General features: G+C 54.5%; 41 protein-coding genes and 1 tRNA gene (1 of these 42 only partly in view). 12 read left to right on the top strand and 30 right to left on the bottom strand.

Going from position 1 to position 50,372, the window contains the following annotated elements; genetic code table 11:
* A partial coding sequence (locus tag JXO48_06420) for a carboxyl transferase (protein MBN2283507.1) occupies positions 1–633 on the bottom strand: 633 nt, incomplete at its 3' end.
* A 328-nt stretch (positions 634–961) separates the two neighbouring features.
* On the opposite strand from JXO48_06420, the gene JXO48_06415 reads away from it, so the two are divergent.
* Together JXO48_06415 and JXO48_06410 are read left to right on the top strand one after the other, a co-directional pair.
* Positions 962–1,690, top strand: coding sequence for a DUF72 domain-containing protein (locus tag JXO48_06415; GenBank protein MBN2283506.1), 729 nt, complete (start codon positions 962–964; stop codon positions 1,688–1,690).
* A 119-nt stretch (positions 1,691–1,809) separates the two neighbouring features.
* Positions 1,810–3,054 (top strand): glycosyltransferase, encoded by a 1,245-nt coding sequence (locus JXO48_06410; GenBank protein ID MBN2283505.1) that lies wholly within the window; start codon positions 1,810–1,812, stop codon positions 3,052–3,054.
* Positions 3,055–3,071: 17 nt separating this feature from the next.
* Here JXO48_06410 and JXO48_06405 read toward each other — a convergent pair whose 3' ends face one another.
* From JXO48_06405 to JXO48_06380, 6 genes are all read right to left on the bottom strand, one after another.
* Entirely contained in the window at positions 3,072–5,774 is a 2,703-nt protein-coding gene (locus JXO48_06405) for a glycogen/starch synthase (GenBank protein ID MBN2283504.1), read from the bottom strand.
* A 115-nt stretch (positions 5,775–5,889) separates the two neighbouring features.
* Positions 5,890–6,075 (bottom strand): SAP domain-containing protein, encoded by a 186-nt coding sequence (locus JXO48_06400; GenBank protein MBN2283503.1) that lies wholly within the window; start codon positions 6,073–6,075, stop codon positions 5,890–5,892.
* A 13-nt stretch (positions 6,076–6,088) separates the two neighbouring features.
* Positions 6,089–10,357 (bottom strand): alpha-glucan family phosphorylase, encoded by a 4,269-nt coding sequence (gene glgP / locus JXO48_06395; GenBank protein ID MBN2283502.1) that lies wholly within the window; start codon positions 10,355–10,357, stop codon positions 6,089–6,091.
* A 179-nt stretch (positions 10,358–10,536) separates the two neighbouring features.
* Positions 10,537–11,808 (bottom strand): glycosyltransferase family 4 protein, encoded by a 1,272-nt coding sequence (locus JXO48_06390; protein ID MBN2283501.1) that lies wholly within the window; start codon positions 11,806–11,808, stop codon positions 10,537–10,539.
* 11 nt (positions 11,809–11,819) lie between these two features.
* Positions 11,820–13,853, bottom strand: coding sequence for a glycogen debranching enzyme family protein (locus tag JXO48_06385; protein MBN2283500.1), 2,034 nt, complete (start codon positions 13,851–13,853; stop codon positions 11,820–11,822).
* An 89-nt stretch (positions 13,854–13,942) separates the two neighbouring features.
* Complete coding sequence (locus JXO48_06380; GenBank protein ID MBN2283499.1) at positions 13,943–14,989, bottom strand: bifunctional oligoribonuclease/PAP phosphatase NrnA; 1,047 nt, start codon at positions 14,987–14,989, stop codon at positions 13,943–13,945.
* Between the two features lie 477 nt (positions 14,990–15,466).
* Here JXO48_06380 and JXO48_06375 point away from each other — a divergent pair, with 477 nt between their 5' ends.
* A complete protein-coding gene (locus JXO48_06375; protein MBN2283498.1) occupies positions 15,467–16,951 on the top strand; it encodes a diadenylate cyclase in 1,485 nt (494 codons plus the stop codon).
* Between the two features lie 64 nt (positions 16,952–17,015).
* Here the strand turns inward: JXO48_06375 and JXO48_06370 are convergent, their stop codons facing one another.
* From JXO48_06370 to JXO48_06355, 4 genes are all read right to left on the bottom strand, one after another.
* Positions 17,016–17,642 (bottom strand): hypothetical protein, encoded by a 627-nt coding sequence (locus JXO48_06370; GenBank protein ID MBN2283497.1) that lies wholly within the window; start codon positions 17,640–17,642, stop codon positions 17,016–17,018.
* A 4-nt stretch (positions 17,643–17,646) separates the two neighbouring features.
* On the bottom strand, positions 17,647–20,016 hold the full coding sequence (locus tag JXO48_06365) for a formate acetyltransferase (GenBank protein ID MBN2283496.1): 2,370 nt from the start codon (positions 20,014–20,016) through the stop codon (positions 17,647–17,649).
* Between the two features lie 34 nt (positions 20,017–20,050).
* Positions 20,051–21,409, bottom strand: coding sequence for a (Fe-S)-binding protein (locus tag JXO48_06360; GenBank protein ID MBN2283495.1), 1,359 nt, complete (start codon positions 21,407–21,409; stop codon positions 20,051–20,053).
* Positions 21,410–21,765: 356 nt separating this feature from the next.
* Positions 21,766–22,602 carry an MBL fold metallo-hydrolase gene (locus JXO48_06355; protein ID MBN2283494.1) on the bottom strand — a complete coding sequence of 279 codons (837 nt, stop codon included), beginning with the start codon at positions 22,600–22,602 and terminating at the stop codon, positions 21,766–21,768.
* A 539-nt stretch (positions 22,603–23,141) separates the two neighbouring features.
* Here JXO48_06355 and JXO48_06350 point away from each other — a divergent pair.
* From JXO48_06350 to JXO48_06330, 5 genes are read left to right on the top strand one after another with little or no spacing between them, the layout of a single operon-like run.
* Positions 23,142–23,384 (top strand): ferredoxin family protein, encoded by a 243-nt coding sequence (locus JXO48_06350; GenBank protein ID MBN2283493.1) that lies wholly within the window; start codon positions 23,142–23,144, stop codon positions 23,382–23,384.
* A 10-nt stretch (positions 23,385–23,394) separates the two neighbouring features.
* The gene (gene vorB / locus JXO48_06345; GenBank protein MBN2283492.1) at positions 23,395–24,456 is read left to right on the top strand and encodes a 3-methyl-2-oxobutanoate dehydrogenase subunit VorB; all 1,062 of its coding nucleotides are present in this window, start codon (positions 23,395–23,397) and stop codon (positions 24,454–24,456) included.
* Between the two features lie 3 nt (positions 24,457–24,459).
* Positions 24,460–25,212 (top strand): 2-oxoglutarate oxidoreductase, encoded by a 753-nt coding sequence (locus JXO48_06340; GenBank protein ID MBN2283491.1) that lies wholly within the window; start codon positions 24,460–24,462, stop codon positions 25,210–25,212.
* A 12-nt stretch (positions 25,213–25,224) separates the two neighbouring features.
* Positions 25,225–25,779, top strand: coding sequence for a 2-oxoacid:acceptor oxidoreductase family protein (locus JXO48_06335; GenBank protein ID MBN2283490.1), 555 nt, complete (start codon positions 25,225–25,227; stop codon positions 25,777–25,779).
* A complete protein-coding gene (locus JXO48_06330) occupies positions 25,776–26,207 on the top strand; it encodes an amino acid-binding protein (protein MBN2283489.1) in 432 nt (143 codons plus the stop codon). Before JXO48_06335 ends, JXO48_06330 begins: the two co-directional genes overlap by 4 nt.
* Before the next feature lie 153 nt (positions 26,208–26,360).
* Here JXO48_06330 and JXO48_06325 read toward each other — a convergent pair whose 3' ends face one another.
* The 10 genes from JXO48_06325 to JXO48_06280 all read right to left on the bottom strand — a co-directional run bounded on the left by JXO48_06325 (position 26,361) and on the right by JXO48_06280 (position 37,808).
* Positions 26,361–28,010 (bottom strand): hypothetical protein, encoded by a 1,650-nt coding sequence (locus tag JXO48_06325; protein ID MBN2283488.1) that lies wholly within the window; start codon positions 28,008–28,010, stop codon positions 26,361–26,363.
* Between the two features lie 325 nt (positions 28,011–28,335).
* Positions 28,336–28,779, bottom strand: coding sequence for a C_GCAxxG_C_C family protein (locus tag JXO48_06320; GenBank protein MBN2283487.1), 444 nt, complete (start codon positions 28,777–28,779; stop codon positions 28,336–28,338).
* Between the two features lie 64 nt (positions 28,780–28,843).
* A tRNA-Pro gene (locus JXO48_06315) sits at positions 28,844–28,920 on the bottom strand.
* A gap of 11 nt (positions 28,921–28,931) precedes the next feature.
* Complete coding sequence (locus tag JXO48_06310) at positions 28,932–29,588, bottom strand: XTP/dITP diphosphatase (protein ID MBN2283486.1); 657 nt, start codon at positions 29,586–29,588, stop codon at positions 28,932–28,934.
* Between the two features lie 16 nt (positions 29,589–29,604).
* Positions 29,605–30,324, bottom strand: coding sequence for a ribonuclease PH (gene rph, locus JXO48_06305; protein ID MBN2283485.1), 720 nt, complete (start codon positions 30,322–30,324; stop codon positions 29,605–29,607).
* Entirely contained in the window at positions 30,314–31,030 is a 717-nt protein-coding gene (locus tag JXO48_06300) for an N-acetylmuramoyl-L-alanine amidase (protein MBN2283484.1), read from the bottom strand. Before JXO48_06300 ends, rph begins: the two co-directional genes overlap by 11 nt.
* 94 nt (positions 31,031–31,124) lie before the next feature.
* Complete coding sequence (locus JXO48_06295) at positions 31,125–33,302, bottom strand: bifunctional (p)ppGpp synthetase/guanosine-3',5'-bis(diphosphate) 3'-pyrophosphohydrolase (GenBank protein ID MBN2283483.1); 2,178 nt, start codon at positions 33,300–33,302, stop codon at positions 31,125–31,127.
* Between the two features lie 74 nt (positions 33,303–33,376).
* On the bottom strand, positions 33,377–35,116 hold the full coding sequence (locus tag JXO48_06290; GenBank protein ID MBN2283482.1) for a proline--tRNA ligase: 1,740 nt from the start codon (positions 35,114–35,116) through the stop codon (positions 33,377–33,379).
* Positions 35,117–35,125: 9 nt separating this feature from the next.
* A complete protein-coding gene (ispG, locus tag JXO48_06285; GenBank protein MBN2283481.1) occupies positions 35,126–36,196 on the bottom strand; it encodes a flavodoxin-dependent (E)-4-hydroxy-3-methylbut-2-enyl-diphosphate synthase in 1,071 nt (356 codons plus the stop codon).
* A 214-nt stretch (positions 36,197–36,410) separates the two neighbouring features.
* Positions 36,411–37,808 carry a hypothetical protein gene (locus JXO48_06280; GenBank protein MBN2283480.1) on the bottom strand — a complete coding sequence of 466 codons (1,398 nt, stop codon included), beginning with the start codon at positions 37,806–37,808 and terminating at the stop codon, positions 36,411–36,413.
* 172 nt (positions 37,809–37,980) lie between these two features.
* Between JXO48_06280 and JXO48_06275 the strand changes: the two genes are divergently transcribed.
* Complete coding sequence (locus tag JXO48_06275) at positions 37,981–38,691, top strand: hypothetical protein (GenBank protein ID MBN2283479.1); 711 nt, start codon at positions 37,981–37,983, stop codon at positions 38,689–38,691.
* 37 nt (positions 38,692–38,728) lie between these two features.
* Here the strand turns inward: JXO48_06275 and miaA are convergent, their stop codons facing one another.
* The gene (miaA, locus tag JXO48_06270) at positions 38,729–39,670 is read right to left on the bottom strand and encodes a tRNA (adenosine(37)-N6)-dimethylallyltransferase MiaA (protein ID MBN2283478.1); all 942 of its coding nucleotides are present in this window, start codon (positions 39,668–39,670) and stop codon (positions 38,729–38,731) included.
* A complete protein-coding gene (locus tag JXO48_06265) occupies positions 39,671–40,912 on the bottom strand; it encodes a DUF1015 domain-containing protein (protein ID MBN2283477.1) in 1,242 nt (413 codons plus the stop codon).
* A gap of 247 nt (positions 40,913–41,159) precedes the next feature.
* Here JXO48_06265 and JXO48_06260 point away from each other — a divergent pair, with 247 nt between their 5' ends.
* Together JXO48_06260 and JXO48_06255 are read left to right on the top strand one after the other, a co-directional pair.
* Entirely contained in the window at positions 41,160–41,651 is a 492-nt protein-coding gene (locus JXO48_06260) for an alpha/beta fold hydrolase (protein MBN2283476.1), read from the top strand.
* A gap of 70 nt (positions 41,652–41,721) precedes the next feature.
* Entirely contained in the window at positions 41,722–42,132 is a 411-nt protein-coding gene (locus JXO48_06255) for a 4Fe-4S binding protein (protein MBN2283475.1), read from the top strand.
* Here the strand turns inward: JXO48_06255 and JXO48_06250 are convergent.
* From JXO48_06250 to JXO48_06225, 6 genes are all read right to left on the bottom strand, one after another.
* Positions 42,119–42,469: a hypothetical protein gene (locus tag JXO48_06250; protein MBN2283474.1), complete on the bottom strand. Its 351-nt coding sequence runs from the start codon at positions 42,467–42,469 to the stop codon at positions 42,119–42,121. The genes JXO48_06255 and JXO48_06250 overlap by 14 nt on opposite strands.
* A 299-nt stretch (positions 42,470–42,768) precedes the next feature.
* On the bottom strand, positions 42,769–43,653 hold the full coding sequence (locus JXO48_06245; GenBank protein MBN2283473.1) for a flippase-like domain-containing protein: 885 nt from the start codon (positions 43,651–43,653) through the stop codon (positions 42,769–42,771).
* On the bottom strand, positions 43,650–44,696 hold the full coding sequence (locus tag JXO48_06240; GenBank protein MBN2283472.1) for a GNAT family N-acetyltransferase: 1,047 nt from the start codon (positions 44,694–44,696) through the stop codon (positions 43,650–43,652). The genes JXO48_06245 and JXO48_06240 overlap by 4 nt, the downstream gene beginning before the upstream one ends.
* Before the next feature lie 42 nt (positions 44,697–44,738).
* Complete coding sequence (locus JXO48_06235) at positions 44,739–45,695, bottom strand: glycosyltransferase family 2 protein (protein ID MBN2283471.1); 957 nt, start codon at positions 45,693–45,695, stop codon at positions 44,739–44,741.
* The gene (locus JXO48_06230; protein ID MBN2283470.1) at positions 45,692–46,588 is read right to left on the bottom strand and encodes a ChbG/HpnK family deacetylase; all 897 of its coding nucleotides are present in this window, start codon (positions 46,586–46,588) and stop codon (positions 45,692–45,694) included. The genes JXO48_06235 and JXO48_06230 overlap by 4 nt, the downstream gene beginning before the upstream one ends.
* Positions 46,560–49,034 (bottom strand): hypothetical protein, encoded by a 2,475-nt coding sequence (locus JXO48_06225; GenBank protein ID MBN2283469.1) that lies wholly within the window; start codon positions 49,032–49,034, stop codon positions 46,560–46,562. The genes JXO48_06230 and JXO48_06225 overlap by 29 nt, the downstream gene beginning before the upstream one ends.
* Positions 49,035–49,265: 231 nt before the next feature.
* On the opposite strand from JXO48_06225, the gene JXO48_06220 reads away from it, so the two are divergent.
* Entirely contained in the window at positions 49,266–49,505 is a 240-nt protein-coding gene (locus JXO48_06220; GenBank protein MBN2283468.1) for a hypothetical protein, read from the top strand.
* A 114-nt stretch (positions 49,506–49,619) separates the two neighbouring features.
* Here the strand turns inward: JXO48_06220 and JXO48_06215 are convergent, their stop codons facing one another.
* On the bottom strand, positions 49,620–50,372 hold the 3' portion of the coding sequence (locus JXO48_06215; GenBank protein MBN2283467.1) for a type II secretion system protein. Its footprint extends 285 nt past the window's final position; the window shows 753 of its 1,038 coding nt (coding positions 286–1,038); its start codon lies beyond the right edge, outside the window; its stop codon occupies positions 49,620–49,622.

Genomic DNA, 50,372 nt, shown 5'->3' with positions numbered 1-50,372 from the left:
CGTATAGGTCGCCCCAATAGCCTTCTGAAGCGCTCGCGCCCCCGCAACGGAAAGCGTGCTCCCCTTCACCTGAACAACAAAATCGGACAGGCAGCATTGCCAAGTGGGCACACCGGTGCACTGCCCCATGACGGCCGTTATCCATGGCGTGTTCCGGATGTGGCTGTACTGGGAAAAGACCGACCGGTCATCACCGCAGATCAGCGAAACGATGCCCCGGGCGCCCTGTATGTCGGGAACACGACCACCGCCGGATTCTCCAAGCCATATCAGTGGAAATCCGAGCTCCGATGACTGCCTTCGCAGCTTTTCGGCCTTCTTTGAGTAAATGCGGGCGTTACTGGATGCCAGAACGGTAAAATCATTGGCAATGATCCCTACGTGTTTCCCCCCGATGCGGCCGTAGCCCGTAATGATGCCGTCGGCAGGTGTTGTCTCTTCCATTCCGGGCCGGTCCGAACAGGCCAGCAGGCCCAGTTCCAGGAACGTGTCCCCGTCAAGGAGAGCTTCGATCCATTCGCGGGCGGTCAGTTTTCCCTGTTCGTGCCGGCGACCGACACGAGCCGCGCCGCCCATTTCCCGGGCCTTTTCTTTTCGCTGTTCAAGCTCTTTGAGCTCTTCACCAAACGACATATAGCGATTCTCCCGCATGTGATCATGGTGACACGGTCGGCACAAGCGCCGCCCTCCGATACCGCTGAACAGTGACATCCTCACGGATACCCGGCAGTGCCCGGACCGTTAAGAGAGTTCATGCTCTGTGCACAATACGGATTATTGAAAGGAATTGAACACTCTTGTAACAGAGAGGGGTGGGAATTGTCAAAAGACTTTTCGGGATTCGCGAATCGTGGATAATTCATGTTTTTCACTCTGTCGCTTTGCCACTTTGCACTTTGCCACTTTGTCGCTTTACCACTGTTAATTTGACCACGTACCCGATACTCTCTATAATGACGTCATGTCGCGAGGAATACTCATCGGCACTTCGGGCTGGAATTACCGGCATTGGCGAGGTGTCTTTTATCCCCTCAGCCTCCCGCAATCGCGGTGGCTCACTTTTTATGCGTCGCGGTTCACCACGGTCGAGTTGAACGCGTCCTTCTATCGACTTCCCGGGATCACCGCCTTCACTGCCTGGTATGAACAGACACCGGGAGATTTTATCTGGTCGGTCAAGGCAAGCCGCTATATCACACACATCAAAAAGCTGCTGAACGTCGAGGAACCGCTTGAGCGCTTCTATTCCGCCGTCGAGGGATTCCGGGAAAAGCTCGGCCCCCTGCTCATTCAGTTACCACCTTCCCTGCGCTTCGACCCATCACGTTTTTCCGAATTCTGCGGCCGTCTGGACCCCGCCCTGCGTCATGTCATCGAGGTAAGGCACCAGAGCTGGCTCAGCGACGAGGCCCTTTCGATCATGGACGATAACAACATCGCCCTGTGCATCGCCGATACGGCCGGCCGATACCCTTTTCTTATCGCGGAGACGGCGGATTTCCTTTACATCCGGCTCCATGGCTCCACGCACCTCTATGTTTCCGAATATGACCGGGGGGAGCTGGAAGAATGGGCGCGGATAATAACGGATTTCAAGGGTGACGTGTATGTATACTTTGACAATGATTTTGAGGGACGGGCACCGAAGAACGCCGAACAGCTCCGGGCCCTGCTTTCACCACCTCAGTGAACATGGAGGATTCGTGTGCTCACTCGGCATGTGTCCTTGAGCGACCGCCATGGCGGCAATGCCTTTTTTCGAGAAATTGTGTTACAATACGTATCAACATCAACGAAGGGACGTGAACCATGCACTACAATACGGCGCTGCGTACCTACGGGGCCAAGCGGCTTGAAGAGATCGAATCCGCCGACATCCTCGTCGGTATCCCCTGTTACAACAACGAGACTACCATCGAACACGTCATACAGATGGTGACCCATGGCCTCGCAAAACATTACAAGGACCGGCGAAGCGTTATCCTCATCGCCGACGGGGGTTCCACCGACGACACACGTGAGGTGGCAAAGGAATTTCAGATAAAGCCCTGGCAGGAGAAGATCATTTCCATTTACCGCGGCCCGGGTGGCAAAGGCACGGCACTGCGGTCGGTCTTCGAATCAGCGAACCGTCTCGGAATAAAGGCCTGCGCCGTCGTTGACTCCGACCTGCGAAGCATAACCCCCGACTGGATCCGGTACCTCATCGACCCGGTTCTCGCAAAAGATTTTGATTTCGTCGCTCCCGTGTACATCCGCCACAAATACGACGGAACCATAACCAACAACATCGTGTACAACCTGACCCGGTCGCTCTATGGAAAGCGGATCCGTCAGCCCATCGGCGGCGATTTTTCACTCTCCAGGAACCTGATCAAATATTATGTCGATCAGGACGTGTGGGACACCGATGTCGCCCGATACGGGATAGACATCTGGATGACCACGAACGCGATAACCGGGGGGTTCAGGATCTGTCAATCGAACCTCGGCGTGAAGATCCACGATGCCAAGGACCCCGGGCAGCACCTGGGTCCCATGTTCCGGCAGGTGCTCTGGACCGTCTTTACCCTCATGGAAAAAAATGAGACCTACTGGAAAAACGTCCGGGGAAGCGAAGCCGTCGAGATATCGGGATACCAGGGCATTATGGAGCCGGAGCCGGTTACCGTAAACCTTGATGGTATCATCGAACACTTCAAGATCGGCTACAAACAGTTCTCCGTTCTCTGGCAGGACATTTTCAGTGCCGACAGTTTCGAACACGTCAAGCGGGCCTCGAAAATGAACCGGGCCTCCTTTCACATTCCCACTGAGGCATGGGCCCGCATGCTCTATGAACTGGCCGCCACCTTTCATACCTGGAGCGCCAACCGATACAAACTGATCGACCTCATGACACCCCTCTATTACTGTCGCGTGGCATCCTTCGTCAAGCAGAGCTGGAACATGTCCTCCCAGGAAGCGGAATCCCTCGTTGAGGATCAGGCACGGAAGTTCGAGGAATACAAGGACTATCTCATCGAGGTATGGGACGGAGGCGTAAAGAAATGAGGGTGTCCGGCTTTCTTCTATGCGAGCGGTTTCCCGCCGTTGAGCCGTTCATAGGCTCTGATGTATTCGGCGATCATCTTTTCGAGATCATAGGTGTCGCGGGTCTCCCGCATGATCCGTTTCATCTGGCCCTCTCTCACCTCCGGCGGCAGCCGGTGGAAGGACACGCTTTTTTCCAACCCGTACCATAGCCCTCCGGAATCATAATCACGAAAGAGAAATCCGTTCCCCACATCCTTGGGGGCCCCATCCCGCTTCAGGCGCAGTTCACGGATCTTGTCGTGATATCCGCCTGTATCGCGGTTGGTCGCCGTAGCCCCGAAGAGATTGCCCACCTGGTCGATCTGCCCGCACGGTTCGTACAGTGAAGCTCCGAACACATCACTTGCCGCCGCAAAACCGAGCATTGACAGGGGTTCATCATAGTTGTGGAAGGCGATCTTTCCTCCCGAAGCCCAGGCGATCCTTCCGATGATCTCCTCGTGGGCCCGATCACCGCCGACACCGTCGGATACGATGGCAAACTGCACGTCACCATGTTCTATGGCGAACCGCAACAGGATGTCCTCAAGGAGCTCCACTCCCTTTTGAAGGGAATCGAGCCGCGAGGGCCAGTAGAACAGGATCGCCCCGGGGTCCACGTTCAATCCTATGCGTTTCTGAAATTCCATGCGGTTTTCAGCCTTTGCCGCCAGGATATCATCGTCGGGTCCGTAGTTCCGGAGCAGGTACTCACAGTGTTCGGGGAACATCGCCCTGGACGGGGCGTTGATAATGGACAGGGCCGAACCGAAATAATATTTTTCCTTTACCTCCTGCCGAACGCTGGACGGAATAATATGCCTGTCCATGAAGTAATCGTTCACGATCTCCTCAAGAAACCGCTGCCCCACGAAATTGATAAGGTTCGCGTTCTTGATCGCCGTCGCCTGGCAGTCTATGCACCGCACGCCGTATTCCTCGGAGTAGTAGAGAAATTGAGACAACTCGTCGATATCGATACCGAAGAACATGTCGACGGGGACGTGCCCCGTGAAACTATTGTGAACCGTGTGCAGGAGCGGTATGCCCCGGGCATTTACGTATGCCGCTATCCCGCCGCCGGCCATCCAGTCATGGCTGTGAACGATCATGTCTCCCCTGCTGGCCGCCCGGACGGATTTAATGACATTGTTCACCACTTCCTTCTGGAATTCGGCCGCGTTCAACCGGGGATCCCCCGCGTACGCCCCGGTCAGATCGGCAAAAACGGCCGAGCTCACCAGATGAATGTTGTCAGAGTCGATCTTGTAACGTATTTCCCGCCATCCATATTCATCAAGATTGGACTCCCGCTGAAACCGTTTTTTGAGATTGAGGGTCGTCAGGTGGACATCGATATTTCTCTCCATGAGCCCTTCGCACAGGGCGGACACGACCTCACCCAGACCGCCGCTTTTCCCCGATATGTATCGGGCAAGCGCCCCCATCCTGTCGGGCAGCCGCCCCGTTTCGGGCGCAATAATAAGTACGGCGGTGCGTTCGCTTTTCTTGAGGATCTCGAACCGCGCCAGCGCCACATCGAAGAAATCGATCTTTCGGGTCAGGATATGAGCCGCCTGCGTGATGGACCCCCCGTAAGGGTTGAAATAGGAGTGAACGGCATGGTCCTCACCAAACCGCTCGTGAAGGAAATACACCTGGTCCGACGTGGTGAGATGGCGCCACTGCGTGAGAAGTTCACCGCCGGTCCGCCGCGCCCGTTCCTCCAGTCTTTCTATATCCCTGAACAGCTCATACTGGGTCATGGTCCCGAGCCATCCGAAAGTGTCCCGGCCCTCATCGGCCCAGGAAGAAGTGGAAAGGCCGGGGATGTCCACGACGGGGCACTCGGAACCTGTAAAGCGATCGGCGATCTCCGTGGGGTTTGCCATGACTATGCTTTCATGACCGGTCAGAGCAGCCGGCAGACCCCTCCAGAACTCAAAGATGCCCTTGTCCTTCCAGATGTGTTCCCCGATATGCTCGAAGTCATATCCCAACAGGACCACCTCGCCGTCTATCCGGGAAATATTCTCTGCGTATACTTCCGGCGCGACAGGGGTATGGGGGAAACGGAAAGCGACATCATCGCTCAATTCACGATTCCGGGGGATCACGATCAGGTCGCTTCCCTTCGCCCGGAAAACGGCGTTCGGGGAAACCGTTTTTCCGTCACTCCCATACATATCATCCCGCCGTTCACAGAGAATGGCCCGGTACCCCATGTCCGCCACGGTGTCGGCGATGTTGTTATTGTACATCAATTCGGTATTTCTGAAGGAACTCGGCTGGATGCCGAAGAATTTCCGCATTCCGTCGCGATGCAGTGACACCTGATCACGGAATTCCAGTTTCTGGGGATCGGAAAAGAGGCTTGTAAGGGAATGGTAATACGTTTCATCAAGATACTCCACCTGGGACCGTCCGGCCCCCGCATCGAGCAGTTCCTGCAGTGCGGTGATCACCTCCGGCCGGAACGTCTCGGCCTGTTCAAGAAAGGTCCCCGACATGCTCAGCGTTATTTTGAATGAATCATGGCCGGCAACAAGTTCCTTGAACATGGTCAGGGCCGGAAGATAGCATTTTTCCGATACCTTCAGAAAAATATCCCGGTTTACGTCGTTCCACAGAAACTTGTCCCTGTCGGGATGAAGCCTGAAGGGTTGATGAAGCTGAAAATAGAGTGTCAAAAGAGGCATGACCGATATTCCTTGTTGACCGTTCCCGGGCCGTCATCCGAGGGCAGGTCCATTTTGAAGCAGCCGTTGAAAGATATTCCGTACCGCTTGAATCGCGAACCTCCATCCGATCGCTTTATGGATGTTTCAGGCAATCCTGACGCCAGAGACAGTGCATTTCTCCGCATTCGCTTTTTGTTTGATAGCAGGGCTCGAATCCCTCCCGTATCTGTATGTCGCGTATGATATCCTTTTTTGTCCGGCCGACCCGTGTATCGACCCCCCACTTCTTCGCGATCGCTCGAACTTCGTTCATCTTCATTCCGTTACCTCCCTCATGCCCAGTGGACAAGGCCGAGTTCCTGGTAGAGCAGAAGCTGCGGGTGATCGGGCAGGACCCTGACACCATACACAAATCTACCGGGAACCGTGGCTTCATATACGCCCGCATACAGGGCTTCATTTTTCTCCGTATCGTGGCGTGTCAAGTTCATGGGTACCACCACCAGTTCCTGTTCGGTCCGATCCCGGCCGTTTGAACGTTCAATGATGATCTCGGCCCTGATCTCGTCACCTGACAGCTTCCCCATATCGAGACCCATCTCTATTTCAAAGCGGTCTCCGACGCGAAGAGAATCACCCCTGAGCCCGCGCACGGTCAGCCACTTCACATGTACCGTGGAAAACCGCGATGCGATCTTCAGTTTCCAGTCGGTCAGAAGCTTGACGCGTTCATAATTATTGCCGGAAAGCGTCTGGGCTCTTCGCGCCACGGGTAGATACATCCGTTCGTAATACTCGCGGAGCATCCGGTGCGTGTTGTATCGTGGCACCAGAGACTTGACGGACCGTTTCATTGCCGCAACCCACTCACGGGGGACATCATCGTCATCTCGCGTGTAATAAGCGGGGATTATCTCATATTCAAGAACATCGTAAAGGCTCCGGCTGTCTATGAGGTCCTGCATTTCCCGGTTTGCGTACTCACTGCCGTCTCCGATCGCCCAGCCGTTCTCTCCGTCATAGGCCTCATCCCACCACCCGTCGAGGACACTGAAATTCAACACGCCGTTGATGATCCCTTTCATTCCGCTCGTACCGCTCGCTTCCAGCGGCCTGACCGGGACGTTCAACCAAAGGTCAACCCCCTGAAGCAGACGCTTCGCCGTCTCAATATCGTAGTTTTCAAGGAAGAACACGCTTTCCAGAAACCGTTCATCTCTGGTCATGTCATAGACGGTTTTTAATATTCCCTTTCCTTCTTCATCGTTCGGATGTGCCTTTCCGGCAAAAATAATCTTTACCGGTTTATCAAAGGAATTGATGATCCGCGACAACCGTTCGGGATCTGAAAATACCAGGGCCGCCCGTTTGTAGGCGGCGAATCTTCTTCCAAATCCGATGATGAGGGCATCGGCATCAATGGCGGTCATTTTTTTCTTGATCACTGCTGGCGAAAGTCCCTGTCTCTCGAAATTTCGGGTCATTATATCCCGGCAATAATCCACCATTCGTGACTTGAGTTCCCGATGTGTTTCCCAGAAAAGACGATCGGGGATCTGCTCCACCCGGTCCCAGGGCTCCCTGTCGATATCATGTCCATTGCATTCTATACCCGCCTGTTCCCGGTAGAGTCGCTTCATCTCATCGGCGATCCATGACTGCAGGTGGATTCCATTCGTTATCGATTGGATAGGGACCTCACCCTGATCAAAGCCTGACCATACATTCTGCCACATGTTCCGGGCTACCTGTCCGTGAAGCCTGCTCACGGCATTCGCCGCGCAACAAAGCTTGAAAGCAAGAACGGGCATCATGAACGGTTTCTCTTCTCCCGGTTCCTCCCTGCCCAATTCCCAGAATGTTTCCCAGGATATGCCCAGTTGCTGCACAAAGGCTGAAAAATAATGTTTCATGAGGGATTCGTCAAACCGCTCGTTGGCCGCCTCGACAGGGCTGTGGGTCGTAAAGAGCGATGTGGCTTTGACCATTTCTCGGGCCTCATAAAAGGTAAGTCCTCGAACCTTCATATACTGACGTATCCGCTCGAGCAGGAGAAAGGCGCTGTGTCCCTCGTTGAGATGGAAGAGAGCGGGTTGTATGTCGAGTGCCTCGAGAAGTCGAATGCCGCCGATACCGAGCATGATCTCCTGCTCTATCCGCAGCCGCTGGTCCGCCCCGTAGAGACGAGAGGTGATTTCCCGGTCCTGGCTGCTGTTTTCCGGCACGGCCGTGTCAAGAAGGTAGAGCGGCACCCTGCCTACCATGACCTTCCAGACCTGGGCAAACAGCTGTCGTCCCGGCAGGTCCACGGCAATCCTGAGCGGTTCTCCTTTTTTCTTCTCAACGATGCGGACCGGCAGACGCGAAAAATCATTTTCAGGGTAAAAGGTGATCTGCCTCCCCTCCCGATCGATCTGCTGAGTGAAATAGCCGTTCTTATAAAGGAGACCGATCCCCACCATGGGAACATTCAGGTTGCTTGCCGATTTCAGGTGATCCGCCGACAGGATACCCAGACCGCCTGAATAAATGGGCAGTATCTCGTGAAGTCCATACTCCGTCGAAAAATAGGCGACAGGGCGCTCCACGGACAAGGCGGGCCGTTCTTCAAATTCCGACACGCCTTCACTGAGAAGGTCCTGTACCGTTGAAACGACCTTCTTGTAATGTTCCTGGTATTCAGGTTCTTCCGCTATCTCACGGAGACGTTCCTGGCTGATCCGCTCGAGCATTTCAACAGGATTGTGATCGACCTGTTCCCACAGGTCGGGATCAAGACGTAAAAAAAGGTCGCGCACTTCCTCGTTCCATGTCCACAGCAGATTATAGGCAAGGTCGCGCAGCATTCCTATCTTTTTGGGAATTTCAGCGGAGACGCTGAACTGCCTGAACCGGGGATGCATCGAATCGGTCCCGGCATAGGAGACCTCACGGCTGTATGCGCTTGTGTCAAGAGAAAACATGCGATCGCCGGCATTTCTCAGCGCCATTCGGTAAGCCTGCAGGTAGAAGGGATAGAAGTTTTCCCAGGATGCCCGTTCCGCGATGTAACGAGCCCGCATCTTCTGTTCCTGGACCTGACCGGAAGAAAAGTTCAGGTAGTCCCGTACCAACTCGACGAAGGACTTCCGGATGTCTTCATAGGTCTTTTCATTGCGCTTGAGCAGGAAAACCCCTCCCTCATCGGGACCGAATTCCCTGATGATCCACATGCCGAACCCGCTGAGATCGGTCGTCACTGTAGGTACCGAAAAGGCGGCCCCCTCGAGCGGCGTATATCCCCATGGCTCATAATAGGAAGGAAAGGCACAGAGGTCGCAACCGGTTATCACCTCAAAGTAGGTCATGTTCAGGAGTCCGTCGAACCCGTCGAGATAAACGGGCATGAACACGACATTGACGGGATCACCGGCATCATTCAAGAGGTTCAACTCTTTGCACTTGTTCCAGATGGGGTCCCGCTGGGGTTCCTGCAACTGATGAGTGCATATTTTCGCGATCCCTGAAAGCTGAAGAGGTTCACCCTGCATGACATGCTGAACATCCTTTGATACGCCGAAATGACCCCCGATAATGCAGAGAAGGACCACGACGCGAACCCCGCTCCGGAATTCTTTCAGTTCTTCATTAATTCGCGCCATCGTTTCGAGAAACAGATCGATACCCTTATTGTGGAATTCGTACCTTCCCGAGATAATGAGAAACTTCGTGTTTTCCGGCAGTCCGTCGTCCTGGAGGAACAGACGGGCGAAACCTATGAGCCGGTCCCGTATCCCGGCGACCGGTTCACCCCCCCGGGAATAATCGGGAATATCCTCTATATTTATCCCGTTGGGCAGAACAACCCGCGGCCTTCTATTCAGAAAATAGGACGATTCCCTGGCCGTGATCTCGCTGACCGTTGTGAAACAATCACTTTCCCGGGCGGCCACCGTTTCCATAGAATGCTTCGCCGCTACGTGTACCTTTGCCGCCGTTTCCTGCGGTATTATCTCGGCAAATTTTGAATAAATGTCTATCCCACGCGCGGAAAGGGCCCGGCCCAGCATCGTGGCATGAGAGGTAAAAACCGTTGCTATCTCCGGAACCTGTTTTTTCAGATAGAGCATGCCGGCCGCGCTCATCCACTCATGAAACTGGGCTATGGCACTCTCATCTTCGCTCACGACCGTCCGGTACAGCACCTCGATCACTTCCCCATAGGCCGTGCTGAAGATGACCGGTTCTATATAGTCCCAGCCACCCGCCATGGAATCGACACCGAAGTCCTGCCAGAGCTGAAAGAGAAGTTTATCAGGTTCATATTTGTTGTTATGATTGACCAGGATCACCCGTGGATTGCCCGGCACATCCCATCGGCCGAAACGGCACCGCAGGTTTCGCCGCTCCAGTTCCGGTCGTATGCGGTCCCACAACTCCTCATTCCGTTCCTGAAATTCCGGATTATGACCGATGTCGGGACCGATCAGGAAATAGCGGTCCTGGAACCCTTCGACGGCATACCGTATCTTAGTCTTGACAACCGTGTTGATACCGCCGACCTTGTTGCATACTTCCCAGCTTGCTTCGAAAACATATGTCTTCTCAAAATTTTCGTTCATATACCCGCTCGACCCACCTTAATTGTGCGGCCTCTCGCATCAATCCCCCGGGACCGCCGTCCCTCCCTTCGGGAAGAACCTGTAAAGCTTGTATTATACGCGCGAAGTTTGCCGACTTTCCAGTATTTATATTTCGGAATTTCCCCCTCACGCTTCACGCCTCACGCTCCATCGCCTTGTCACTGTTGTTCCATCACGGCCTTGTAGATATCAATGACCTTTCGCGCCGCCACGTTCCAACTGATGTCCTTTAAGGCTTCTCTGCCTTTGGCGATCAGTTCATCATATCGACGCCGGTCACTCAGGATCTCCCATATCTTGCCGGCAATTTCATCGGTATTCCAGAAATCGACGGTCTCGCAGTGCGGCAGCACCTCACAGACCCCCGATCGCGATGACACAATGACGGGCACATCATAGGTGATCGCCTCCAGCGCCGTGATGCCGAAAGGTTCTGACACGCTGGGCATGACATACAGATCACTTATCGCATAGGCCACCTCCAGGTCACGGCCCTCGAGAAAACCGGTGAAATGAATGTTATCGGCGATGCCGTTCCGGGCAACCTCTTCTTTCATCGGCTGTAAAAGGTCGCCGGAACCGACCATGATGAAATGGATATCCGGGGACATATTGATAACACGTCGTGCCGCTTCTATAAAATAGCGTGGTCCCTTCTGGCGTGTCATTCTCCCAAGAAAAAGCACGTACCGTTTCGATCCGTCCTTTTCCATGTGAAGCCCTTCCAGACGCTCCCGCCTGGATACGGCGTTATGGACAACCCCGATCCTGTCTTCTTCGATCCCGTATTGTTCCATTATTTTCTGTTTCGTGTAATGACTGACGGCTATGACAAAATCCGCTGATGTCAGCCCGGCCCGTTCCATGGCGAAAATGCGTTCGTTCATACGGTAACCGCTCCGATCCGATTCGAGGGAGTGCATGTGAAGAACGAAGGATCTGCCCGACACGTTACGTGCTTCCATCGCGGCGGGAACCGTCATCCAGTCGTGGGCATGTATCACATCAAACCGTTCCTGACGTGCTATTTCACGGGCCATCCCGGCATAGCGAAACACCTCTTCGTACAGGGTGGGGCCGTAAAGGGCTGTTTCATCGCCATCGTTGATGTCCGTAGCTTCCCCCGTTGAAGAATCGGGCGCGACGTTTTCCGCGGCTCGATAATCCTCTTCGTCCATATAGGGATGGAGAAACGCCTGGACCTGTCGAATTCGAAGCATTTCACCATCTTCACGGGTCCGCTTCGAGTGCCAGGTCCGCGGATCGATGATCTCAACACGGGGATCCGTGTCATACCGCGCGGACCGCGGCACCACCAGCGTCACGGAAACGTTGTTCTCCGCAAGCCCCCGGACAAGACCGGAACAGGCGGTACCCAGCCCGCCACTGACCCGGGGAGGGAATTCCCATCCGAACATTAATACGTTCATCCCATTTCCTTTCAACCATCTGTATTCCGGCCGAAGTGCCGCAGGACCCCCCGTTTATTAAGAAGGGCCGTCAAGCGGATGACCTCGGCGGTGCTCCATGCCTGGGCGATGCACCCCCCCGGCCTGTGAGGAGGCTCCCCGTCAAACACTTCCGAGATGTGTCCGAGACCCGCATGGAGAAGATGTTCCTCAAGATACTGCAGGACCGGCATCAGTGTGTTCCGCACCGTATCATGATCGTCCGATACGGAAAGGAGCGCCTCTCCGTAATGCCCGAGAAGCCAGGGCCAGACCGTCCCCTGGTGGTAGGCCCGGTCGCGCTCCTCCGGCCCTCCCCGGTATTCTCCGCAATATCGCGGGTCGGCCGGATCGAGGGTCCTCAATCCACAGGGCGTCAGCAGTCGTTCCGTAACGATCTTAACAACTGCCCTCCTCTGCTCAGGGTCGAGGGCCGAGTGGGGAAGTGAAACCGCGAATATCTGGTTGGGACGAATCGATCCATCCCTTCTTTTTTCACCGGGCAGCCAGACATCGGCAAGGTATCGTTCCGAGGGAATCCAGAACAGCTCCTGTATCGATCGTTTTACCTTTCCACAAAGGCGCTCGATATCGATCCCGGGAATTTCCATGCCGTACTGAAGAGCAAGCCCGCGCATCATGCACAGGGCATTGTACCAAAGGGCATTGATTTCAACGGGACAGCCATGACGGGGGGTCACGGGAATTCCTCCCACCGTCGCATCCATCCAGGTCAACTGGGTCGAAGCATCACCCACGTCAAGAAGCCCGTTGTCCATGACCTTCATGTGCTCACCGCCGACGGCGTATGCTGTCAGCATATCGCAGAGCACGGTCCAGAAGCGGTCCCTGACCAGCCCGAGATCACCGGTCACGCTCATCAGTTCCTGAACGCACCAGAAGAACCAGAGCGTGGCATCCACGGAATTGAAGGAGGAGTCTCCCTTTGCTTCCGATATGGTGTTCGCAACGCGGCCGTTCCGACACAGACCCGCGATTCCCGACAGTATCTCCACGCCCTCAGCGATCCTTCCCGCGTGAAAGGTGAGCCCCGGAAGGCTGATGAGCGAGTCCCTCCCCCACTCATAAAACCAGTGGTACCCGGCGATGATGGATGTTCGATTTCCGGCGGTCCCGGTGATAAAGTGGCGTGCCGACCTTCGCAACACCCCGGAGGGATCTTTCATTGGCTCTTCCGGGGATGAGTTCAGTTCCTTTTTTCTCCGAAGGATTTCATTCTCCCATGCCTCATTGAGACCCCGTCCCTTCTTCAGTGTCGAAAAACAGATAATGAGAGGGTCTCCGGCAACTGGTCCCACATCGAGGCATCCCGGCGTGAACAGGTCTTCCCTGCAGGGAAATCCCCTCCGTTCTTCCTCACCATATTCGAAATCGAGGTACCAGTGAGGTTCCGAGCACATCGAGCCGGGCCCTTCGATATCGACGAACAAGGCGGGCATATCATAATAGGGTGCCGTTATCTTTCCTTTTTCAAAGGCCTCCTCATCACGGCGCAGGTTATCGTTCTCGAAGGTCAGTTCATGAATGTTCCGGTAAGCGATAAATGGCCGTATCTTGAGCCGTGCCGATTCCCTGAGGCCATCAATGACATACCTGATAAGAAGCGTATCCTCGCCGTGCAGAAGCAATAGTTCCTTTCGTATCTCCACACCTCCGATCCGGTAGGTGAAGCGCGGCTGCAGGTCAAGGGTGAATGCGGCCAGCGTGGAGCGGTCACCGGGGAAAAAGAGATCGGGATACCGGTGCGTGGTGAGGAAGTGTTCTTTTTCCCCGAGGATCAGGGAGTCCTCCAATGTGGAAAGGAGCACGAACCGTCCGCCCCGCTCCGGCAGGTTGGACACAAGGAGCCCGTGATAGCGGCGGGTGTTACATTCCACGATCGTACTCGACGCATATCCGCCGATGCCGTTCGTTTCGAGCCACTCCTTTCGAAGGGCACCTTCCATATCGGCGCACTGGCTCGCACTCAATACGATCATGGAGCGGGTTTCTTCGGACCGTTTCACTGCACTCCCTGACGCCTCCGTGAGAGAAAAACGGAAAAGAATCGGCCGGGTCGGCACGGCCGGTGAAGCAACTGATCTTTCAGGTTGTTCTACTGAAATGCTTGAGCTGTAAAGGGCCTTGCCTCTTTTCCGTCGGCTCCCACGATCTTAACGAACCGTTCGGTCACTTTTTTCGCCACGTTGTTCCGTTCTTCCTGTGACATCCCGTTGAGAGGGATTTTTCCCCCGGCCGCTTTTTCGTGACCACCTCCCGTTCCAAAACCGGCCACGATCCTGAGGGCGACCTTGCCGGCCGTCCATCCCCGGCGGGACGTCCGCACCGAAAGATAGAGGTCGTCACGATATTCCCCCATGCAGAGGGTCCATCTGATATTTTCCATACGCAGCAGAAAATCCGCCATTTCAGCGGTAATGTCGGGGTTGTTCAATATCCCCATATCGGAAATGACGGTGTCACCGTACTGTACCGAGCGGGCTATCGTGTCGGCGAATTTCAGATAATAGGTCTTCGGTACGCTCGGATTCTCAATCGCCGCGAGTGTGCGGGGGGCGATCTTCGGAAAAAGAAAATTAAATGCCTCCAGGTCGGCTTTCAGCGAAGACCGGCTCAACCCGTAGGTATCGGTCTTCAGGCCATACAAAAGGGCCGTCGCGAGCCTCTTGTCGATCTCGAGGTCCAGTTCCCGCAAATACTCGGTCAGGATCGTCGCAGAACTCCCGTAGTGAGGCCGGACATCATAAAAGGAACAGCGCGTGGTTTCTTTCCTGAGCGGGTGATGATCGATCACGATATGGGGACGGTTCCTGCGGGGTATCGCATTGTTCCCCGTTCCGGGCTGGCTGTCCACGAGTGCGATCACGGCGAAGTCGGTGAAATCGATGTCCTTCACGTGCGTCATATCTATCCGGAGACGCTTGACAAGCTGGCGGTTCTCGGCACGACCGATGATGCCGTCGTAACCGATGATGGTTTTCCGATTACCGCTCTGGATGAAGATGCTCCTCAGGGCGGCCGCCGAGGCAATGGTGTCCGGATCGGGATTGTTGTGACACATCACGAGGATCGTCTTTTTCCTGCCCGCCAGGGAAAGTAACGTGTGTGCGGGGTTTTCGGGAGTATGACCATTCCGTTTCATGTTCCTGTTCCATCTCCTTTGCCAGGATACGATTAAAACCTGATCTGGTTAGTGACGTCCCCTGACCGTGACCACATTAGTATTGTATGAGTATCATGACAATTGATCGAATATCAAGGGGCTGTTGGCGATCGAGGAAAGGATGCCGGACGTGAGGCGCTAAGCGAGAAAGACGGATGTATTACGGATTACGGATTATGGATTACGGATTACGGATTATGGATTACGGATTACGGATTACGGATTATGGATTACGGATTACGGATTACGGATTACGGATCCCGATTTCACAAGCTGAAGCCCTGCGCAGCATACGGACTTTGCGGAATTCGTCAAAAAACAAGGAGAAATAAAAGAAATATATTGCCAAATATTCGTTCCTTATATTAGGCTTGAAACGCCGGTCACCGCCGGTCAGGCAAGCACCAGGCCGCGGCCGGCAGCATAAAGCGCGGTCCGAAAAGAGAACACATTGCCATGAAAACGTATTTTATCCAGCTTCTGCAAAATTTGCGTATATCCGATCTCTTTGACATTGCCATCATTGCCGTTCTTTCCTATATCCTTCTCGTCTGGTTCAAGAGAACGGCTTCACGATTCGTTCTGATCGGAATAGTCATCCTTGCCGCCATATACGCCGCCGCCCGCGTTTTTCACCTCTACCTGACCGAATATGTGCTCCAGGGGTTTTTTACGATACTGGTCATAGCCCTGATCGTTATATTCCAGGAGGACCTGCGCCGCTTTTTCGAGCGTCTGGCCACCTGGGGAATCGTCAGGAGAAGTTCACTCGTCGCAGCACCGGGTCAGGACACTGAAGTCATCAGCACCGTTGTCGGCAGGCTTGCACAGAACCGCCGGGGCGTCCTGATAGTGGTAAAAGGAAAAGACCTGCTCGAACGTCATCTGAAGGGCGGGATCCCGCTCGACGGAAAACTGAGCGCATCTCTGCTTGAAAGTATTTTCGACCCACACTCGCCGGGACATGACGGCGCGGCTGTCGTCGATAACGGGCGCATCGTCACCTTCGGCTGCCATCTTCCGTTGTCGATCAATCCAAGAAAGCTGGGCAATATCGGCCTTCGCCACACGGCGGCGATCGGGCTCTCGGAAAGATGCGACGCGTTGTGCATCGTTGTCTCCGAAGAGCGGGGGACCGTTTCGGCCGCCCGGGAGGGAGAACTTCTCCGTTTGAAAAATCCCGGGGATATTACCGAGGTCCTGGAGCGTTTCTACCAGGAACGCCGGCCAAAGGGACCGAAACGGGCCTGGCAGCGATGGATCAGTGAGAATACCTGGGAAAAGGCCATCGCCGTGATACTGGCCTGCGGGCTCTGGGTGGTCTTCGGGTATCAGACCGAGAGTATTCAGCGTGATTATGTCGTTCCCATCGTCTACCGGAACCTGCCCGCCGACTGGGTCGTCGAGGAGCAGAAACCGAAGGAGACCATGGTCACCCTCATGGGATCCAAGCAGGCCTTTGATCTCCTCAACAAGGAATCCTTGAAAATAACCTTTGACATGAACGAGATCGTCGAGGGACACCAGGACAAGGCGATCCGCACGGACAACATCCAGCACCCATCGAACCTCACGGTTGTCAACATAAAACCGAACAAGATAAATTTTGTGGCCCATCAACTGATCCGCGTCGCGTTGCCTGTCGAACTGAAAACTGAAGGCAAGCTTGCCGGGGGACTGAAGATCCAGAAACTCGAGATCGATCCCCCCTCGGTGGAAGTGATCACCCAGAAGGAAAACATAAAGAAGGTCAAGGTCTTCACGGAACCGATCGATCTTTCTTCATTGACGGAAACAACAAAGCTCACTCCCCGCCTCGTCCTGCCCCCGGGTTCGGATTTTACGAACGGAAAGCAGCCGGCGGTGACGATCACGATAGAGCTCGAAAAATCCCAAACGGTTCCACCCGTTCAGGAATCAAAGGGAAAAACCTCTTCCTGAAAATGATGCTCTGTCATGACATGAGATGAGGCAAGGGGCGGCAGGCGGCCTTTCCCCGGAGATTTCAGAAATCATAGCGGATGCCGGCACAGAGAGCATTGGAGGCACCGTACACACCCTTGAAAAGCCCAAATACGCCGGACCGGTGATGCAGGCGGACTATCAGACTCCACTGGGGTATCTCCGGCAGCGAGAAGGCGGTTTCAAAAGAAAGATAATTCAGAAGGCGCGATACGTTATTGTGATCTTTGCGCTCAACTTCCGGGATATCCGTGGCATAGGAAAGCCCTTCGCCAACAGCAACGCTTGTTTTAACGTGCTCCTTCCAGGGGAAGGTCTGCCAGCGTCCCACGATGACGCCGTTGAACTCCAGGTAATCTTCGCCGCCGAAGTGCTTGACCGCCTGGCCTTCCAGCTCAAAGCTCACGTGTTCGCCGAAACGACCGATCTCCCTCCCCAGTGCGGCCGCGATCAGGTTGTATGACCCACCGTAATCGGCATTTCCCGACATGACATCAATGATCGTGTCGGCCGAAACGGCCCCGCCGTAACAGGTCAGGTACCAGTGGTCCCTTTCGTTCACCGCACCGGCAGAATCACAGTCCGCCGCCGGCATGAACAATGCAAACAGCACAAGCGTTATCACAAGTCTGACCGAGAGGTACCGCATCATGGAACGGTTCCGCTTCACGCCCTCACACCGTGAGACGCGTCCTGTTGATGATCTCCCGCTGAACCGATGCCGGAAGGTCATCAAAATAGGCGCAGTAGCCGGCGACGCGGACCACGATCCCGGGATACTTACCGGGATTGTGAAAGGCATCTTCAAGCATGTCGGGGTCAAGGACGTTCAACTGCATCTCCATTCCCCCGGAAGCAAAGAAACCTTTGACAAGCGCCGACAATGTGCGGGCTCCCCGCTCACCTGCAAGGATATGGGGGTCGAAACGAAGGTTGAGGGCGTACCCGTTGGGAGACAGTGTCCCGTCTATGCGAGCCGCCGAGTTGAGGAGGGCCGTCGCCCCCAGGCGATCTCTCCCATTGGATGCTCCCAGGCTGGCCGCCAGGGGCTCTCCTTTCTTACGGCCGCTCGGCAAAGCGCCGGTATGCTTACCGAAACCCACATGACAGGTTGAAGAATAGAAACCGGGAACGTAGGGACCTCCCCTCGTACCGGCATGGCGCGAAAGAGCCTCGTGGAATATGGTCACGATCTCGCATGCGTAATCATCGGCAAGCGCGATATCATTTCCGAATTTCGGTGCCGCGATCATCATGGCCCGCAATGCCTCATGTCCATTGAAGTCATCCTTCACAGCAGCAACGACCTGTTCAAGGGTGTATCTCTCTTTCTTGAAGACGACATCATCGAGAGCGGCTAAAGAATCTGCCGTATCGGCCACACCGACGCCCTGGACGCCGCTCCAGTTGAATCGGGCTCCGCCTGCCGTCAGATCCGTTCCCGTTTCAAGGCAGCCCGTGACAAGCATGGATGAGAATGGTGTGGGATGATAATCACGATTTCCCTTTTCAACCCTGTGCATGTCGGCGACAAAGCGACCGACCATGAATTCCATCTGGCAACGGAAGGCATCGACCACAGCCCTCATGTCGCTGAACGATGAGGGATCGAGGGTTCGTGCGCCGATCTGCCGGCGGCTTCCCCAGTGCCTTCCACCATTCAAGGCCAGTATCAGGCAGATGGGAATATTAAAGAGCGCCGCATCGGTGGAAAAGAAACTTCTACCGGGCACGGAAGGCTCCACGCAGCCGACGATACCGTAATTCCGTGCCTCATCAAGGGGCAGTCCATGGCGGGTCAGCGCCTCTACCGCAACATCGTCATTGAACATGGCGGGGACTCCCTTGCCCTGTCGGGCCACGTCGGCCAGGCGCAACAGATATTCATCGGACGATGATCCATGGACCCGTGCCAGGTAGTTCGGGTCCCTGAGACCCGATTCTTCCATGACATCGAGAAACAGCCACGTCAGCTCGTTCTCGGCGTCGTTTCCCTCCCGGTCGACACCGCCGACCGTCGCCGCCTGCACCACGAGGTATCCACCGTGATATTCGCTGGTCCGCTCCGACATGAGAAAGACGTGCTCCGTCGATTTGGCGGAGAAGCAGAGGAGCAATTCCCGGGCAGTCTGCGGGGTGAGGTGTCCCCGGTCACAATCCCTGCGGTAGTATGGATACAGATATTGGTCCACCCGTCCAAAGGATACGGCCGAGTTAAGTCCCTCGAGACAGACGGCCAGGTGGGTCAGCCAGAGGGACTGAAGGGCCTCGTGAAATGTCTCTGCCGGTTCACGGGGGACTTTGCGGCAGATCCTTGATATTTCGTGAAGTTCCGCTGCCCGGAGGGCATCTTTTTCCTCCACGGCCTGACGGTGGGCTTCAGTCGCCAGATTCCCGGCAAAAACGACGAGCCCCTCGCAGGCGATCCGTGCCGCACGGTGAAGTTCATCCTCTCGTCCGTCCATTTCCTCGAGAAACCCCTTTACGCCGATGGATATCATTTTCTCATAGTCCGGAAGGAAATGGCCGATACCGCCCGCCTCGTTCACCAGATAATACGCGGCGTTCAACTGTTCCCAGGCGTACCGGAGATACTCGAGACGCTCGTTCCTGAAGGCCCGGAAGATCATGTTCCGCGGAAGCCAGTAGGGAATAACACCAAAAAGAAGCTTGAGCCGGTCCTTCCAGCTGATCAGGTGCGGTGTCGTTTTCCGCCTGTCGATCCAGAGCAGTTCCTCGGACATGTAAGTGCCCGCCAGTTCCGGTTGTATCAGGACCGACTTGCGCCGGCTGCCCACATTACCGACGATGAGTTCGCCGGGGAAGATACGGGCCGTCTTGCTGGAAAGAAGGTGGCGAAAGGCTCTGGCTTTTCTTATGGCCATGGGCTCGGTCGGGTCGTCGAACTTCTTGAAATGTTCGGTGATAAGAAGGGCCCGTTCCGGACAGAGGTACATGGGTGTGGACAGAAGTTCTTTCTTTATGGCAGAGAAACGCACCGAAGGTTTTTTCTCCTCACTGTGCACGGCATATGATGCCTCCATAGCGGCTTTACCTTTCTCTGAACTCTTTCCCCCCTCACCGTGTGGTGATGAACGGCATAAGGGTTCTGAATATGCCGGCATACACCCTCCTGACCAGGGGAATGCCCAGCGCCCGCCGTATCAATCCGAGAAGGCCCCGTCCACGGGGAATAAAAGTGCTTCTTTCTGTATCATAGGTTATTGAACTGATAAAGAAATTCCTTTGGAACAGCGAACACAGAAGCTGATAGGTAATGATGGCGATCACGTCCCAGGCCCGCTCGATGTGGGCCTGGGGATAGGGTATTTTCTCCCCCATCGCCATCCGGAGTATCTCTACGGAATGATACACATCGATGGAACTGCCCATGAGTTCCCTGGTAGCCCAGAGAAGATAGATACAACCGCTGCAGTATGAAACCATGGCGCCGGCACCCGTCTCTTCGGCTTCGCGGAACTTTTTTACACCCTCCCGGATGATGTCGAACGGTATGGACATGTTGCGGACCCAGGATGCTCCGGCCCCGAAACCGCAGCAGAGGGAGTCTGCCCGGTTGTGCTTCATTTCAACGACATTGCAGCCGCATTTCTCCAGAATGCAACGGGGATCATCCCAGTATGCCCCTCCCAGCACCTTTGAATAGCAATTATCATGGACGGCGACGGATATCCCCAGCGGCGCCGCCGGCAGTGCCAGCTCGCCTGTCTCGATCTTTTCAGCGGCCCAGCGATGAAAGGAGATACACCTCGCCTCGTGGGAAACCCCCATCTCACGGGGGTGGACTTCCGTTAACAGATAGTGTACGGCATCGGTGAGAATGACAATGTCTCTGACATTCCACCGGGTGAAATCATCCCGTGTGCGCCGGGCTATCCTCTGCACCACGTCCAAGTAGCCCCCCTGGTAGAGGTATGCCCCGCCCTCCCACTGATCAATCGGGTCAACGGGTTTGAAGTGTTTCAGCAGGGAGCTGCCGCCGATGATAAAGGGAAAGAGGTGTGTATAATTTCCAATGAGGAGAATGGTATCATTTTCTCCCGGTGTGTAATCCATCCACGCATCTACCCACCGACGCTCTTCCGGAGAAAGAAAAAGGTTGATAAGCTGCCAGATATTGGGTTCTTCCGTGGGACAGACGAACCGGTACAGGGGTGGTGCCCCTCTTTTCAGATACAACTCGTTCCAGCGTTCAAGAACAAGGTTGTACGGATTGGCCCCCTCGGGACAAAAGAGGTTACAGGACATGCAGGAGTTGCATTTTTCAAGAACGACGGACCCTCCCCCGCTCCTGCACAGCCGGCGGATCTCTTCCTGTGCCTCGACGAGCGGCATTTCAAGAACGGGACACAGATGAAAACATAGACCACAGTATGTGCATCGGTCCTCATGCCACGACGATTGTCTCCCTGTCATCCGACGGCTCCCTCCTTCGTAAGATCAGGGTAACAGGAAACGATCTATTTTGACAACTTCTATAAAATCACCATTCAGCCTCGTGCTTAATCCCTCGTCACTGTGTCAAATACACCAAGGGATCGAGTCATTCCCAGACGTACACCCCTTTTGAAGCGGCCATTGAAACATTTTTGCAATACATCTCGGCGAAGCGGAAGATAAGCGATTTCAGCTGTCTGAGCCGCAGGCGAGTTTTGAAATCGCCTGTAGCGAGCCGCTTAGATGTATCAAAAATGTTTCGGGCCTGTGAAAAAGGGGTTACAGCAACAGGCCGTCAAGACTTTTTACGAGTGCGTTGAATCAATCTTATCTGGTCATGAACCTTCTCCGCCGCCGCAGTCCCCGGGTTGTTTCATCTTCAGAACGGAGCGCACGAGGTTTTCCGTGGTATACTGACCGTTCGTCAAATCGGCAAAGGGATGCTCGCCGCCGAAAAGCTCTGTCATGATCCCCTGCACATCGAATCCCCGTGACCGGAGGTCCGCCGCCCGTTCCGCCAGTTCTTCAATATACCGCGTACATTTCCGGAGTGCCCCCCGTCCGTCCTCGATGATCTTGCCCACCGACGTAAAGAGGACGAGACGGTCCATATCAAGAGCCATGAGGGTTTTCATGGATTTCACCGTCCGCCCCATGTCCTCCTCGGGACGGATGAACTTCATCTCCTCGCGGGCAAAGATATCACCGGAGAAACACCACCCCCGGGTCTTTTCGACAAGGGCCACGTGACCAACGCTGTGACCCGGTGTTTCGATAACGTGAAAAGTATACGTCCCTGTTTCGACGACCGGCGGAAGCTCCTCCACACTCGTCGGTAACGGCTGTCCCCAGACCGTTTCCTGGTAAGGATAGAGGTATATCTTCTCTGCAATGAGCGGGATCGAGTCGTGATGGGCGTAGAGGGGAATCCCGAACCGATCCCGGAGGATATGGTTCCCTCCCACGTGATCCTCGTGAAAATGAGTGTTCACGGCACGGGTGATTCGCTCCCCCGAGAGATATCCGGCAAGCTCCTCCGCCGTATAGTGGCAGCCCGTATCGACCAGAAGGCCATCCACCAGATAGGCGGCCACCCAATACACCGGTTTGCCGTCAATCTCCCGGCTCATTCTGATCTGTCTTACTTCTTCGAACTGATGTACTTCAATCATCGGTGGCCGGCCCTTCTCGAACATCGTATCGCACGGCGGACGACAGATGATCCCATCAATCGGGGTGCAGGATAAAGCCGACGGCTGCGAAAAAAACGATGAAGAGCAGAAGCGCTATCTGCATGACGGGAATGCAAACTTCCACGGAATTAAAAAGGTCCATCGATCTCTCCCCGAACAGGTCTCTGATAACCTCATGCAGGCAACCGGCCGTCGGTCTTCCTCTCCGGCCGAACTTTCCGGTATCGGAGCAAAACCTACACCAGGTCCTTTCAAGGGGTCAACAGTTTTATCCGCCAACGGCCGATTTCTTTAAAATCGGGCATTCAAGGATCATGTTATGATTAATTACCCGATATCACTTGCAAATATCAAAGACAAGGATGGTGGCGCAAAGAAAAATAATTTTTTCACGCTCCTTAAAATGCTTGACAAATCCGATGAGTAGTCATATGCACAAATGCTTACAAAACGACATCATGGTTCGATATATACCGTTTCCTCATTCGGTAAAACCACCAGTCGAATCACGGGCGCTCATGATTAAGAAAAAGAAAACCGGACGCATCTCGATCGACAGCGAATTATGCAAGGGATGCTACCTTTGCATATCCGTCTGCCCGAATCAGTTGATAGTTGTTTCCGACACATTGAACCAGAAGGGATATTACCCCGCAAAATTTTCCCAGTCCGGAAGTAATCCCGAGGACCGCACCTGCACGGCCTGTGCCCTGTGTGCACTCATGTGCCCGGACGTGGCGATAGAGGTTTATCGTGAATAAGAAAACGCTCATGAGGGGCAGCCAGGTCATCGGCGAAGCAGCCGTTCGTGCCGGATGCCGGTTCTACGCCGGGTACCCCATCACACCGCAGAATGAATTGACGGAGTACATGGCGGCGGCCATGGCAAAGACCCCCGACGGAACGTTCATTCAGGCCGAAAGCGAGATCGCGGCAATCAATATGGTACTGGGGGCCTCCATGGCGGGAACCCGGGCCATGACCAGTTCATCGAGCCCGGGGGTGAGCCTCAAGCAGGAGGGGATCTCCTTCCTTGCCGGTTCGGAACTACCGGCGGTCATTGTCAACACCATGCGCGGCGGTCCCGGCCTGGGGAACATTGCACCCACCCAGGGAGATTATTTCCAGGCAACTCGAGGCGGTGGACATGGAGATTACCGGTCCATCGTCCTGGCTCCGGCCTCAGGCCAGGAAGAGGCTGACCTGACAAGAAAGGCCTTTGAATATGCCGATCGGTATCGCACGCCCGTGGTCATACTCATCGACGGCATGATGGGACAGATGATGGAGCCTGTTGTGCTGCCCGATCCCATCGACCCCCGCAAACTCCCGGAAAAATCCTGGGTCCTCGACGGAGCGAAGGGCCGGCCCAGCAGGATCATTAAATCCCTGATCCTGAACACGAGCACCATGGAGGAGCACAACTGGAAGCTCTATCGAAAATATGAAACGATAAGCAAAGAGATCACCGCGGCCGAATGCCATCTTACCCAGGACGCCCGGTTGATCGTTATCGCTTATGGAACAGCGGCACGCATCGCGAAGGGGGCCATCAAGCGGGTCCGTGAGATGGGGCTCAAGGTGGGACTCCTCCGGCCGATCACCCTCTGGCCGTTTCCCAAGAACAAACTGGTCGAAAAGAGCCGGGTGGTAAGAAATTTTCTCGTATTTGAAATGAACACGGGGCAGATGGTGGAGGACGTCAAGCTTTCCCTTGAAGGGAGGGCAAACGTTCATTTCTACGGCAGGCCGGGCGGCATCATATCCACACCGGACGAGATATCAAAGGTGATCAGCAGCCTTTATTACCGGCAGCATCTGGAAGAGGAATAGGCGATGGAACAGATAGTCTTTCAACGACCCCGATACCTGAAAAAAGCGGTCTTCCATTACTGCCCGGGATGCGGACACAGTCTGATTCACCGGCTGGTAGCGGAAATAATCGATGAGCTCGGAATCGGCGATCGAGTGATCGGCGTTCCGCCTGCGGGATGCGCCGTCCTCGCCTATGACTATTTCGACATCGACATGGGTGAGGCACCGCACGGTCGCGGTGCGGCGCTGGCAACGGGGATCAAGCGGACGCTCCCGGACCGCATCGTCTTCAGCTACCAGGGCGATGGAGACATCGCGGCCATCGGTACGGCGGAGACGATACATGCCGCCAATCGCGGCGAGAACATCACGATCATCTTCGTCAATAACAGTTGTTACGGCATGACGGGCGGTCAGATGGCACCCACGACCCTTCTCGGCCAGAACTCCACGACAACTCCCGGCGGGCGCGACCAGTTGCGCGACGGAGGCCCGGTGGACCTCAGCGAGATGCTGGCCATCGCACGGGGAAGCGTCTACATAGAGAGAACAGCAGTGAATTCGCCGAAAAATATCAGGAGGACCAAACAGGCCCTCACAAAGGCATTCAAGATACAGATGGCGGGACGTGGTTTTGCCCTCGTGGAGATACTGTCTCCCTGCCCGACAAACTGGAAGCTATCGCCCGTCGATTCGCTCAAGTATATAGATGACACCGTCACAAAAACCTACCCCCTGAAAGTGATCAAGGACACGGTGGGCGATCTGGAATAAGGGTTCGATTCTATGAAAAAGACTATCTTTGCGGGATTCGGCGGCCAGGGCGTTCTCATGATGGGTTACGCCTATGCCGTGGCCGCTATGAACGATGGAATGGAAGTCACCTATCTCCCCTCTTACGGAGCCGAAATGAGGGGCGGAACGGCGAACTGCACCGTGGCCGTTTCCGACGAGGAAATATATTCACCCGTTGCATCTTCGCCGGATCACTCGGTCATTCTCAACAAACCATCCCTGATCAAATTCGAAAGCGCGATGATCGAAGGCGGCCTCATCATCCTGAATTCCAGTCTCGTCGATATGGAACCGTCCCGCAGCGATATCGCGACGGTCAAAATTCCCGCCAACGACCTGGCCAAGAAAGAGTTCCGCAACGAGCGCACGGTGAACATGATCATGCTCGGCGCCTTCGTTGCAAAAACAGGCATGACCAGCATCGACTCCATTATGAAAGCCCTCGATGAAGTCACCAAGGGGAAAAATGTGGGCAGTTTGATGAAGACCAATCTCAGGAGCCTGAACCTTGGCGCCGATTACATATTGCAAGGAGCATCCCGATGAAAACGGTGAAACAGATCGAATTGTGGCTGGAGAATATTCCCGGCAGGCTTTCCGCCGTCAGTGAGCTGATGAGGGAGAACCGGATCAATATCATTGCGTGCTGTTATGCGACGACCCGCGAGAATGAAGGTATCTTCTATTTTGTCGCCAACGACCCGGACAAGGCCGTAAATGCGTTGAAGGCAGCTGGATATAAAATGGAAGTGAAGGACGTAATCGCCTGCGAGACCCCGAACCATCCGGGTGGTCTCAACGTGGTCCTGAAAGTCCTCAAGGAAGAGGACATCAACGTCGATTACATTTACCCCTGCGTGGGCACGGGGGATGTGACGGTCATGATCATCGGCGTGGGACCGGTGAAAAAATCTGTGAACATCCTGGAAAAGAACTGGATCCGGGTTTTCGGGAAAGAACTCTACCATATCTGATTGACAGTCCGGGAAAAGCCCCCCTGCTGCATCCGTGATAATCAGGAAGCTTCTATCTCTTCAGGGATCGGGGTTCGGAAACCGTTATTCGGGATTCGTAATCCATAATCTGTAATCCCGAATCCCGAATTTAAGCGCCTCACGTCTCACGCTTCACGCTTCTCTTATAATTTCTGCAACGGCTACATGTGCCATGTCCCGGTTCGCTTCGGGATCCAGGTCCCCCAGGCGGGCGAAGAGGTTCTCGCGGTACTGCATCCTTTCAGGACCCTTTCTTCCGATACCGAAACGCAGCTGAGAACGGTCTTCCCTGCTCATTCCTTCAATAACGCCCTTTGTCACCATAACGGCGCCCGATGTCGAGGCCCTGGCGACCCCCTCCGCCTCTGATTCGGTGGCTCCCGTGCAGGTGAAAGACCCATCCGGACCAACCGAGCCGCTCACATATTCCGATCCCTCCGAAATTCCGAGATGAAGCAATATATCACGGTCCCAGCCTTTCACATCCTTCCATTGACGTGATATCTCGCGAACGTTCTGCTGTATCTTCATGGCACAGCGCAGGGCTCCGTTAAGATACCGCGAGTCACTATGTTCAAAGAAATACAGCGCTCTTGCACAACCACGCCGCGGCAGCACCAGCCCGCCGTACGCCTCCCCTGCTGCGTCGACGGCACGACCGATATCACCGATCAGACGGAGATACTCGTGAGACGGCAGCTCGGCCGAGAACCGCTCCGGAGCTGACAGCTCGGTCCAAAGTACACAGAGCGATTCCGGAACAGGCTCCATTCGAAAAGAAAGGACGTTCCTTTCCTTTCCGGGCATGATCGCCGCCGGCATGCGGGAAATATCCGTCGAATCGAACCTTTCGAGAAGAATAAGGGTTTCACCGCCGAAGGATACCGCATGAACGATGATATGTTCCGGCAGGGACCCACGGGGGTGATGGGAAATCGTTCTGCTTTTGACAGCTTCTTTTTTCGACGCTACTGCTCTTTGAAAGCTCTCACCGAGCAGGTTCGACTCCCGCTCGGTCAGGCCGGTACTGATCGAAGGATAGATCGTACCATCCTGAGAGACCTTCATGAGTGCACTATGAAAATCCAGAAGAGTCTCAAGGACCACGTTTTTTTCTTCAAGCAATACCTTAAGGCATAAACGCAATATATTCTTTTCAATAGGCTTTCTATCAAGTCCAAGACCACGTTCCATAAGCAGCGCACGTGCCGGATCATTCATCCAGACGATGTCGAAACGCTCATTGAGAAGATAGGCCGGACATGCAAGGGCGTTCCGGTCAGGATGGGGAAAAGCATCAATTGCCGCCGCCCTTCTCTCTTCAGAAAAGCGCCGGTCCTTCCGAAGATACGCGGGCACCTCGATATTCCGACGGCGACTTTCCTCCATTCGTCTTGATCTCAGCGATTCATCAATGATTTCAGATTCATGTACGATGGGAGATTCCGTCATTTCCGCGGCTTCAATATCCGTGTTTTCAGAGGAACGGAGATCCTCGGTTACATCTCCCGAATAACTGACATCAATGGGGTGGTCCTGAAATCCCAGAACTATCTCATCCATTGAATATCCCTGGGCCTTCAGGGTTTTTACCTTATTAATGCGGGCTTCGACCTCGAGGGGGAAATAACCGATCTTCTTCGTACCCGCCATTTCCGGTCCCGGATTTTTGACAACCGGCCGCGGAATGATGCCGAGCCTGATGTAATTGTTCAGCGTCGCCCGCGAGATTCCCTGCCGCTGAAGAATCTCCTTGCTGCTGATAAGAGGCTCCGCACTCATGGCATATCCTCCTTTTTGTCACTGTTTCATCTTGTTCATATAGGCCATATTTATACTGTATAATTCCAGGAGTCAAGGAAAATTATACTGTATAATTTATGATTACCGCCTTGGGCAGTGTCTCATTAGTAGTTTATATACAGATAGTTATCAAAATTTATACTGTATACACACTCTGGAGGCAATACTGTCTAATTCATGGGTAACAAAAAATGGAGGGCTTGTTTTCAGTGGTGCAAGGAGGTTCGAACGGCCTTTTCTGAAGGATGAGAAAGGATACCGGATATCAAGTACCCTCCCCTGCCGAAAGTAAAAATCAAGGCGGTTATGGATTGTTATTCGACGAATTCCCTTTACCGATGAATGTGCTTACAAACTCAATAGCGAAACATATAGCCCTGCATGTCAGGCTTTCGCATATATGGGGCGGATTATCTTCACTGAACCCTTCCGGCCTTAGTTCCCTGCATAACAGACTTGAATACTGTTCCTCAAACCTGCCGGCATATTCTTTACAACCCAGTATGATCTCATCATCCGGAATACCTGTACACCTTCCGATGATGCCCAGAAACAGTAATGTCCCTTCCACCAATCCGCATTGAGCCCCATATTCTCCGGCGCCATGCATTCCAAGTACCGAATCCAGGACCTGATCCGTCAATGGAACGTCAAATATTTCCGACAGGATCAGTAGGCTGGTGGTGGCACAATTAAAATCATTATCCCAATAGTATGTTTTAACTTTTTCCTGCACAAAGGACTGCATTTTCAAAACTGTTCTCCACTGGTGATCATGATAGGAAGGGAAATGCGCACGTACTTGAAATTACTGGTCGGGGCGGCAGGATTTGAACCTGCGACATCTTGCTCCCAAAGCAAGCGCGCTACCAGGCTGCGCCACGCCCCGACGACCGGGTTTTAGTGTATTCGCGCCTCTTTTTTCAAGGTTTTTTTCAGTTCCTGAAAGGCCCTGGCGCGGTGACTGATCCTGTTCTTGACCTCGGAGGGAAGTTCGGCTACCGTCTTTCCGTATTCGGGAACGATAAAGACCGGATCGTAACCGAAACCCTTCGTTCCCCGCGGTTCCTGTGCAACGAAGCCCTCCAGCATGCCCTCGAAGGATCGGTATGTTCCGTCCGGGTGATAGAGCACCAGGCTGCACCTGAAAGCGGCGGCACGTTCTGAATCGGGAACCCCGCGCATTTCCTCAAGAAGTTTCCGGTAATTATCCTCGTCCGATGCCCGCGGTCCGGCGTAACGGGCGGAATGAATACCCGGCCGGCCGCCCAGGCATTCCACGACAAGCCCTGAATCATCGGCAACAACAGGGTCCCCCGTGTATTCCGAAACGGCCCGCGCCTTTTTCAGGGCGTTTTCGAAGAATGAGGATCCGTCTTCCAGGACTTCCGGCATCTCGGGATAATCAAGAAGCGAGCCGACCTCTACGTCCAGTTCTTCAAGCAAGGCCTTCAGCTCTCTGATTTTCCCCCTGTTTTTCGTCGCTAATATCAACACCCTTTTCGGTCCGTCTCTTCCTTTTCGTCTTGTTACACCATGCCGGGAGAAGGCGTGCATTCCCGCAGAAACAGTGTTACAGGTCCCCCAGAAGCTCCTTCTGCATGTCCGTCAGTTCCGCGATTCCCTTCTGGGCAACGTCGATCATCCGTTCCAATACGTCCCGGGGAAAGGGCTCCCGTTCGGCCGTCCCCTGGACTTCTATGATCCTTCCCGTTCTGGTCATGACGAAGTTCGCGTCCACTTCCGCCCGGGAATCTTCTTCATAATTGAGGTCGAGAAGGATATCCCCTCCCACGACACCGACACTGACAGCCGAAACGAAGTCGGAAACATGAAATCCGTCGATGGCCCCCTGATCGCGGAACCTTCGCAGAGCATCGACAAGGGAGATGAACCCGCCCGTTATCGAAGCCGTTCGGGTGCCGCCGTCGGCCTGGATGACATCACAATCGATGTAGATGGTCTTTTCTCCCAGGAGTGAAAGGTCCGTCACGGCGCGGAGCGACCGGCCGATCAGCCGCTGGATCTCATGTGTGCGACCGCCGGTGCGCCCCCGTACGGATTCACGGACGTTCCGGGTCGGCGTGGCAAGGGGAAGCATGGAATATTCCGCCGTCAGCCATCCCTGGCCGCTATTCTTGAGAAAGGGCGGCACGGAATCCTCAATGGAGGCGGTGCAGATCACCTTCGTTCCCCCCATCTCTATCAGTACGGAACCCGGCGCGTGGCTGAGAAACTTCCTCGTTATCGTACAGCGACGTATCTGGTCCCACCGGCGTCCGTCACTCCGCATCCTGCTTCTCCCTTCCCTTGTTGTAAGCCTGAATGCCGTCACACACAGCCCGGGCGATCGCCTCCCGGATATTGGGATCCAGCAGTTTTTTCCGATCCTTTACGTTCGTTCCAAAACCAAACTCCACCAGTATCCCGGCATTTTCCATCCCTGAAAGGATCAGGACGGGCGAGCTTCGAAGCCCCCTTCCCTGGCGGGGGAATACGGACCCGATATGATACTCGATGATCTGGGCCAACCTTATGCTGTCGTTTCTGATCCGGTTCTCTATCATATCTTCAATGATAATATCGCCGCTCTCTCCCTGCTTCCGAACCCAGGAACCATCGGAGAAATATATTTCATAACCGGCCGCACCGGCTCCGAACCCGGCATTGATGTGAAGACTGATGAACAGATCCGCCTTTTTCTCCCGCGCCATGGTACGCCGTCGTTCCACGGGCACCGTCTCGTCACCGTTTCGCGTGAGGATGATCGATATGTCGCGATTGCCCCGGAACCGGTTCTCGATCTCTTTCGCCACGTCCAGTGTCAGTTCCTTTTCGAAATCCCCTCTGTCGAGTTCGACTCCCCGATCGTCCCCCCCATGGGCTGGATCGACGAAGACCGTCAACGGCCGGGCCGTCGCGGCCGATGGTACTGCGAGCATGCCGCATATGAACAGGATCAGGCCGATGGTCTTCCAGTTGCAGGTTAATGATCGCATGTTTCTCGTTCTTCCCATTTCTGTTCCTTCAAACCCACGCTTCATAACGCATGCCGATCGGTGCTGTCAATGATGAAACCCCTGACAGGGGGGATCATGTTGGGATCTTCTTCTCCGTCCTTTCAAAGGGTTCCCGAAGCCTTTCAACGGTATTGACGCTTTTCAGTTTTCTGAGGTCGAATATCAGCCGGTTCAGCTGGCTCAGGTCATTGACGCCGAGCTGAAAATCGCAGGTCGCCAACTGTCCCGGAACGGTATCGATATTGGCGTAATTGATGTTGATACCCGAGGAGGCGATAACATTGGTGAGTTCCGACAGAAGGCCCCGCTTGTCGTGACATTTGATACGGATATTTACCGGATAGGTCTGTTTTTTTTCGATGTTCCACTCTACTTCGATGATCCGTTCCGGTGGCATGTCCTGTATCCTCGGGCAGGTTGCCACATGGACGCTCACACCGCGCCCGCGGGTAATTGCCCCCACGATGTTATCGCCGGGAATAGGGCTGCAGCATTTCGCAAAGCGGACCATGATATTGTCCACGCCGGTTATGGAGACGCCCGCATCATGGGTCTTCCGGAACTTGCGCTTCATCTTTTCAAAGATGCCTGTTTCCTTCTTCGGCTCTTCTTCATGGATGAAGCGGTTCGCCAGGTGTTTCGCCGACAGTTTGCCGTAGCCGACGAGGGCGAGCATATCATCCAGGCTGCTCAGAGAGTATTCAGCGAGGACGGTCTTGAACTTGTTCGTTTTAATGAGCTGGTTGTATCTCAGGTCGTGCCGACGCAGTTCCTTTTCAAGGATCTCCCGTCCCAGGGCGACGCTCCGCTCCCGTTCCTCCGTCTTGATGAACTGCTTGATCTTCGATAATGCCCTGGTGGTAACGGCATACTTGAGCCAGTCCTTGCTGGGATAATGCCCCGGCTGCGTCGTAATCTCAACGGTATCACCGTTCTGCAGCTTGTATTTCAGGGGAACTATTGTACGGTTCACCATGGCGCCGACGCACTGATTCCCCACATCGGTATGTATGCTGTAGGCAAAGTCGATCGGTGTCGCCCCCTTGGGAAAGGACTTGACGTCTCCGCGGGGGGTGAAGACATAGACTTCGTCGGGATAGAGGGCTATCTTCAGGTTCTTCATGAACTCACGGGCATCTCCCGGATCATGCTGGACCTCAAGAAGCTCACGCAGCTTCTTTATCTGGTCGTCCTCTTCCCCCGAAAAGGCCTTTCCCTCCTTGTAACGCCAGTGTGCCGCGATTCCCTTTTCCGCCCATTCGTGCATCTCTTTCGTGCGTATCTGTACTTCCATCCGCTCTCCATAGGGCCCTATCACCGTTGTATGGAGCGAACGGTAGTGATTCGCCTTCGGCATGGCGATATAGTCCTTGAAGCGGCCCGGAACGGGCTTCCACAGTTCATGAACGAGGCTCAACGCCGTATAGCAGTCCTTCACCTGGTTTGAATCGAGGATTATCCGAAAGGCCATGAGATCATAGACCTGATCGAACTGGAGATTCTGCTCACGCATCTTATTGAATATGCTGTAAAAATGCTTCGCTCTTCCTTCGACGATGCCCGCCAGATCATACCTGCCCATTTCCCGGGTGATGATGCTCTTCACTTCTTCCGTATAGCGGTCACGCTCGTCCTTTCTCTTCGCCACCCCTTCGATGAGCTCAAAGTATTCTTCCGGATACAGGTATTTGAAGGCGAGGTCCTCGAGCTCGATCTTCATCCAGTTGATGCCGAGCCGGTTCGCCAGCGGCGCGTAGACCTCAAGAGTTTCCTGGGCGATGAATTTCTGTTTTTCCGGGTACTGAAAATCGAGCGTCTTCATGTTGTGGATCCGGTCGGCAAGGCGGATCACGAGCACACGGATATCTGAAGACATGGCGAGAATCATCTTCCTGAAATTCTCCGCCTGGCGCTCGAGCTGGCTGCCGAACCTGATCCTGCTGATCTTGGTCAGCCCGTCCACGAGAAAAACAACCTCTTTACCGAAAGCCTCTTCGATCTGGTCCCTCGTGGCCAGCGTGTCCTCAACGGTATCGTGCAGCAATCCCGTAACGATCGTCGCCACATCAAGCCTCATCTTCACCAGCGTTCCCGTCACTTCCAGGGGATGGATCAGATAGGGTTCCCCCGAAAGGCGCACCTGTCCCTGGTGCACGGAAGCACTGAAGATATAAGCCTTCTCGATCATCTCCATTTCTTCCTGAGACAGGTATTTCTGGGCCTCATCAAGTATGTCGGTGATGCGTATCATAGCACGGCCGTTTCGAAACAAAACTTACGTGATCTCACCCTGGTCGTCCCACACCGCCGTTTCTTCCGGAACACTCATTCCTCAGGCGGGTTGTTCAGGCGCTGCAATTCTTCTTCTATTCCGTCCTTCACAAAAGAAAGAACATCCTCCCGCGAAACAAGGGTGACCTCTCCCGTTCTCCGGTCCCGTATTTCCATTTTTCCTTCGGCAAGGTTCCTGGCACCGATGGTGATCCGCAGGGGGATCCCGATAAGGTCGGCGTCGTTGAACTTGACGCCGGCCCGTTCATCCCGGTCGTCAAGGATCACTTCAATGTCTTCCGCCGACAGTTCATTGTGAATCTCCGATGCCGCAGCCCGGATCGTTTCATCCTTGCTGTTGACCGGTGTCACGATCACCTGATAGGGGGCTATCGACATGGGCCAGACAATGCCGTGTTCGTCGTTGCTCTGTTCGATGCAGGCCGCCATCGTCCTTCCCACCCCGATCCCGTAACAGCCCATGATCATGAGTTTTTCCTTCCCGTCCCGGTCGAGGAAAGTGGCCTTCATCGCCTCGCTGTACTTTGTTCCCAGTTTGAAGACGTGTCCCACTTCGATGCCGCGGGCGAAGGAAATGGCCTCCCCGCACCGAGGGCAGATGTCGGTCTCCCTGATGATCCGCAGATCGGCAAAATCCTTGATAAAAACGTCCCTTCCCATATTGCAGTTGATCCGGTGATAATTTTCCCGATTCGCCCCCACAACGAAGTTCTTCATGTTTATGAGAGAATGGTCGGCGATGATGTCCGCCCGTATCCCGATGGGGCCCGCAAATCCGCGTGGAGAACCGGTAACTTCCATGATAATGTCATCCATCGCCAGTTCGAGATCATCGCAGGCCAGATAATTCTTCAGTTTCACCTCGTTGATCTCCTCGTCACCCCTGATAAGCGCGGCAACCGGCCTGCCGTCGGCGACGAAGATCAGCGTTTTCACCACATCCTGCGGTGTCACCTTGAGAAATTCACAGACTTCCTCTATGGTACGCACATCAGGTGTATATACATCCTCCGGTGTCAGGAAATCTTTTTCGTCGACAGGTTCCTTCTCGGGGCGGGCTATCTCGGCCTTTTCAAGGTTCGCGGCATAATTGCATGAACTGCAGAACACGATGGCGTCCTCGCCTGATTCCGCCAGGACCATGAATTCATGGGAGTAGCTGCCGCCGATGTTCCCGCTGTCGGCCTCGACGGGCCGGAAACGGAGACCGCACCGGGCAAATATCCTCTTATAGGCTTCGAACATGGCCCGGTAGCTCTTGCCGGCCTCCTCTTCGTCCACGTCGAAGCTGTATGCGTCTTTCATGCCGAATTCCCGGCACCTCATCACGCCGAACCGCGGCCGGATTTCGTCCCGGAATTTCGTCTGTATCTGGTAGAGGTTCGTGGGAAGTTGCCGGTAGGTCTGGATCTCGTTTCGAACGATGTCGGTAATGACCTCCTCGTGGGTCGGCCCGATGCAGTAGTCCCGATTATGCCGGTCCTTGAACCGGAGCAGCTCCTTGCCGTAGAAATTCCACCGGCCCGATTCCTGCCAGAGCTCGGCGGGCTGCACGGCCGGCAGGAACGTCTCCTGGGCGCCGGCCCGGTTCATTTCTTCGCGAATGATGTTTTCAATCTTCCTGATCACCCGGTATCCCACAGGCAGATATGAGTAGATCCCGCTCGTCAGCTTCCGTATCATGCCGGCTCGAAGCATAAGCTGGTGGCTTATGATTTCCGCATCAGAGGGAACTTCCTTTACCGTCGGTAAAAACATCTGTGAGTAGCGCATCATTCCTCCTCATTCCCGTATAATTGACTGTATCTCTTCCATCAGCGCATCGACAAACTCTTCTTCACGGACCTTGCGCACGACCCTGCCCTTTCTGAACAGCAACCCCATGTGCCGCCCGCCCGCAATACCGACGTCGGCCTCGGCCGCCTCACCCGGTCCGTTCACCACACACCCCATGAGCGCCACGGTGAGATGTTCCCTCATCCCCGCCAGCCGGCGTTCCACTTCCTCGGTCAGTTTCGGCAGATCGATCTCGCAACGGCCACAGGTCGGGCAGGATATGATATCGGGTCCGACAAGTCGGAGCTTCAATGCCCGCAGTATCGCATAGGCCACGGTGACCTCGCTGACGGGATCGCCGGTGATCGAGACCCTGATGGTATCGCCGATCCCTTCATGGAGGAGAATACCCAGGCCGACGGAGGACTTTACGGCCGACCGGAGCATATTCCCCGCTTCGGTGACCCCGAGGTGCAGCGGATGAGAAGTACGGCCGGAAACGGCACGGTACGCGGCCACCATGGTCGGCACGTCGGAGGACTTCAGGGATAGTTTCAGGGCCGCACATCCGTGGTCTTCAAAAAAGGCGACATTCCTCAAGGCGCTTTCAACAAGCGCCTCCGCTGTCGGTCCTCCGTGTTCCTCCAGCAGGTCCTTTTCGAGAGAGCCGGCGTTGACACCGATGCGTATCGCCGTCCCGCGCTCCACAGCACAGGCGATTATCTCCCGCAGGCCGCTTCGCTTCATGTTCCCGGGATTTATCCGTATGCCGTCGGCATTGTTTTCCATGGCGGCTATCCCCAGCCGGTGATCGAAATGGATGTCGGCTATGAGGGGGATCGATATGCCTTGCTTGATCGTCCTCAGGCAATCGGCCGCTTCCCTGTCGGGAACGGCAACCCGCACTATTTCACAGCCCGCCGCTTCGAGTCGCCTAATCTGCTCGATCGTTGCCGCCACATCACGGGTATCGGTGCAGGTCATTGATTGAACGACAACAGGGGCGTCGCCGCCTATTTTTACTGAACCGACATGCAGGGTGTTCGTCTTTCGTCTGTTTTCTTGTTCCCGGTCCAACTATTGATACCCTCGTAAAAAGTCGCACCACTGTATCATATGAGACGGCTTCGTGAAAAGCTTGAAGGCACGGTTGTTTGTAAGTCGAAATGATGAAAAAATGAAGCGCCGCGCCGCATGCTGACCTTTTACGAAGTTGTCAAATATCTTTTTAATTCCTCGCGTTATTCGCGGATAAACTATAGCATGAAGCATGCCGTCCATCAACGGGGATTTAGCCGGCCACGGCTTTCGGCACGCCTGCTGGCGCGTTCAATTCATCTTCGAGCAGCCGAAGATGATCGAGGAGTGCAAACCGTTCATCAAAGGAAGGCATGATCGCCCCCTTCACCGCCGCCGGCGTCCCCCGTCGCATCATGGCCAGCAGTTCCCCCGCGGCGTCGAACATGTCGACGGAATGCAGCCCCTGAGCGGAAAGGTAACGAATGAATTTGAAGGTCCTGAACCCGTCGAACCAGGTATGGAAATGACGCGTCAGTACCGCCCGGGAACGGCCGTTTCTCCGGATGTTCCGCCATGCTTCATCAAAATGGTTCTGTACAAGAAATCCTTCAAGCAGCGGATGGAGCGTCGCGAGCGTTTCCTGTGCAGCACCGGGAGACTCGGCCACACGGGGAATCGCTGTGATGAGGTCTTTCAGAACGGAAAAGCAGCGGGGATCATACACCAGGTAGTCGGCATCCTCTCCCAGAAACCCGGCCACCTTCCGTCCCGTACCGAAGGGGACGCGGCGGGAAGGTCGGGAAGAAGGATGGACACGCGTGGAAATTATTTTGCCGATCGTTCCTGTTTTCGCCATCTTGTTGAGATAATAGAAGTCCTCGCCGGCCTGGCGCCTGTTCATTCCCCGTACCGCTGCATAGCGGTCCACGGTGAAGGCCATGGTCGAACCGATCGAATGATATGCATAGGGAGAGCCCGCGAAATGGAGGCCGAGAACGTAATAGCGAAGGAATGTTTCATAGGCGCAGATCGCCTCTCTCTCACGCATCGTAGAGCCCTGTCGGTGAGCAAAGGCGATAACGGCGGCCGATGACCCCGTTTCCTCGAAAAACGTGCGGACCGAAGAGAGATATCCCCTTTCGACGAGAGTGTCGGCGTCAAGTGAAAAGAGCAGCTTCACTCCCGGCACATCATGATCAAAGACCGTGAGTGCCCGGTCAAAACCGATTTTCCGTGCCATGCCGACGCCGCCGGTCCCGGCGGGCATCTCATATCCGGGAGATGAAGCGTCAATGCTCGCCAGACGGAGAGAACCGTCAAGGATCCGTTCCAGGTGCGTACTCGATACCCACTGAGGCAATTCCCCCGGCAGTGAACGACTTTCCAGAGAACGGAGAACAGCGAGCGTTATCCGGTTGTCTTCGATATCCTTAGGGGCGGCACCGCCTGGGCCCCGGTTGTTGATGACGCAGATAACCAGTGCCCGTCGCAGCTCGGCCGGGTCATTTTCGGCAAGGGCGGCCAGTGTCTCAAAGAGATAACGGGACTCGGCAAGGGCGGGGATCACCACTACCGCCCCCACTCCCCCTTCCGGTTTCGGGATCACCTCCCAGGGGCCCCTGAGGGCGTAATCGTCAAGGTAACGCTGAATTCTGTTCTTTCCCTTCATTGTTCACCAGCAAGGCGACCATTATTGCGCCTGCAATACTCCAAACGGTCAAAAAACACAATATATGAGTCCCTTTATCACAGCGGCACTCTGAGAAAGGGCAACAATATTTGCTTTTTCCCCACTTCCTTGCTATCTGACTATCTAAAAAAGAAAAGGAAATGCAGCTGCCATGAAGATCTTATCTCCCCTTCGATATTCATTCATCATTCTCATAATCATCTGTGGCTTTTTGTGTGTCATAGGCACCGGTTCAGTGGACGATGACGGCGGCAGTCTCATAGACGTCACCGGCGTCTGGCAGTGTTACTACACGGAGGGAAAACAGCCCGGATATGCAGGTCCCCTGCTCATGGTGATCAACCAGTCCGCCGAGAAACTGACTTTCAGCATTGCTTCCCATGCGGGGGGAACAGGTTCAATAGACGGGTCCGATATCTTTTTAACAATCACCGCGAACGGGACTACCTATTCAGGAACAGGATTGTCCACGGCTTATTCAATGGATGGTGACTGGTACATGTCGTCGATGTCAGGGGGAACCTGGTGGGCCGAAAAAGCGACCTTTCTTGCCACGCTGTATAAAATCACCAACGGGGAGGATATCTGGTGTTACCGTTTTGTCGTCTATGCAAAAAATGCCGAACGCGTGTACATAACCGGAGATTTAGTCGAAGGCGAATACGACCTCTATAAATGTGGAACCACCCAGGGCTACCAATACTGGTGGAGTACCGATCAGGCAGACTGCTCGGAAGGAAATGGGTATTACATCATTACCGGGATTCCCGTCTTTCCCATCACCGTCACAGCTCACGTGGTAACGGCCCAAGGCGAGACAACAGAGACCGTTTACGTCAACGGCTACGAAACACATTATTGACGACTTCGTGGAAAGTCCACATGCTGCGTTGCGGCCCTCACCCAAGGCGACCGGTAATTCCCGCTTCCCTGACGAGTTCCGCGAGGGTCGCGTAATCATCCCCGTCTATCCAGTGTATGACGGCACCTCGCCTCTCCATGCGACGGAACCAGGTCGTCTGGCGCTTGGCGAACTGGTGGATCCGCGTGTTGAGGACTGTTACCATTTCATCACGGGAAATCATCCCTTGCAGGCAGCGGCCGATATACCGGTACTCGAGGCCGAAGAGGTCGAGCCGCTCCCAGCTGATGCCCTCTTCATGGAGTTTCCTGACCTCATCCATCATGCCCTGCTCAAGCCGTGCCGCGAGACGCAGGGTGATCCGACGGCGCAGGACGTCCCGCTCCCACCGCACCCCCACAATGAAGGGACGCACGGGGACACGCGAAACGTTACCGGATCCGGATTCCCCATCATGTTCGGCTATCTCGATAGCTCGAAGGACCCGCTCACGGTGAACCAGGTCCGTTGTGTTATGAAGTGCCGGGTTGATCGACCGCAAACGCTCTTTCAGTTCCTCCATGTCCAGCATCTCCAGTTCACGGCGCAACAGCAGGTCCGGAGGAACTTCCGCCATTTGGTATCCCTCGATGACGGCTTCAAGATACAGGCCGGTTCCACCCACCATGACGGGCACGACGCCTTCTTTCAGGAGGGTCAGAAAACAATCGTGGAATCGCTGCTGATATTCAAAAACGCTGAATTCCCGGCCGGGATCGACAATATCGATGAGGTGATAGGGAACATGCCTGCCTTCAATAACGAATTCCTGAAGGTCCTTCCCCGTTCCGATGTCCATGCCGCGGTAAACCTGGCGTGAATCGGCAGATATCACTGCGGAGTCCAGGTCCGCGGCCAACCGTGCTGCCAGGGCCGTCTTCCCCGAAGCGGTGGGCCCCAGGATGATGATCAGATTATATTGCCCCTGTACCTGTTCCATTCAATCAAGGAGGTGAACGAAGATACCGCTTCGCAGTTTCGGTTCGAACCAGGTGGACTTGGGAGGCATGATCCTGCCGGCATCTGAAACAGCGATAAGGTCATCCACTGAGAGAGGATGGAGAGAGAAAGCGACGGCATATGCCGCGGAATCGACCAGCCGTTCCAGTTCGGCCGTTCCCCGGATCCCACCCACGAAATCGATCCGGCTGTCATTCCTGACATCCCGTATATTCAGTATCGGCTCAAGCACGTGGCGCTGCAGTATCGACACATCGAGCGTTTCGACGGCGTCACCCCCTGCGGCATGTTCCGGCCTGACCTGCAGGCCGAACCACCGCCCCCGCAGGTACATGCAGAACCGGTGTTTTTCATCGGGAATCTTTTCCTTCACATCAGCGATCATGATACAAGGATCGGACAACTGCTCGAGGAACCGTCTCTCGTCAAGCCCCCCCAGGTCACGGACGACACGGTTATAGGCCATCACATTGAGATGGTCGTGAGGAAAAAGAACGGCCATCATGAAATTGTACTCTTCCCCGCCGGTATGGACAGGATTTGCCTCGGCCCGCATTTGCTGGACCGCCGCGGCCGACGCCGCCCGGTGATGCCCATCGGCTATATAGAGGACGGGGACCTTTGAAAATTCATCACGGATCCGCTCCGCCGTCCCATCATCTCCAATTATCCAGGCCGTGTGCCTGACCCCATCGTCGGCCGTGAAATCATACTCCGGAAACTCCTCCACGGTATTACCGACGATCTCATTGATGGCGGGTACATACCGGTATGTCATGAACACGGGGCCCGTCTGGGCGTTGACCGTCATGATATGCTTCGTTCTGTCCCGTTCCTTGTCGGAGCGGGTGAGTTCATGTTGTTTGATCAGGCCGGACCGGTAATCGGAAACAGCCACCGAGGCGACGATCCCGTCCTGTACGTGGCGACCCATCGTCTGCCGGTACACATAGAACCGGGGAATTTCGTCCCTGATGAAGAGTCCTTTTTGAATAAAGGCCTGCAGATTAAGGGCCGCTTTCTCATATACCGCTTCATTGTATGGATCGACCTGCGGTGAAAGGTCTATTTCCGACTTGACCACGTGGAGAAAGCTGTATTCATTACCCTGCGCGATCCGTCGTGCCTCCTCGGAACTTACCGTATCGTAGGCACAGGAGGCGATATTTTCCGCCCTCTCCCGCACCGGTCTGAGCGCTCTGAATGGGACCACGACTGCCATAACATGCCTCGATTCCTGTAATTGGGTTTTCCTATCACAAGATTGAATTTCAAGGCAACTCATTAAAAAGCGACAAAGGGGCAGAGGGAAAAATGTGAAGGCCGGATTACGGATTATGGATTATGGATTATGGATTCCGATCCCCGATCCTCGCATCACGATTTCCGAATCTCGATTCATGATACCCGGTCTTGCAAAATATCATTATGGATAGTATGACGTTCAAAACTAAAGGAGAACGCAATCCATGGCGGTAACACGGGTTTTTATTCATGGGCTGGAGAGCAGCGGCCGGGGAACAAAGGGCACCTACTTCGGGAAGCGGTATCCTTCGATGATCATCGAAGATTACACGGGACCGCTTGATGCGCGCATGAACACGCTTCGGGAGATCCTCGCCGGCCGTGAGGACCTGATCATCGTCGGTTCCAGCTATGGCGGCCTCATGGCGGCCATTTACGCCTGCGAGAACCCTCACAAGGTAAAAAAACTGATCCTTCTCGCGCCCGCCCTCGATATTGAGGAATTCGAACCTTATCTTGAGCGGAGACTGGACATGCCCGTCATCGTCTATCACGGGAGCGGTGACGATGTGGTACCCGTCGAACCGGTCCGGGCCATAGCATCAAAGATATTTTCGAACCTTGTGTACACTATTATTGATGATGATCACCCGCTCAGCAACCGGTTTGCCTCCCTGGACTGGCCGACGCTCCTCGAATCGGAGGAAGGTTCATAAGGACAATGATTACTTGACAGTTTCCGAAACTGACCCTATTATTTCCAGAATCGGGGTTTCTATGGAAAATATCTATTCAAAAAAGGTCGTTCTCCGTTACACGCCGGATGTGGTTGACAAGCCGATCGTCTGCCGGCTGGCCCAGGACTTTGACCTCTCCTTCAATATCCTGCGGGCACGAGTACTGCCGCGGCGCGAGGGCCTCCTCGTTCTTGACCTGACAGGCACGAAGGACAACTTCGACCGGGGAATCCGGTTCCTCAGGGAATCGGGCTTGAAGGTGGATCCCCTCTCGAAAAGCGTCACGCAAAATGTGGACAAATGCGTACACTGCGGCGCCTGCCTTGCCTTCTGTTCGGCAAACGCCCTCTACCTCGATCAGGCAACGATGAAGATCCTTTTCGATCCTGAAAAATGCAGTGGCTGTGAAATGTGTGTCAAGGCATGTCCCGTCCGGGCCATGGAGATCAATCTTCTGTAAGGACGTTTTCTTCCCGGGTGACGTCCTTCGCCTCTTCAGCGGCTTCGTCGGCGACTTGCCCGGCGATCTTTTTCCCCTTTTCCAGAATAACCTTGCCCGTTTCGACAAGCCCCCCCGTCCTCGTCTTGACCTCCTGAACGGTCTCCACCACCCGTTCGGGGAACTCTTCCGGCGCGGTGATGTAATAGTAGCCGAAAAGCGCGACGAGGACGAGACCGCAGATAAGCGCCAGTTTCAGCAGTTTCTGAATGATAAAATATACGAGAAGAAGCGCCAGCGCCGCCGCTATAACCAGCGCTACCGGGTTTTCCATAATATATTGAATGAAATCACTCATAACGAAACCCCTCCCCTATTTCCTTATTATTGGCAACACGTCCAACCTCTCGATTGTATTCTTTTTTAGATTCTCTTTCCCGCGCGAGTCAACTTTTTTTGGGTTGTTGGTCGTGCATGAATCTCTTTTTTCTTGGCGGCCATTGAAACATTTTTAGGAATCGGGATTCGAGAATCGGGAATCGTAATCCGTAATCCGTAATCCGTAATCCGCAAATAATAAGTAAGACTGTGTTCCTCGTTTTATGCTTGACACCTCACGTTTTTCACTCTGTCGCTTTGCCCCTCTGCCACTCTGACCTATTCAGTTCCTTTTGCCGAACAGATTGAAAAACCACGCCATAAACCGTAGAGCAGTCCGGGAAACACCATATTAACAAAAAATTCCAGGATCAGAACGGGGGCGGCCGTTTCCCGTGATACCCCCCAGATGCCCAGCACAGCGATGAAGGATAGTTCACGAACGCCCAGTCCGCCGAGACTGATGGGAAGAGCGGCGATGACGCCGACGGCGATGGTTACGGCTGCCACATCGGACAGCGTCAACGTAAGGCCCAGTGAACGAAAGAGCAGAAAATTCGCGATCACATAGAGGAAAAACCCGGCGGCGGTAAAAAACCATCCCACTGCCAGGGCCCCCTGCCCGAGAGATCTTCCGAAATATGAAACGACAAAAAGGCACAGGAGGAGACCGGTCACGCCAGCATACAGAAGAGACCGCTCCGTCACGTGCAGGTTCATGCTCACGACGGAGGCGGTAAGACACAAACCGGCCGGGAGATAGGCAAGGTCCATGGCTTTTTCAAGGAGATAAACCTTCCCCCGTGTGGCGAGGGAAAGTCCCGTCCGAAGCAGCAGGGGGATCTTCGCAGCATCGCCCAGGCGTCCGGGCGTCACGGAACCCAGCGCCGTGGCGGCCAGATACAACCCTATCCAGGACCGCCAGGGAAGCCTCTTTTCCGTCGCCGAATGGATCCAGTAACGCAACCGAAGTAAACGAGAGGCATAGAGGAAGGTAAAGACCGCCAGGGCTGAAACAAACATCTCCGGTGAGATATTTTCCAGCAGTTCCCCCACCGCCGCCCAGTCTGTCTTCGCCAGCGCCGCCGCCACCCAGCCGAGACAGACCGTGGAAAAGAGCACCTGGACAAAGTAAATCGTCTTTTTCCGGCCGCTCGTGCTCACGTCGGTATCCTCATTCGCAGCGGTGGTCCGATGATCCGCGCCACGCGTCGAGGCAATTTCTTCCAGAGCCGAACGGCCGGCCCCAGCCGGGGATTCTCCGGGAGGATTTCAGGCACGCGGTATCCCGGCTTGATCAGGTAAGAATAGACAATGGGCAGCTCTCTCCCTCCCCATTTCCGCTTGAAAAAGAGCTTGCCCGGCACGGGGCGGGTCCTGCCGAAATCAAATGACTTGGAACGGCCCGTCTCATACAGGCGCTCAAAGGCCGCCCAGATGAGCCTGTCGGTGACGGGTATGTGACGGTACAGCGGATCGGTAACCGCCGCATGGAGCATGGTGCTTCCACCGAAATGGAGCATCAGAAGCGCTCCCACATAGTCATTCCGGTACCGGGCAAGGGCGATTTCCAGCTCTTCCGGGAAAAGCTCTTTCATGTCGGGAAACCATGACCGGCAATGAACCGGCGTTCCCTGGAAGGAGGATTGTCTTTCATAGAGCTCCAGGAAAAAGGCCATCGCCCGCGGATGGTCGAAGTGAACCGTCACGCCCGATTTTTCCGCCTTGCGGACCGACGTTCGGGCATTTCCGGAGATCACCCGGTTCCACAGCTCGTCGATGCTCTCTGGAAAGGAAAGGATAAAGGTCCTGAACCGGTCGTCGGTGGAAAGCCGGCACGATGGTCGCCCCCGCTCTCTGATCTCCAGGGCGAAGGCCCGGCTTCCTTTGAAATAGTCTCTCAGGGCCCCCAAACCAGGTTCATCGGGGCCATCCTCCCCACCCGGCGGAAAGAGAAAGCCGCCGTAATTCCCAAAAGGAAGAGATATCAGCATCGGACGCAGCCTGCCGAGAGGCCTCACCTCGACGAGGGGAAGAAGATAACGGACAGTTTCCCCCTCTTCACAGCAGATAATGCGGTGGATTTTGAGCCCGGGGTAGGTCCGGTGTATCAATTCAAGCCAGCGGCTGTCCTGATAGACGGACGGAATGGTGCAGCGGGAAAGCTGCATGTTCCACTCTTTTTCAGTCGTTTCGCGTATTTCCATAACATCCGCCGCCCTCACAGTCGTTCCGACCGAAAGAAACCATTACCGTTCTTTATCATGGGTCCTCTCGGCAACCACATAGGACCGGTGCTTCTCGTTTCCGTAATATATCCTGGTCAGGTACTCGCAGACGATCCCCATCGTCAGCACCTGCCCGGAAACCAGCATGAGAAGAACACCCAGGATGAATAAAGGTCCATAATCCTTTATTTCGATCAGACCGAGGATCTTTGCCCCGCTCAGCCATCCAAGGATGACAAGACCCGGTAGACCGAGCAGAAGCGAAATATACCCGAATATGTGGATGGGACGGGTGAAGAAACGGGCGAAGAAAAGGATGGCGATCAGGTCCGAAAATACGCGAAAGGTTCTACCCAGTCCGTATTTCGATCGCCCATGTTGCCTTTTGCGGAGGGTGATCGGGATTTCCGTTATCCGGTCTGTGAGCATGCCGGCAAAGACCGGAATAAACCGGTGCATTTCTCCGTAAATGGGAATGTCCCGCATAATGTCCGTCCGGCAGGCCCTGAAGGTGGAACCGAAGTCCCTGACGGGGACCCGGGAAAACCACCGTGCGATGCCATTGGCGACCCGGGATGGAAAGCGGCGCAGAAAGGCGTCATCACGCTTATAACGGTAACTGCATACCAGATCGTAGCCGTCATCGATCCCGCGCAGCAGCGCCGGAATGTGGGCGGGGTCATGCTGGAGGTCACCGTCCATGGTAATGCATATCCGGCCTGAGGCATGTTCGATACCCGCCTTGATGGCCGTCGTCTGACCGTGATTCCTGCTCAATCGAACTCCCCTGACCCGATCGTCATGACGGGCTGCTTCCCTGACAGCCTCAAAGGTGCCATCACTGCTCCCGTCATCGACCAGGACCAGCTCGAAGGGGCGCTCTTCTTCGTCAAGAACGGTACCGATCTCCTTCACGAGTATCGGCACATTCTCCCGTTCGTTATACAGCGGTACGACGATTGAGATGAAATTGTTCATATGTCCCTGTAAGAAATCACGGCTTTTTCATGTTCCGACACTGTCCGTATCGTATCTTCTGAAACCAGAAACCGGTATTCATCGACCCTGGCCTCTCGCAGGAATGAAGGTCCGTAAAGGGCCCTGTTACGGGGCTCATCGAATTCCGTGTCGTAGGCGGGATGGAATATCCACTCCACTGTCCCCTGAACAGGGAGCTCGAACAGTGTTTTGAGAAGCTCCCGTCGTGTTCCATGGGTCATGCGAAGACCGCTGATGCCGATGCCGAAGGAATAGTCAGGGGCTGCTATTCCCGTCCATCGTTTCCCCGCTCTCCCTGACAGGTATTCAAGAACGATGAGTTTCCCGTACTGCTTCATATCGCAGGGTACAGGCACACCCTTCTCGCGAAACAGGCGGTACAGGGGCCGCTCCCTGACACAGCGCACCTTTCTGATACCGAATTCTTCAATGAGCCTTTCCACGGCTGTCGCAGCCTGGGGCAGTACGATATGAGTATGTTTCTCACCGTCCAGGTGTGTCGGAACAATGTCGTTATCTATCATAGATAGAACCTGCCGTCGATACTCTTTGTATATCTGCCCGGCATCCAGCCCGCCCGCAACGGAACGTGCCCAGAGCGACCGGGCCGAGTTGAGAAAGAGTCCCCGCCCGTCGACCAGTGTGGGTATTTCATGGGGGTCCGAGAGCGGTCTCCCGCGCAGTATGTTCAGGTGGACCCCTGCGGGAAAAGAGGGATTATCCCGCAACCAGGTGATCGCCTCGGATGCGGCCGGTCCGTTCGCCATGAGACTGGCGCCCGTCAGCACCCCTTGCCGCGCCGCATCGATGACGGCCCGGTTTATGGAACCGTGCAGGCCGAAATCATCGGCTTGCAGAAGGACCTTGACCATTTCTCATGCCCTCATTCACCGTTATCGGTACCGGGGTGGTCCACCGGTGCCCCTCATCCCAAACGAGCTTGACGCGATAGTAGAGGCGTTGCCCCGTCGGAAGCGGCCCTTCGAGGCGGACCTGGTTCTTCGGAGGTTCTTTCCTGACAAGAATATCCTGAAAGCCGGGATCGCTCGCTACTTCAAAAACAAACGCCTGGTCGGCGGGTTTCAGCCCCACCACGTAATTCCAGTAAAAATTCGCATCCTTCTCCGCAACGGCGGTATCCGGCCGGGGAGCAATGATGACCGGCCTCCTCAAATAAGCCTCCGATACGATCTGTACGGAGGCAAAGCAGATGAAGAGAACCCAGATACCTGCAACCATGTAAGGGAGTACCCCCTTTACTTTTGTTTCCCTGATCTCGGAAGGATCTTCGGTCGTTACCGAGGGTTGCACCTTCCAGCGGCGCTCCCTCCACACGAGGAAACCGGCAATGATCATTCCCAGGATACCGGCGCCGACGGCCCAGATTCGGTTGTTCGGTCCCCGGTAGCACCAGTCGATCACGTGGGTTCCCCGGGGCACACGGACCATCTGCAGGCCCGGTGAGACCCGATATATGTGTGTTTTCATGCCGTCAAGATACGCTTCCCAGCCCCGATAGAAAGCGCGCTTGAAGAGGACAAAACGGCAGGGTTCATCTATGATCAATCTGAAGGATTCCCTCCTGCGGTCAGCCTGCAGCGTTTCATACGCAACAGGTTCAAGAAACCGGTGCGGCTCGCTGTCTGAGAGCTCTTGAAAGAGGTGTCTGACCGAGGTCTCGTCAGTATTATGGATCGGGATCACGTGTACCTCGTGAGGCAGTTCCGGGATCCAAGCCTCTTTGCCGACAAGAACGGCCTTCATGGCAGGAAGCAGGTTTCCCATGTCTCGATCAGTGCCTCCCGCATGGGTAAAGTTCACAATCCAGGGTGCCGTCCCCCTGTCACGTACCTCTTTCAGCCAGGCATCCATCAGCCATGCCCACTCCCGTTCCGAACCGGCGAATCCCACGAGGGTCCCCGGCATTCCTCCGAGCCGGCCGAAGTCCCCTTCTATTCGAGCAAGTTCCCAGTACTGATCGGCATGAAGGATTTGTGTCTGCTTGTGCCAGTGGAGCGGTTGTTTCCTGTGATAGGGACTGTTCACCACGAAACGCACATTGAAAAGTTTTTGAAGATTGTAATTGTCCCGAAGCGAACCTCTGAATTTATGTACCATGAGATCATACACGCCACCGACCTGTTCAAAACCGCAGATAAAGACGGAACGGTCGACCATAAGCGGCAGGAGGTTATAGAGGACCGAATCATCGTGTGCAAGCGGAAGTGAGGCGATGGCACCCTCACGCTGTTCCTGTCCCTGCAATTCATCAACGACAGAGGCAAAATGACGCCATTCGGTATTCATGTCTGGCCGTATCGTCAGTCTCCCGTTCGTCGTATATACATTTTTAACGTTGATCATCTTCTCCGCAGACCGCGTCCGCTCATAAAGGGCATTGCCATAATCAAAGAAAAGCGAAACGGCAACTATTCCGATTGCGGCATACCTGAGTTTTTGCCCGGGTATTTCGCATAACCGCTCAAAGAGCCAGCCCAGTGCGAGTCCTCCCAGCATGACGGCGGCCCATTCGACCATGAAAATGGCATGAATATTCTGAAACTTTTTCGCGAAGGGAATGGCATCGAGGATGGGGAAATCATCAGGGCCGATGAAGAGAACCATAGATACAAGAAACGCAAGTGATAGAAAACTCCGATGGGCTTGCTTCGGTCTGAGAAAAGAAATGATCCAGCCGCCGATGGTGAGTACCGTTAAAAGGGGAACGCGGAGGAATCGGCTGTTGTCAATCCATCCCCATTCGTTCCCCGGTATCCATTGCGTTCCACCGAAGGGCCCCGCCCAGCGGGTAGTATCAAGAAGGCCTCCCAGGAAAAACTGGCGGAAGGTCTCGGCTGTGGTACAACCAATGACATCAAAAGTGGTCCTGCGGCTCAGGTAGGGGTCGATGACCTGGATCTCCGGCGATGACATAAACGGTATCAGCCAGGTGCACACAAACAGGAAGGCAGGAAGCGACCAGAGGACGGAACGCCCAACTCCCCGTTTCCAGTTCCAGTGCACCTCACCCGTTGCCAGGGCGATCAGCATGCAGGGAACAAGAAACACAAAACAGTAAGCAATGTATGGGTGTGAGAGAAACATGACGGCAAAGGCCAGGGCAAAAAGAAATCCTCTTTTCCCATCCTTCAGGAGGGACCACAGCGCTCCTGCGGCGAGGGGAAAGAAAAAAATGGCGACGAGCTGCTTGTGAATTCCCAGATACTGATAGGCATCGATGGTATGCCCCCAGAGGCTGATGGGCAGGATGGAGAGCATGCCCGCGGCAACCGCGGAACCGGTCTTCAGGCCGAGCATTCGAGCACCGGCAAACACGGAAAGGGGGAAGAAACAGAACCCGAGGGCTACGAGGAGCTTAAGCGATTTCTCAATGGTGAGGCCAGAAAGAAAGTGTAGAAAATTTACGGAAACATACAGGCCCGGGGGTCGGAGCAGAAACATAGGCGCCCCTGCCCCGTAAAGACGGCTCCAACCAAGAATCCTGCCCTCTTCTTTCAGAATTCTATTCAGTTCATTGGAATAGGCGACATGTATGTGGTCATCACCGGCTTTGATATAGCCACTTGCAAGCAGGGGAAAATGCAGAACAAGCATCCAGCCGATGACTGCAAAAAGAATGAGAAAGAGAAAGCTTTTCCTTATTGCTTCATTTCGCACTGTGCTGTGCCTGTGACCGATAAGATTTTCAAGAGAAATTATTTTACATCAGCAGTCAGATTTGTTGATTTGCGTAAGGGTTTTTATAAAGCCATTTCATATATGAAATGAAAATGTCTGCTTGACCTGAGATGTTTTCATAACTGCCTTCAAAAACAGAAATTTTAACTTAAATCCATTGTTGCTTTGAAAGAAAATAGCATATTGTGGATATGATCACCGATCCTATGGCACTGACATCGATGCTTCAAGGTCTGGATAATATTCCTTTACTGCATGTATAACAACGGTAACTGTCTCATTATATTTGTTCGTGGACCGCTGACAGTCAGCACCCAGCCCGCAATCGGAACTATAGGTCAAGTTTCCGTAATACCCACCGCCCAGGTTATCCAGCGGGTAAACGCTCGCCTCTAGCAATGAAGAGCCCGCATCGTATAGTGCCCACGTAATCTGGGCTTCCTCGATCGGTCCCCCAAAGTAATTTGTCAGATATACCTTGATATAGACATATTGATTCCCGGTTTTCTTGCAGGCAAAATTACCCTCTGCAACAAGAGCAGTCGGGACTGATGTCGTTGTCGGTTCCGTTGTCGTCGTCGGTTCCGTTGTCGTCCCAACTCCTGGCACTGTTGTTGTGTCTATCTCTTCTGTGGTTGTTGTTGGTTCTGTTGTTGTTATGCCTCCGGGTAATGTAGTGGTGGTAGTAGCAATAGTTGTTGTTGTCGTTGTCGATGATGTTGTGGGCACACCGGCAGCACCGGTATTCCTCGGATTCACCGTTGTCGAGTACACTATGGGGCCCACGCCCGGCAGGTCATGACCCAGGGCAATGGTAATATCGATCTGGTAAAGATCGGAAATGTCTTGAGCAGTTGTCCACGTTGTTCCATTCGCCTGTTTATAGGTAAAGGTCAAGTCATTGACTCCCTCATACAGGACATCGCCTCCGGAAAGCGGTGTCGTTCCCTCGGCAAT

It is taken from the genome of Deltaproteobacteria bacterium, assembly GCA_016933965.1.
Taxonomy (GTDB): Bacteria; Desulfobacterota; Syntrophia; order Syntrophales; family UBA2210; genus JAFGTS01.
Note: the sequence above shows the minus strand (reverse complement) of the source record. Positions and strands in the feature narration are given on the sequence as shown.

Bases quoted from the DNA above. Each gene is read 5' to 3' on its own strand.
- JXO48_06415 (MBN2283506.1), top strand. From the start codon at position 962: ATGTCGCGAGGAATACTCATCGGCACTTCGGGCTGGAATTACCGGCAT.
- JXO48_06410 (MBN2283505.1), top strand. From the start codon at position 1,810: ATGCACTACAATACGGCGCTGCGTACCTACGGGGCCAAGCGGCTTGAA.
- JXO48_06405 (MBN2283504.1), bottom strand. From the start codon at position 5,774: ATGCCTCTTTTGACACTCTATTTTCAGCTTCATCAACCCTTCAGGCTT.
- JXO48_06400 (MBN2283503.1), bottom strand. From the start codon at position 6,075: ATGAAGATGAACGAAGTTCGAGCGATCGCGAAGAAGTGGGGGGTCGAT.
- glgP (MBN2283502.1), bottom strand. From the start codon at position 10,357: ATGAACGAAAATTTTGAGAAGACATATGTTTTCGAAGCAAGCTGGGAA.
- JXO48_06390 (MBN2283501.1), bottom strand. From the start codon at position 11,808: ATGAACGTATTAATGTTCGGATGGGAATTCCCTCCCCGGGTCAGTGGC.
- JXO48_06380 (MBN2283499.1), bottom strand. From the start codon at position 14,989: ATGAAACGGAATGGTCATACTCCCGAAAACCCCGCACACACGTTACTT.
- JXO48_06375 (MBN2283498.1), top strand. From the start codon at position 15,467: ATGAAAACGTATTTTATCCAGCTTCTGCAAAATTTGCGTATATCCGAT.
- JXO48_06365 (MBN2283496.1), bottom strand. From the start codon at position 20,016: ATGGAGGCATCATATGCCGTGCACAGTGAGGAGAAAAAACCTTCGGTG.
- JXO48_06360 (MBN2283495.1), bottom strand. From the start codon at position 21,409: ATGACAGGGAGACAATCGTCGTGGCATGAGGACCGATGCACATACTGT.
- JXO48_06355 (MBN2283494.1), bottom strand. From the start codon at position 22,602: ATGATTGAAGTACATCAGTTCGAAGAAGTAAGACAGATCAGAATGAGC.
- JXO48_06350 (MBN2283493.1), top strand. From the start codon at position 23,142: ATGATTAAGAAAAAGAAAACCGGACGCATCTCGATCGACAGCGAATTA.
- vorB (MBN2283492.1), top strand. From the start codon at position 23,395: ATGAGGGGCAGCCAGGTCATCGGCGAAGCAGCCGTTCGTGCCGGATGC.
- JXO48_06340 (MBN2283491.1), top strand. From the start codon at position 24,460: ATGGAACAGATAGTCTTTCAACGACCCCGATACCTGAAAAAAGCGGTC.
- JXO48_06335 (MBN2283490.1), top strand. From the start codon at position 25,225: ATGAAAAAGACTATCTTTGCGGGATTCGGCGGCCAGGGCGTTCTCATG.
- JXO48_06330 (MBN2283489.1), top strand. From the start codon at position 25,776: ATGAAAACGGTGAAACAGATCGAATTGTGGCTGGAGAATATTCCCGGC.
- JXO48_06325 (MBN2283488.1), bottom strand. From the start codon at position 28,010: ATGAGTGCGGAGCCTCTTATCAGCAGCAAGGAGATTCTTCAGCGGCAG.
- JXO48_06320 (MBN2283487.1), bottom strand. From the start codon at position 28,779: ATGCAGTCCTTTGTGCAGGAAAAAGTTAAAACATACTATTGGGATAAT.
- JXO48_06310 (MBN2283486.1), bottom strand. From the start codon at position 29,588: ATGCACGCCTTCTCCCGGCATGGTGTAACAAGACGAAAAGGAAGAGAC.
- rph (MBN2283485.1), bottom strand. From the start codon at position 30,324: ATGCGGAGTGACGGACGCCGGTGGGACCAGATACGTCGCTGTACGATA.
- JXO48_06300 (MBN2283484.1), bottom strand. From the start codon at position 31,030: ATGCGATCATTAACCTGCAACTGGAAGACCATCGGCCTGATCCTGTTC.
- JXO48_06295 (MBN2283483.1), bottom strand. From the start codon at position 33,302: ATGATACGCATCACCGACATACTTGATGAGGCCCAGAAATACCTGTCT.
- JXO48_06290 (MBN2283482.1), bottom strand. From the start codon at position 35,116: ATGCGCTACTCACAGATGTTTTTACCGACGGTAAAGGAAGTTCCCTCT.
- JXO48_06280 (MBN2283480.1), bottom strand. From the start codon at position 37,808: ATGAAGGGAAAGAACAGAATTCAGCGTTACCTTGACGATTACGCCCTC.
- JXO48_06275 (MBN2283479.1), top strand. From the start codon at position 37,981: ATGAAGATCTTATCTCCCCTTCGATATTCATTCATCATTCTCATAATC.
- miaA (MBN2283478.1), bottom strand. From the start codon at position 39,670: ATGGAACAGGTACAGGGGCAATATAATCTGATCATCATCCTGGGGCCC.
- JXO48_06265 (MBN2283477.1), bottom strand. From the start codon at position 40,912: ATGGCAGTCGTGGTCCCATTCAGAGCGCTCAGACCGGTGCGGGAGAGG.
- JXO48_06260 (MBN2283476.1), top strand. From the start codon at position 41,160: ATGGCGGTAACACGGGTTTTTATTCATGGGCTGGAGAGCAGCGGCCGG.
- JXO48_06250 (MBN2283474.1), bottom strand. From the start codon at position 42,469: ATGAGTGATTTCATTCAATATATTATGGAAAACCCGGTAGCGCTGGTT.
- JXO48_06240 (MBN2283472.1), bottom strand. From the start codon at position 44,696: ATGGAAATACGCGAAACGACTGAAAAAGAGTGGAACATGCAGCTTTCC.
- JXO48_06235 (MBN2283471.1), bottom strand. From the start codon at position 45,695: ATGAACAATTTCATCTCAATCGTCGTACCGCTGTATAACGAACGGGAG.
- JXO48_06230 (MBN2283470.1), bottom strand. From the start codon at position 46,588: ATGGTCAAGGTCCTTCTGCAAGCCGATGATTTCGGCCTGCACGGTTCC.
- JXO48_06225 (MBN2283469.1), bottom strand. From the start codon at position 49,034: ATGCTCGGCCTGAAGACCGGTTCCGCGGTTGCCGCGGGCATGCTCTCC.
- JXO48_06220 (MBN2283468.1), top strand. From the start codon at position 49,266: ATGTATGTGGTCATCACCGGCTTTGATATAGCCACTTGCAAGCAGGGG.